A 52,350-nucleotide genomic window follows, 5' to 3' on the forward strand; every position below is an offset into this window, starting at 1 on the left:
AGGGGAGTTTGGACGTCGCATCCCTAATTAGCACAAGGTATGCAATCTTATGCGTTATGCTTAGTTTCGCTACTAGTTAATTTTAAGTCACTGATAGTAATAAAAATTACCATTAGTAATAAAAATCACAAACCTCTGTTCTCAGCCCGCCTTGAAACCCTTATAAAACAATACTTTACATGTTGGCATGCTAGTTGATTAGTAACTCTTAACTTTCATAGAAAAAGGAAAAAGTTATGGGTTACGAAATTGATTTTTTGGGTGTTGGTGAAGAGTCTAAGAGCGGTGATGCGATCGCACTTCGCTATGGGAATCTACACGGTTCACGTGACGAGCAAACCGTGGTTGTGATTGATGGTGGCTTTCAAAGCACAGGTTCAAAGGTTATTGACCACATCACCACTTGTTTCGGTACTTCCAAAGTGGATTTGGTCATTAATACTCACGCTGATCAAGACCACATCAACGGATTAGAACCCGTACTCAATGAACTCGAAGTAAAAGAACTTTGGATTCATCAGCCGTGGCTGCATAACCAAGGGCTTGCTAGCAAATTCATAGACGGGCGCGTAACGGACAAAAGCTTAGGGGAGCGCCTTAAGAAAAACCTTGAAAAAGCTTGGTCATTGGTTGAGCTGGCTGAGTCGAAAGGGGTTAACGTACGTGAGCCTTTCACAGGCGTAACGGATACAGGCGGCGGGATTAAGGTGCTAGGTCCTTCCGTCGAATACTACGAATCTCTCATTCCTAATTTCGATGGTATGCCAGAGAAAGCGAGTGCAACAAGTGCATTAGAAAGTTTTTTTGACAAAGCAGCTGCATCTATTCGTCGTTTCTTCGCTACTTGGGGCGAAGATCAGATTGATGATGAAGGGATCACATCAGCGAAGAACAACTCCAGTGTGATCACGCAATTGATAGTCGAGGGAAGACGCTCGGTTTTTACAGGTGATGCTGGCATCCAGGGTCTGGAACACGCGGCAGATAAAATCGAGCAGTGTACCAGTGGAGCAGACCTTCGATTTATACAGATCCCGCATCATGGGAGTAAACGTAATATCGGCACGACAGTGCTAAATCGTTTGGTTGGTGAGCCGATTAGCCAAGGAACTTCTCGAAATATCACGGCAATCGCCTCCACAGCTAAATACGGCGAGCCTAAGCACCCACGAAAAGCCGTGATGAATGCTTTCACACACCGAGGAGTCAAAGCTCTAGCAACGAGAGGTACCGGTATTTGCCACAATTTCAATGCGCCTAGCCGAAATGGGTGGAGTAGTATGGATCCTGAGCCATATCACTTCGACTATGAAGAAGAGGTCGCATAATGGCAGGAATCTCTATAAAAGCTAATAACATTGTCCCGCTTTCAGTACTGATGGTTCTTCAATTCGCCGTAATATCACTGGTTAATCAAAATGTTTTTGATATCAGCTATGTCGATATACTAAGAGACACGAGTGGTTCGATGTTAGCAATAGGTGCGGTTTCGGGGTGGCTTAGCCACCTCATACCTGCTGACCTGAAAAGCGTCTTAGTATTTTGGCGATGGCACGATGTATTACCTGGGCATCGTTTTATACCGTTGGCAGAGAAAGACCAGCGTATTGATACCGAGTCCCTGAGAGCCCACGTGGCCGAATTTGATTCTTTAAAGCAAAATAGTAGTGAGCAGAACAGTTATTGGTACAAGGTATTTTATCGTCCATCCAATAAGCAGGATGAAGTGATTTCAACTCACAGAGCTTATTTGCTGTATCGGGATGCAGCGGCAGTGTCTTTTGTCACTGCTTTTGCCTTGCTGGTCGCGAAGCAATACTTCGGTGAGTTCCTTACAGAAGTAAGCTATCAATCTTTGTGGGTATTTGCTTTGACAATCACAGGTTTTTCTATCGCCGCAAGAAATGCGGGGAACAGGCTGGTCACGACAGCAATTGCCGTGACTTTGACGAGCGAGCTGACGCTTCAATGCGGTAAAAGTATAAGATAACGCAGATCTTTTTGGCTCATCACCGCGCGCTTGAAGCATCTCAGATCAAGCGGAGCATTTGAACTTAGTTGATTAAAGAAAGTGGTGATTAGCTATTTTATGGTAAATGGGCACTTATGTTGAATCGTCGCGTCAGAATACTCAAGAGGGAGAAAAATGGAGGTGAGGAGTCAAGGCGCTTGTCTTATCAATGCCAATATTCACCTGTTAAATACTTTATTTAACATAACATACATAATGCGCACTAAAGGTTGATTTGTTAACATGCAATTGTGTCGATTACGCCATTGAGTAAATCTTCTCGACCTGACTGATTTCTTTTCCGTTCCAAATCATTTCTGCATGGAAGCATTGTATGACGTCGCTAACGACTTGTGGCGTAGACATCGCCCAACAGCTCCCTTTTTCATTTCGTACTGAGTTGTAGCGGATCCCTGTTAATGTATCATCTTGCCGAACCTGACGACCAAGCGTCTGTGCCGCGGAGTAATCAATAAGGTCGTAGATTGGATCGGTCATTGGCTTATCGCATACATCAATCACTTTATCGTCATCAAATGTGAAACGAAGCGCCCTAAACACCAAGCGATCATAATGAAGCCCATTAACATCAGTCCAATACTTGCGCTGGTGATACATGACTTCCTTTAAAGCGGTTTGTTCGGTGTCGCCGATATACAGCATTCCAAAGCTGCCATCAGCGAAACGTGAACCATCACGATTAATGTGAGTAAAGGCAGCGACAGCATAGCTACGCCCACGCTCACGCTCACAGTGGTACGGGATTTCTTCCGGCTTAATCAGGGATACATCGCCCACTTCATCGCGAATACGTGGATTCGTCAATGCTTGCAGTTGATACATCACCTCAAAGTCCTCAGGGTTGACGACATCATCAAACAAGTCAATCGTCGGGTACTTAGACGGAATGAGCCTATATCCTACCGCTTGATTTTCTCGAGCATTCAGCATGTTATCCCCACTGACCGGAACGTAAAGCGTCGACACGACAGAACACTTCGTAGAGGTCAGCAAACTTGCCGCTACTAATAATAGATAAAGGAGTCCGCCCTTCAAAGTAAGCGTTTTTGTTCTCCATAGACATGAACCCCTGAACGTTCTCTTGGTTATCGAAGATGATTCGAAGACTACCGTGGATGTTTGCGATGTAGCTTAAACGCTCAAGCTGATCATCATCCATAGATATCGTGTCTGGGTTAGCCTTATACTTTATACTTTTGGAACGTAGACCTTGGTATGCGAAGAATTCGTTGCATGTCTGCTCCGGTACATCCCCATCCTTCCATTATGTTTACAGCAGCCTTGAAGCCGACCTGAGCCATTCTCTTCTTGTCTGCCGCTTTTAGTGCTTGTGCTGCTGTCATATCATTCACCATTTCATGTTTGCACACTCTCACTGTGGACCTAATGTTTAATTTTGTCCGCAATGAGACCGATAACCTTACACAGCTCGCGACATTTTTTCGTCTTGGGTTGACCAAACCTCGCAACCATATCAACGATCTAAAGCATTCTTCTGATTTCGCCCTTTTGTATGCCTTGGCGCATTTAACAGCGACGCGTTATCACTCCTCATCTCGCTTGGATTGATTGGCATGTCGATGTCCGATAAAGTGCTGATAATACGTCGTCAATGCGAGTGAGCTTTATGATAAAAACAGCTTTGGTGGGTTTTGGCTTTTCTGCCAATACATTTCATGTTCCTTTTCTGAGCGCAATCTCTGAGTTTGCTATCTCAGCTGTCGTGTCCAGTAAACCCGATCAGGTTGCACAACGGTTACCTAAAGCGGCCTGCTTTGATGATCTCAGCACCTTATTAGCACAACAAACCCCGGATTTGGTGGTGATCACCACGCCCAACCATCTCCACTACCAACATGTTAAACAAGCATTAGAAGCCGGTTGTCATGTCTTAGTGGAAAAGCCTTTTGTCACCAATAGTCGTGATGGCCTTGAGCTGGCCGCGCTGGCTAAACAGAAAGGCTTAGTATTGTGCCCCTACCATAACCGCCGCTGGGATGGTGATTTTCTCACTCTGAAAGGCTTACATCTTGCAGGCGAGCTCGGTGACATCAAAGTCATGCACTCTAGCTTTAATCGCTACCGCCCAGAGGTTCGTCAACGGTGGCGTGAGCAACCAGGTGAAGGCGCTGGTATCTTGTATGATTTGGGCTCACATTTAATTGACCAAGCACTGCACTTATTAGGGGATCCGAATGCGGTTTCGGCCAGTTGCCGCGCACTCCGCCCAGGCAGTGAGACGACAGATTACTTTCAAGTCACCCTGCATTACCCAGACAAAGAGGTGGTTCTCTCCTCAAGCCCCTATCGATCTGGGACCACAGAGCGTTTTGTTGTTCATGGTGAAAAAGCGACCTTTAGTACGTTTGGTTTAGATATCCAAGAGGATCAACTACGCGCCGGTTTAATGGTCACCGTCTCCGGTTTCGGAGAACAAGCGTATCAGGGAATGCTTGAGATTGGTGACAGCGTCACACCTGATCCCTTGACCTTAGAAGATGGCCAATACCATCGACTATTCGACGGGTTAGCTCAGGCAATTACAAATGACCAACCCTCGCCTGTTTGCCCTATCTCCGCCAGCAAAGTTATCTATGCCATTGAGCTGGCACAAACAGCCTCTGATACGGGCAGTCGCCAACCCTGGCAGTTCCAAGCCTGATCCTCACCAATTGATGAATAAAGCTTAGCTACATTGACAGATGTGACTGAGCTTTTTTCGAACAACTACTAAAGTTATAGTGCATTATAATGCCAAAATGTAGCCCAGAACATGGCTGGGCTACAAAATTGGGCGCGTATTACGCGAGGATAAACTGATACACCATCATCAATAGGAGCAACCAAAACACTGAAACACGCCACTTGACAAGTGCCATTAAACCTAGCGCTATCGGCAATAAATCAAGGGGTTGCGTATAGGCAGACACCCATACAGGTTGGTAAAGCGCGGCAGCGAGTAACCCCACGACACTGGCATTAATGAGGCTGATCGCACCGGCTAAACGAGGCTGCGTTTTCACCGCCTCCCAGATAGGTAAAACACCAAACATCAGCAACGCGCCAGGCAAGAAAATCGCGATAGTGGCAATAATACTGCCCCAAAGCGGTGACAAGCCATCAATACTGGCACCAAGGTAGCTCGCCATCGTGAACATAGGGCCAGGCACAAGCTGTGCCGCCGCATACCCTTCAATCAACGCAGAATCTGTGACAACGTCACCAACTATGGGCTCAAGTAAAGGTAGCACGACATGGCCACCACCAAACACAAAGCTCCCTGCCTGATAGAAAAGATTAAACACTTGTACCCAAAGTGTCTGGTTAAACAACCAAGGCACCGTTAGCAATAATAAAAACAGGCCAATAATAATGGCACTACGACGCCACGCAATAGACACGGCAGTGTGGCTCTGTTGCGGTTTTGCAAACCCTATTGCGCCAATCATGCCGGCGACCAAAATGGGCAGAACTTGGTACAACACGCCTGAAGGCGTCAGTAACAACCACAATGCCGTTATAACTGCGACAGCGGCAGTCACCCACGAGCTGACAAACTTTTTACCCATCGACACCGTCGCATCAATGACGACCACCACCGCCAATAACTTCGCCGCACTGATGATCGTTGCCACCCAGTCTGCTGCCTGCGCGCTACTGTTTAGTACCGCCACTGCTGTCAATAAGGCAAAGGAAGGTAAGGTAAACGCCACAAATGCGCCGAACGCCCCCAGGTACCCTGCACGCTGATAGCCAATATACATGCCTAACTGGCTACTTCCCGGACCGGGTAAAAACTGACTGATTGCCAGACCCGAAGCAAATGTTTCTTCGCTTAACCATCGCTTATTTTTGACAAAAACCCGCTCAAAATAACCCACATGGGCGGCGGGCCCACCAAAGGACATACAGCCCAACAAAAAAAACTGTTTGATCAACTCAATCATTGCTCACCTCCTGCTATGAGTGTATGCGAATAGAACAATGAACAAAAACAAGACATTTCGATTAAATGAATCGATTAAATTAATAGATAAACAAGGCGTAGCGCCGCACAATGGTGACGTGTAAGTTTACAACACAAACAAGAGTGAGTACTTACAACTCTAAAAGTTAAGTGTCTACTCAGAGAAACAGTCATTATTTTTACATATAAAACAATATTTTGTATGTTGTAATGATTATCGTGATAATGAAGGTAAGGTGATCATCTTTCGCTTACAAAGGCAAAAAGTCGTGTTCTCATAGAAGTGTCGATGTCACAACATATTCGCATTTAATAAAATAGATTCGAGGCAGCATAGATGACCACCCTAGACGAACAAAATGCGTGACATTGTCACACACATTCCTGACAGCCGACGTTATGTGGTAGTCTCACCCTATTGATGAAATGGATGTGCGTAGAATGCTCGATTACCTTCAACAAATCGTTGTGCTAGCGGCTGTTGCGCAAGAGCAGCACTTTACTCGCGCAGCAGAAAAACTAGGAATTTCTAAGTCCCAGGTCAGTAAACAGGTTCGCTATTTAGAGGATCGGCTCGGTGTGCAGTTGGTGCAGCGCAACACGCGTTCCGTATCGCTTACCGAAGTAGGCAACAGATATGCAGAATACGGTAGCCAACTGATCGCCACGTTGGATGAAGCTGAGGCAATGGTGGCAGGCTATCGGAATGAAGTGACAGGAAAACTAAAAATTGGGGTCGCACAGTCGTTTGGCAATACATTAATGACGCGCCACTTCGCTAAATTCCGCCAAGCTTATCCCGCGCTTAATCTTAACATTAACCTTTTTGACCACCGCCCTAACCTCGTCGAGGAAGGCTATGATTGCTGGGTCGCGATCCATGAACATCCTCCTGAAGGCATGGTGGCGCGAAAGCTGGCTGATTGCCAATTTAAACTGGTCGCGGCACCCAGCTACCTAGAAGCGAGAGGCACACCACAACAACTGGGTGATTTGCGTCAGCACGATTGCATTACCTATCAAAGCCGTGAACGCCGCTATGATAAATGGCCGTTTGTAAAAGCGGGCATAGAGCAAGTGGTGCATGTTAGCGGACAGTACACAATAAATAACGCGCCCGCTGTGCTAGAGGCGGTAAAGGCGGGACTTGGCATTGCCTATTTAGCTACTTACCTTATCAACGAGGAAATAGAAAAAGGCGAGCTTATTGAGCTCATTCCTGAATGGAAGCCTTGTCTTGAGTTACCCATTTACATTGTTTACCCAAGACGCAAGCATCTCGCGCCCAAAGTGAGAGAGTTTGTCGACTTTATGCTGCAAGAAATTGGCGATCCCCCGACTTGGGATCGCCCTTAATTGTGACGCCGTCACTTATCGCTGCTCAGCAGTGAGACCGCTGGTTGGCGTATTGGAGGTTGGCACCGTCTTTGATTGGTTGAGTACCGGGTTTGCGTACATTTGGCGCAAGTAATCACGTGCCGCGTCGGGAGCCTGAGCAAGCTTTTGCTCATATAAGCGCTGCTCTGCTGGCGTGACACTGTCATGTTCTACCCCAGCGGCAATATAATTTGCGGGGTATAAACGGTATAACTGGTGGATTTGCGCATCAATTTTCGCGGCCATTGACTCGGGCGAGTCTTGTGACAACGTCACAGGCTCACCAAACGCCACGTGCACATGCCGTTTATCTCCGACAATCCCTTTCACAATGGTTTGAATGTCTTCAAACTCGCTTTTTTCGTAGGCGCCAAGGCGGTTGACCGCATCTAATTCAGTCGCTTTGTCCACATCACACGGATCATTTTGATAAGAGATAGCCACAGGCACCACATTCAGTGCCTCCATATAGGCATCAAACGCTTGCTTACGTTTTCGCCCTTCCATGAAGAACATTTTTAAGATCGCCGGATCCGTGACATCTTGACCGGTCTTTGCCCGCCCCTCACGCTGAGCAATCCAGATAGATTGCCCCTCATCCAGCGATAAGCGTAAATAGGAAGAAAGCTGTGATAGCGACTTCATCATTTCACGTGGTGCTTTGGCAGAGCGTTTGACGATAAAGCTTTTATTGAGCTTCATCAGCTCGGTCGCACACGGCTTACGCAATAAGTTATCACCAATGGCAATCCTCACGGTATCAAGCCCTTGCTGGTGCAAGCACCAGTTTACTAACGCGGGATCCATGGCAATATCTCGGTGATTCGAGACAAAGAGGTACGCTTTATTCGGATCCAACTTTTCTATGCCTGAAACCGTGACTTTGTCGCACGTTGTTTTAATCATCTTGCGCATGTAACTGGCAACATGCAGTTGAACATCCTGCACTGTTTTGATGTTGTTCCACTTTTTGGTTAGATACAATTTCAGCGCTGGCTTTAAAAGCCAACCAAGTGGGCCAGACGCATGTGGATAGCGATAAGACAAGATCGCATTAATGAACTCATCATCTTGGATGAGACGCTGAATCGCACTGGGAACTTCGTCGTCGTGATAAGGACGAATCTCTTGATAGGGATCGTTAACTGTCTGCACTTTCTTCCATTATATCGAGTAAAAACCGCGCCATTCTACGCAGTCAACAAAGGATTCAAAGTGAACCCACCGAAATTTTACACAGGTTGGAGGTCAGACCTTCAAGCGGGTTAAGAGTTCCACTTGCCGTCCTTGACTTGACCTCGCCAACAAAAGTGCTCACCATTGCCGCCTTATTACATCGAGACACGGTTATGAAGAACACGAGCGAATACACTCTTTATCACACACCCTCATTGATATTCACCCCTCGAAAACGTCGCTACACAGCGAACCTGCTTTATGTTGAGGACGGTTTGGTGCTTGTTCGCTTAGGAAAAACAGATATCCCTGTCTATGCCGGTCAGGGGTTCTGGCTACCTTTTGAGTGCCTTCACGCACTGACCATCACGCCCGATACCCGTTTACACCAATTGGCCGTATCACCACGCACACAACACTCTCTCCCTGAGCGCGTGGGGCATGTTGTTTTGCCTCCATTACTGACCGCTGGCTTGATGGAACTTGGCACGCCGACAGCATCTGTATTAACGGCACAGCAATCGCATCACATTCAAGCCGTGCTGCTTGACCAAATCATGCACCTGGCTCCGACGCAACAACTCGATGCGCCCACGCAAGCGCTGGTAGATTGTGTGACGTGCGCCCAAACAGGTCAGCCACCGGTGAGCGCGGCGCAACACTACCAATTACAAGCACTCACCCAGCTAACCATTGCACAACTGCAAGAGTATTTTACCGTTCGACAACTCAGAGCAGCGATAAAGTCCGGTAAAACACCGCAGCGCGCGGCTGAGTCGGCCGGACTCTCCACAGCCGACGCTGACACCCTGTATACCCGCTATGCCTGTGTGTTTGAACGCTAAACGCGCGTGTTCTTGAAAACGCACCGATAGGCCGTTAGCGACAAAAGACCGTCTCGCTCAGCTGTGCTGCGATACTGGGTGTGGTGAGATCATCAATCGGTAAGCCTTGCGCCAGTCGTTCACGAATATGTGTACTACGCACCACCACCGTCTCAGGCATCCCTAAGACTGACCAGCGAGAGAGTATTTGCGCACTATGCGCAAATTGGCCAAATTTGAGCAAATTATCAGGGCCAACGACGAACGTGAGTGCTGCATCAGGGTAATCGCGCTGTAACGCGGAAAGCAGCATGTATGTCGTGACAGCGTCACCTTTTTGCCCTAACGACGCCTCTCGCTGACACACGTGTAGATTCGGTAAGCGCAAATCATTAATCAATGCCTGTACCCACCCGCATCGTGTCTCGTAAGGTGCCATCATTTTGCCCCATGCGTGTTTATAACTTGGCACTAGCAGCACCTTGTCAAAATGACACAATTGCGCCAAAACAGACGCGTGACCTTGAGTGGGTGGATTAAATGCACTGCCAAATACGGCTATTTGCTCTGTCATTATACGCTCTTCGCCAAGTCATTCTCGCGTTTAGGGATTACGGGAGATGATGCCATGAATCTGACCAAAAGCCTAACCTGTCGCCATCAACGTGAGGAGATTCACTCGCGCTATACCCAAGCCAACAGAGATCATGCACAATAACCTCATAGCGTCTTCATTTACATCGTATGCCAGAGTGATTGAGAGGAACATAAGATGGAACACCAGATCCGCGAAGCCATGTGCGTTCAACCGAATATCGATCCCGAGACAGAGATCCGTCGTCGCATCGCTTTTATCAAAACCATGTTGCAACGTTCAGGGACACGTAGCCTCGTGTTAGGTATCAGTGGTGGTGTCGATTCGTCGACATGTGGACGACTGGCACAGTTAGCCGTTGAAGAGCTTAACCAAGAAGCAAGCAACGACCACTATCAATTCATTGCGGTTAGGTTGCCCTATGGCGAACAAAAAGACGAAGACGAAGCGCAACTCGCACTGTCTTTTATTAAGCCGAGTAAAACCGTCACAGTAAACGTTAAGCCGGGTGTCGATGGTAACCACCAATCGGTTTTAGACGCGGTATCTGCCGTTGGCCTACTGCCCGATAGTGATAGCCGTATTGATTTTGCTAAAGGCAATGTCAAAGCACGCGCAAGAATGGTGGCACAGTATGAAATAGCAGGATTAACCCAAGGGCTGGTCATCGGTACCGATCACTCAGCTGAGAACATCACGGGTTTTTATACCAAGTTCGGCGATGGTGCGTGTGATCTTGCGCCGCTCTTTGGTTTAAGCAAGCGCCAGGTTCGTCAACTCGCGGCCACATTGGGGGCGCCAGACATCTTGGTGCATAAAACGCCCACCGCTGATTTAGAGGACTTATCGCCGCAAAAAGCGGATGAAGATGCGCTACAGCTGACCTATGAGCAAATAGATGATTTTCTTGAGGGCAAGCCTGTCGATAACGCAGTTAAGGAGAAAATCATACAGGTTTACCAAGCCACGCAGCACAAACGTCAACCGATTCCGACAATTTATGACCTCGATATCTGATTGATAGTCTTGGGAATTGAAGAGAAAAGCGTGTCGAGCTTAGCCTGAGTCAAGAGATGGATGCGTGGAGTTGATGATCTGGATGCCGGTCTGCTTGTTGGCCGGCATCAATCAAGCCATCAAGCTCACGCCAGAGGTGATCACATAACCCTGGCCGATACACCGCGACCCGGAAGCCTCCATGCTCGCGTTGATATTGTAAAAAACGCGGCGGACTGTGCTCACTACTGGCAATCACATTGGCTAAACGGTCACAGGTTTTTACCACTAATGCTAGCCACGCAGCTTCATCGCTCGGATCGAGCGCGATCAAACGCTGGTTCAATGCGCGCTTTCTCTCTTCCCGGCTTGGCCGTCGGGGATCCGTCACGAGCATGACAGCTCTGGCAACCGTTGGGCCGAAAAGTGCTGAGATCTCGTCAACACGTGTGGCGGTATCTTCCAAAATGTCATGCAATTGCGCCACAATGCGTGCTTGCTCACCAAAGGGCGCGGCAATGCGCTCAACATGATCAAGGTGACAACGATAAGGCTGGGCACCATAACGTTGCAGTGCGTGCCGCACCCTCGCCCACTCGCGCGCCTTTTCAAGCCGATTGCTCATCCGACACTCCTTTTACTGATCTCCTTTAAATAAATCAGGGATTGGCGGAATTGTAAATAAAAAGGCGATTTGTTTGCAGCTTGTCTCACTCTTCAGACGAAGATGCCTGCGCCGCTTGCGCTCTGATTTCATTAGCAACGTGCATAATGGCCTCGCCACTGCTCATCCCTTCTGCCATCAGTGCATGAATGCGCTCTGCCGCTTCTTGCTGTTGTTCATGGTTTAACGTGACGCCATCAAACATAGGGAACTCTCTTGGTGGTAAATCGTGATCAAAAAAGGCAGGCCATTTTAGGGCCTGCCTCATCATTTGTCATCATCAATAAAGGGCTAGAATGTGAATGCCAGCTGAGCCGATCCGCCATAACTGTCGCTATCAATAATACTGGCAGCAATATCGAAGTTGGCCACACCAAAGGGAGACAACCCTACACCGAGCGTAAACGCATTGTCGACGTTATCTTCAAGATCCGCGCGATAACCGGTACGTAACTGCGCATGACCAAAGGCATCAAACTCTGCCCCAACACGGAAAAACTGGGTGTCATCGTCCACATCCAGGGTACCTTTAAAGCCCTTTTTCTTGTTCAAATCCAAATCCGCCGCGAGGGTGACAAAGTCAGATACAAAGGCTGAACCCAGCGTGACTTGCGGCTCAAGTTCATAGGTGAAACTGTGACCTGTTCTCGCGCTAGTCACAGTATCAACATCTTGGCTAACAAGGTTTTTACCTGAAAGCCCCACCCGGTAAGGGCCGGACTGCCAGACGGCGCCAAGGTCAAGGTTAAACGTGTTTTCTTCTTCTCGGTAGCGGCTATCATCCCAATCATCCGTATCGTAATCGTCGACCGCGACACCGTAATTATAGGTGGTAATTCTCTGTAGTTTCGGCGTCACGCCCACCGCCACTCGCTGACCCGCGAGCTCGAGGTTAGTGGCCAACGCGACCCCTAACTCACCAATACCCGCGGCAATAATGGTCGCAGTTGAATTGGGGTTGGAAGTGACACCAAAATCACTGGTGTCGATATCAGGTAACACCGCGCCTTCAATCAACCCTGAGGTATAAAGGGTGGCCGAGACAGAGCCAGTAGGAATGCCGACTGCGGCACCGACGCCTGCATTGAGATACGCTTTATCGCCTTGCACCGCTCTCAATGATTGTTCAATTTGATTGGCATCATTGGTATCAAACGCATCCGCTACATCATCAAGCCCATCAACCAGCTCATCAGGGTCACGCACCTCAGCGCCAAGATAAGGCACGAGGACACCAAACGCGCTGTCAGGGTCAAGCGCCGCCAAAGCAGGATTATGAAAGCCAGCAGAGAGGTAGTCGCCCGATGCGACACCCACTCCGCCCATCGCATTGCCGCGCGCATCGGTGGGATTGGTTGCAGCCATCGCACTGGCAGAGCACGTGGCTAACGCTAGAACAAGTGCTTTCGTTTTAAAAGTCATTGAGCGGCCTCTATATTGTTTGTCTCGCTACTAAAAGCAAGAATAGAGGCAAAACCCAATGGGTGGAGAGCGTTCACTAAAACCTGTGAGCTTTATCAAACTACGACACATCTAAACGTCGTTTTACTGATTATCAGCCTCAGGCGCAATCGCCTCAAGTGAGCCAGGGTCCAAGTCCGGCAGATCAATCGCACGCCCGATGCGCTGTACTTCTTCTATCGATAACGCGCCTTGCCAGCGACGCTCAATCAAGGCAACACTGAACCAATACTGTCCATTAGGTACATCCAGCATGGGTAACTGAGTCGGGAGTCGTTTGTGCTTCTCTGCCGACCAAATCGGTGCGCCATCAGTTTGGTTTTGCGGATAAAGATTAAGCGTCAAAAAAGGACGCTGGCAGGTTGAGTTAAAATCATCAAAAGGCGCAATGTGCCAACTGCGGGTGTCTTTCCAGCTCAGCGTTTGACGCGGCTGAGGTTGTGTCAGCAATAACCAACTAGACCATGTCTCTCCCGCCACTGACTCAGCGGTTAACTGGTAAAGCCCTTCAGAAACCGGCTCTGATAGCCCATCTTTCACAAGGCGCCAGCGATGTTGTTGCTCTGTCGATAAATCGTCACTGATGACGGTTTCGTCCGGCCATTTTTTCAGTGTAAACGCCTCAACGCCAGGCTGCGACTCTCCCGCCACTTGGACGCGGTAGTAAACGCGACTGGTAGTCTGCACCGTTTCTCGACGAATGGAGACATTATTCAGCCAATCCGGCAACGTCTGACGACTCAAACTACGGCCACAATCTTCAGTAATGGCCAGTGCCAATAACTGAGCCAGATGATCCTGACGCGACGCTGAAAGACTGGGCTGTTGCCACGCCTCAATCATCGATTCGACACTGGCCGCGGTTTTCCCCTCTAACAGGCGCTGATGGGCACTGGTTAATGCATCATTGCCATCAAACCATGCTGCATGCACACCACTTGCAGTCAAAATCGTCAGTAATGTTCCAGAAACGACCCACTTTTTCATCATGCTTTCATACGGTAGCCAACGCCACGCAAGGTTTCGATATTGACCGAAGGTAGCTTTTGCCGCAGCTGTAATATGTGCGTATCGACGGTGCGAGTTGTGGGATAATGGTTGTAGCCCCACACTTGATCCAATAGTTCATCACGCGTAAATACCCGTCCCGCATTCTTGGCCAAAAAGTGTAAAAGGTCGAACTCAGTTCGTGTCAAAGTCATCTCTTCTTCGCCACAAAATACCGCTCGGCTCGCGGTATCAATACGCACATCATTGATAATGAGGTCATCGCTCGAGACTTCCACCTCACCCACGGGATGGCGAAGGTGCACACGCACGCGCGCAAGCAACTCGGCCTCCGCAAAGGGTTTGGTGATATAGTCTGTGGCGCCGGAGTCCAGGCCGCCTACACGATCGCGCACCGAGACCATGGCCGTCAGTAAAATCACAGGAATGGTTTTAAGCTTATTCCAATCCGCTAGCCACTCAATGGAGTCGCCTTCTGGCAATTGGCGATCGAGGATCACGAGATCGGCATCTCTCCATAATTCGGCCACTTTTGTCGCATTTTCTGCATATAAGCAGCGGTAGCCTGCTTGTTCCAAGCTTGCCAGTAAACCATCAGCCAGGTTGGCATCATCTTCAACCAGAAGTAACGTCGCTTGCGTCACAATGAATCTCCAAAGTAAATGTGGTGGGTGGGCCAGATAAAATTAACTTCCCTCCCATTCGCTCAATCATGGATTCTACAATCGTCAGCCCCAGTCCAAGTCCACTTTGGCTGACAAAAGGTTTACGTATGTGTTTCCAGTCCTTGGCCGTGAGTTCCCCTTGATCGCGTATCGCGATCGTAAAACGATCCTCAGACACGTGAGCATGAACATCGACGGGTGCAACGCCATATTTGACCGCATTAGCAATCAAATTGTTCAACGATGTTGCTAACCAATAAACATTCGCTCGCACGGCACCATCTTGGCTTACGTGTAACGTAACTTGGTGCTCGTCGCAAATATAACCCAACCACTCTTCAACAGAAGGGATCGTCTCTTTACTGAGAGGTTTCTGGTTGGATTGTAAATAATCTTTACTTGCCTCTGCCAATTGTTTTAGGCGTCGCGAATCCTCGCAAAGCCGGCGGAACTCCTCATAAAAATCATCGGGTAAACTATCAAATTTGCGCCGAAAGCCCTCCACTGTCATGGAGAGGCTCGCAATCGGCGTGCGCAGTTCATGGGTGAGAATTTGCAACACCAGCATACGCTCTTGCATCAACCGGCGCTGCACCGTCCAACGGTTAAACGCCCAACCACCCAGTGCCACAAGGTTGATAACGATTAATGCTCCGACCAAGTAGGGCCAATAACTGGGCGCTTTTTCCTCATTCCAACAAATGTTGCCCACTCGCGCCAAACAGAAATCTTGCTCCCCACGAGGGGTGATCCTTAAATCAAACTCGGCCAGTAATGGCTGCCATTGCGAAGCTTGGTATAAATGGTAATAACTGCCAACGCGCACCCACATCTCATTCTGACTGATTAACGATTTAGCGCCGCTGTTTAAGGCATCAACAGCATTAGACTCCATCCGCTGCAATCGTCCCAACAAGCTGTCTGGTTCTGCTTGAGGCCGCTCTTGAATATGAAAAAAACGCATTAGTTCGCTGCGCCGCTCAGGAAATTGCTCTGCATATTTTGCCGCGTAACTTCCCCCACCGGGATGAATAAAGCCAGACCGAGAGAACCATGCCACCGGAAGCTGGGTGTTATTACACATCGCTCGCGTGAACACCAACGGCTCTGTCACCTTCGGATTGACGGGCCACGGGCCTTGGCATTTTTGTGCAGCTTGATAAAGGCGGCGAATATCTTTTAAAGGATAATTAGCGCTCTGCGGCAACAAGCTATCGGGGCTAAGCAGCACACGAGGGAACGCACGGTTAATACCAATCAGGTTATAGCGTGCAACGGGATCGGCAAGCAATAACTGCGCACGAAAGGCAGTCATCTGTTCCGAGAACGTGCTCGCGGCCAAGGTTGGCCAGCCAGTCAATGTGAGAATGAGTAGCAGCAGAATTCGCATGATCGCAAGCTTACCATCAATTTTTATCAAAATGTCAGTGCCGTGTAAGTTCCAAGGCCGCGCCCGGCACTCTCCGTCACGCCAAAAGACGTGGCGAAAAAAAAGAGCCAGTCGAAACTGGCTCTTTTCGGCAACGCCACCAATCAATAGRCGTCATTTATAATGCTTTAAAGATCGCTTCAACGCTTTGTTTCGCGTCCCCAAATAGCATACTGCTATTGTCTTTGAAGAACAGCGGGTTTTGCACCCCGGCATAACCTGTGTTCATTGAGCGCTTAAATACCACCACATTTTTGGCGTTCCAAACCTCAAGGACCGGCATGCCAGCGATGGGACTCGATGGATCGTCCGTCGCCGCAGGGTTTACCGTATCGTTGGCACCAATGACCAAAACCGTATCTGTGTCAGGGAAGTCATCATTGATTTCATCCATCTCCAGTACAATGTCATAAGGCACTTTGGCCTCAGCCAACAAGACGTTCATGTGGCCTGGTAAACGACCCGCAACAGGGTGAATCGCAAAGCGCACCTCAATCCCCATACTCCGGAGTTTTTCTGTCACCTCGTAAACAGGGTATTGGGCTTGCGCAACCGCCATGCCATAACCTGGGGCGATGACGACGCTGTTAGACTCTTTCAGCATTTCGGCAACTTCTTCGGCTGTGCTTTCTCGATACTCACCGACTTCGTCATCACCAGAAGACGCAGTGCCATCAGAGCCAAAGCCACCGGCGATCACACTAATGAAAGAGCGGTTCATCGCTTTACACATGATGTAAGACAGAATCGCCCCCGATGAGCCCACTAGCGCGCCTGTCACAATCAAGAGATCATTTGCCAACATAAAGCCAGCTGCAGCGGCGGCCCAACCTGAATAGGAGTTCAGCATCGATACCACCACGGGCATGTCTGCACCACCGATCGAGGCCACTAGGTGATAACCAAACGCTAACGCAATCACAGTCACTATCAGCAGTGCCGCTGTTGAACCTTCTGCGTTAACAAAGCTGATTAGCAACAGGAACGACACAACGACAGCAGCCAAGTTAAGCTTGTGGCGATGTGGCAACATCAAAGCCTTAGAAGAAATCACGCCACGTAGCTTACCAAAGGCGACAATCGATCCGGTGAAAGTGATCGCACCGATAAAGACACCGAGGAAAATCTCAACCAAGTGGATATTAAGCATCGCGCCCGTCAGCGGCGGGTGATCGATGTAGGTATTAAAACCCACCAATACCGCAGCCAAACCCACGAAACTGTGTAGCATCGCCACCAGCTCAGGCATTTCTGTCATTTCTACGCGCTTAGCGTAATAAATACCGATCGCGCCACCAATGACCATGGCCAGAATAATCCAGCCCACACCTTGCACTTCCGGCCCCCAAATAGTGGCAACCAGAGCGATCGCCATCCCGGTAATCCCGTAATAGTTGCCTGCGCGCGCTGACTCTTGCTTTGATAGCCCAGCCAAACTGAGAATAAAACAAAGCGCAGCGACAATATACGCAGCTTGTACCAATCCTTCAGACATTCTTTCTCCTTACCCTTTACGGAACATTTCAAGCATGCGCTTTGTAACAGTAAAGCCGCCAAATATATTGATGCTGGCGATCAACACGGCAATGAAAGCAAGGAAGGTTACAAAGCCAATGCCTTGTCCTACCTGCAATAACGCCCCAACGATGATGATGCCTGAGATCGCATTGGTCACGGACATCAGCGGGGTATGCAGCGCGTGAGTAACATTCCATACCACGTAGTAGCCCACCACACAGGCCAGTACGAAAACGGTAAAGTGTGAGAGGAATTCACTGGGGGCATAATTGGCAATCCACCCGAACGCCCCTGCGGCAGCGGCCATCAGGCCATACTTGGTCGCACGAGAGGTTTTTTTGGGTGCCGGCTTAGGAGCGGGTTCTGCTTTAGGCTCTGCTTTGGGTTGCGCAGAGACTTGAATCGGTGGCGCAGGCCAGGTGACCTCGCCTTCTTTGATCACGGTAACGCCGCGCACGACCACATCATCAAAATCAATCTGGATGTTGCCGTCTTTCTCTTTGCAAAGCAGTTTGGTGAGGTTGACTAAGTTAGTCGCATAAAGCTGTGACGATTGGGTGGGCAAACGGCCGACCATATCGGTGTAACCAATCACTTTTACACCATTGGGCGTGGTGATCACTTGGTCTTTTTCCGTGTACTCACAGTTGCCACCATTGGCTGCGGCGAGATCGACGATCACACTGCCCGGCTTCATGCTGTCAACCATCTCTTTGGTGATCAGCGTGGGCGCTGGCTTACCAGGGATCAGTGCGGTCGTGACGATAATGTCGACATCTTCTGCTTGCTGCGCATAAAGCTTTTCCGCCGCCTGATTAAACTCGTCAGACATTTCTTTGGCATAACCATCGCCACTGTCTGAGTTGTCTTGTTTAAAGTCGACTTCTAGAAACTCCGCGCCCATGCTCTCGACTTGTTCTTTCACTTCAGGACGAACATCAAAAGCACGGACAATCGCCCCCAAGCTACCGGCTGCGCCAATCGCCGCTAGCCCAGCAACGCCAGCCCCCGCGACAAACACTTTCGCAGGCGGTACTTTACCCGCCGCCGTGATTTGTCCGGTAAAGAAGCGGCCAAACTCATGCGCTGCTTCAACCACCGCACGATAACCGGCGATGTTCGCCATCGAACTTAGCGCATCCAATGACTGCGCACGCGAAATACGTGGGACCGCATCCATGGCCATCACATTCACGTTCTGCGCTGACAGACGTTCGAGTAATTCTTCGTTTTGAGCGGGCCAAATAAAGCTCACCAAGGTGGTGCCTGCTTGCAGCAATGCCACTTCATCTTGGCCTGTCTCTTCAATCACGCCTGGTGCATTAACTTTAAAGATGATGTCAGACTGCCAGGCAGCATCTGTATCAACAATGTTCGCCCCAGCTTGTTCGTACGCAGTGTCTTCAAAGCTTGCTTTTTCACCTGCACCCTTCTCTACTACGACGTCAAAACCGAGCTTGATAAGCTGCTCAACCGACTTAGGTGTCGCAGCTACCCTCGTTTCATTAACGAGCCTCTCTTTTGGAACACCAATCTGCATAGCTATTCCCTGAATGTTGGCTTATAAGAAATTTTTTTGGTTATCACAGGCGCTAAAACCGCGGCCTGAAATAGGTTCACTGACAAAAATAAGCATTCCAAGCGGTTTTATTCGCTTATCACGCTGTTGCGGTCTGTTGTCAGTATTTCGTGCTTAGCAACGCAACAGTGTTAACTTAACGAGTTTATTCCTTAATCACCACAGGGCGGGGATCGCCATTGAGGCATAAATGTGATCTGGGCTACACTTTATCCGAATTAATTGCTCATATTTATGCATTATTTTTGCTATCGCGCGATTCGTTGACGCCCCTCAATCAAATAGCCGATCACCGTTTTGATCAATCATCATTTTTGCTTTTGTGACCATCAAGCTGTTGGCATCTTCCTGACTTCCCAGCAAATCTGAGCGAATAAACGTATGAGTGAGTACCTTGTCATCAACCGGTTTGCAAATGCGGCCACTGACACGATATTGACCGTTTTCGGCGGTCGATTCAGGGTATATTAAATAGCCTTGGTATTCTGTGGGGGTGACTGACACCTGTGGTTGTTTGTCGCTTCCCTTGGAAAACAGTGCAGAGAACCATCCCATCTTTTGTACTCCTCAATTGATCGCATTCGTCGGCTTAGCAAGCCACTCATTTTACGTAAACATTCGAGAACGATTAAACCATAAAAAAAACGCCACATCTCGATGATGTGACGTTTCGCGTTCTATCCGTTTTAAGTCGTCTTATCGGTTTATACCAATATCACGCTGCAAATGTGCCGGTAAGCGACTGGCATCATAAGCGGGAGCGTGTGTGCTGCTAGTGAACAGCACATCCATGGCGTGAGCGATCAGTCCTTTGATTGTTACCGCGTAAGATCGACGAGAACGGGGCATATTAACCGTTACAGTCGTCATAAGATCCTCGCTTTGTTGTCTTAATCACTCGCCGCAAATTATAAGGGGCTGCCCCAAGATTTAAACTGATGAAAATTAAACCAGTGGATTAGTTTTTCTAATCTAAAGTGCTTGCCGGTTAGCACGTATTCATTATGTTAAGTTGCAGTAAAATAAGCTAATCACTTATCTGGCATACAAACCATCAATGAATTCAGTTTGTCTGTTTGAATTCACTGCTCACTCCCTTATCCTGTCTGACTTTTTGTACGACAAAGCGTATTAATCCTTGAAAAAGACTATTTTTCACTCGATTAGTTGTGTAAACCTGATAACATCGTGGTTACACATGTGACCAAGGTGTTGACCATGCTCGCGTTTCTCGCCAAACATTCAGCGTTGTGTCTTTTTATTGCCGCATTGATTGGCTTTGCCTTTCCGAGCGTCTCGTTAGCCTTATTTCCGTTTTTACCTTATGTGCTATTCGCCTTGATGCTGTTTACCCTACTTGGCATTCATCAAGGCCTATTAGTGAAAGCGTTAGCTCAGTGGCAGGTCTGGGTGTACGCATTAGTTCACTCAGTGCTACTTACCATACTCACTTGTTCTCTCGCGTGGCTACTCGGCGCGTCTGCACCTTTGTTACTTGCCATCAGTGGTATTTGCGCTACTGGATCTTTGTTTGCAACACCAGCCATCATTCGTTCTTTGGGAATGGATGCGCTCATCGCCATGGCATATACCATTGCTTCAACGTTGCTGATGCCCGTGGTCTTGTTTATTAATCTCACGGTGCTATCCGGTGACTCATTTTCACTGGACCTGCAAAGCTATGCCGTGCGATTGGTGATCTTCATTTTTGGACCCATGCTGTTTGCCGCGCTTTTTCACGCGCTGATCAAACCAGAAAAGCTCAAACGCATTCACAGCAAACTGGCACAGTTTACGATTGTGCTAGTGTTCAGTTTTCCATTAGGGCTAGTAGGGCCATTCGGGGCAATGTGGCAAAACGACTCTGGGTATGCGTTAGAACTTTTAGCCATTTCAGTTGCAATTTGCATACTTTTTTTCATCATTGCGTATGGGCTATATCGCAAACGGGGGCGGGAGGCGAGCATGATAGCCGCCGTTTCGGCGGTCAATCGGAATGTACTACTAACGTACACCGTTGCCGGTGCCGCGCTCGGGCCAGCATTTCTGCCATTAATCGGCGCGATACAGCTGCCAATCTATTTACAACCATTGTTAGTGCGTTGGGGAACCCGGCTCAAACAGGTTCCCCCGCAATCCGCGGATCAGTAAATGGGTTAAATGACTGGCACAAAGTAGACAATCGATGCCCAAGCCACCAACCAAAAACTGATCAAGCCGATATCAAACCAATCACGTTTTTCCATAACCCCTCACCTTTCGATAGTGTGTCGATCAATTCAGGTTCACTCTATGTATCGACAATCTTGTCAAAAACTTAAACGGCAATTGTCTGCCGTAAACACCAAGCTGACTATCAATAAGCAAGGGATAGGCCAAGTTATTCACCCCAGCAGGTTTTTCTCTCACTAGACGTTCGGAGGTAACACACTAAAGGCTCAGTAGGTAGCGCTAACACTGGCTGCTGACGCGCATAGTCAATAAAGCACTCCGCCATGGATAAACCAATCGAGCGACGGTGGCCGGTTTGAATCGCATCGTATCCTTCTTTTCCTTGGGCGGTATAAGATGACGACACACCTGTGTATTGTCGCTCATTATCGATGGCTATCCAGTGATTACCGCGCTTTATCTCGAGTTGTGTTACCCGCGCACCCATCGGCTGCCACGCTTCGTAGCGATAGCGTATATCGGCGCAATACGGAAAACTGCCTGACCCGAGGCCCGTCATGCCATTATCTGTGGCATTGTTGATTGCGCCTTCAATCGCACGACGGATCTGTGCCCCGGTTACCTGGTAGGCGATCACGTCGATAGCAAACGGTAACAACGCGCCTGCAATTAAAGCGGCCGAGAGCGGCCCGGCGTTTAAACTGACTCTCACGCCACCCGCATTATGAATAGCAAAATCGGCTTCAATACCTTGCTCACGAGCCGCCCATAAAAAGCTTTCTGTCACCAACGGCGCCACTTCGCTGCCGCCCTCGCTGTCAGGCACGCGCACATGACGGAGTCGTTGCGGCACATGTGTGACAACGTCACTTTCTAGTTGCGCCACATGGGGACGGTAGGTGCGCTGTAGATATTGTTTCAATGCAAGATCACTGGGTAATATCAGTACATTGTCTTGTCGGTTAAGATAGCTTCTTACTGCTTGATATGAGCCTTCAGTCAATTGCTGTTCCCGCGAGGCATCCATCGCGAGACTGCGCCCGAGCAACAAGTAATTTTGACCATCAAAGGCAACTGGCCGACCGTTTTCATCGATAGATAACGTAAAGCGACCGATGGCTTGCGCATGGCAACCCGCTTGCACAATCCAGGTATCATTGACTTTATAGCCGTAGGGATCTTCTTTCGCCAAACCAAGGTTTTGAAAGTCTCCCTGCAGCACATGGGTATGTCCTCCCACAATCACATCAATCCCATTAACCGCAGCCGCTAATTCCTTGTCTTTGTCATAACCCAAGTGGCTCAATAGAATAATGGTGTTCACGCCTTGTTGACGCAAAAAAGCCACGGTGTTTTCAGCGATGCGTGTTGCAGGCAAGAAAGGAGTATCATGATCAGGGTGTGCCAATGCCGCCATTTGCTCAACCGCTAAACTGAAGATGCCCACTTTGTGTCCGGCATAGGTTTTAATGAGTGTACTCGCGCGCTCCTCCGGGGCGATGTATGGCAGTAAAGCGGGTTTCTCACTGACGCGCTTGTCCTTGTCTTTTGACTCATCCGCCACATGCCAATTCCCCGCAAGCAATGGGAATTGAATATCATCAAGAAAGTCAGCCACGGGGCCATTCCCTTGGTCAAGCTCGTGATTACCAATCGCCATCGCATCAATACCGAGTCGATTCAGCAAATCTGCATTTGCCTTACCTTTGAACAAGGAGTAATACAGAGTCCCTTGAAAGCAATCACCTGCGTGCAGAAAAAGGAATGCATGGTCATCTTGCTTAGCCTGCTCACGAAAATGTGCCACGGCTGAAGCAATGCGTGCGAACCCGCCGCTATTGGCATAAACCGGTGTCGCATTATCATCCAAGTTTAGCGAGACAGGCGTGGACTCAAAGTGAGAGTGCGTGTCGTTAATATGGGCAATCGTTAACGAGAAAGGTTGTCGTGCTGTCATAATTATCCGTGTTACAACACAAAAAAGGATGATACAAGCTTAACATTGACACATGCAAGAAAGGTTAAGTTTCTGATAAATTAACGACAACGAAACGACAAGGAAGCAAGATGACCATGCAAGTTAACGATATCAAGGTGGCCTTTATTGGCCTAGGCGTGATGGGCTTTCCAATGGCTGGGCACCTTCAGCGCCACGGCTACCCAACTTGCGTCTATAACCGCACCACCGGCAAAGCCGAAGCTTGGTGCGACACCTATTCAGGCACATATGGAATAACGCCAGCCGAAGCCGTGGCTGATGCTGACATCGTCTTTATGTGCGTGGGAAACGATGATGACGTACGCAGTGTGGTGTATGGCGATATTGGTGTGTTAGCCAATATGAAAAAAGGCAGTACGCTGGTCGATCACACCACCACCTCTGCCGAGCTAGCCCTTGAGTTGGCACAAGTATGCGAGCGTCAAGGCCTGAGCTTTCTCGATGCCCCCGTCTCAGGCGGCCAAGCCGGTGCGGAAAAAGGCGCACTCACCATTATGGTCGGTGGCACCCCTAATGTGTTCAGTAACGTTGAACCCGTCATGAACGTCTATGCCAGCGCAATCCAGCATATTGGCCCGCATGGCAGCGGCCAGCGCTGCAAGATGGCTAACCAAATATGTATTGCCGGCGTCTTACAAGGCTTATCCGAGGCACTCACCTTCGCGCAATCCGCTGATCTCGATATCGAAAAGATGATCAATGCCATTAAGCACGGGGCCGCAGGCTCTTGGCAAATGGAAAATCGTGCTTTGACCATGGCAGAAGACAGTTTTGATTTTGGCTTTGCGATTGATTGGATGCGTAAAGATCTGGGCTTTTGTTTAGAAGAAGCCGCCAAGTTAGGCGTGGGACTTCCCTTAACCGAGCAGGTGGATCAACAGTATAACAAGTTACAAGCGCGCGGCTATGGCCGTTGCGACACCTCGGTCCTGATCAAGCAGTTTGATACAGATACCAAACCATCTTCATCGACCTGATCCAAACACGCGCCTTTCCTCGGCACCTGAGGCCGAGGAAAGGCGAAACAAGGTGTATACTAAAGTTAACCAATAAGGAGGGTTGCAATGACAGCTATCTATGTAATCTGCGCCATCGCCATGATGATTGGCCTGTTCACCTTATACGCCCCCTCTATTGAAAAATGGTGTGATAAGCAATTAAGCCCGAGAAAGAAAGATACGTAGTTAGTCACACCTGCCCCAGCTTTTCTCATCCCTCTGATTAAGTGGTATGATGCGCGCCATTCTTGCGCCACTGACTGATATCGTGTTGGCGCACTGGCATCAGCAAGGTTGTACAAACATGGTTAACAACAAAATCCAGTGGTTTCCTGGGCATATGCATAAAGCTCGTAAGGAGATCGAAGAGGTCATCCCTAAGATCGACGTGATCATCGAGGTGCTCGATGCGCGCATTCCGTTTAGTAGCGAAAATCCGCTCATCAGTACGCTGCGTGGTGAAAAGCCGGTGATCAAGGTACTGAATAAGCGCGATCTGGCCGATCCGACGATGACCGAAATGTGGATGGCTCACCTAGAAAAAGAGCAAGGCGTGTCGGCGATGGCAATCACTACCTCGCACCCGCATGAAGTCAATCAAATCATGGATCGCTGCCGCTCACTCGCCCCACACCGTGAAACCATGGGAAAAAACATTCGCTCGATGATCATGGGGATCCCCAACGTCGGCAAGTCCACCATTATTAATAGCCTTGCTGGCCGAGTGATAGCCAAAACCGGCAACCAACCCGCGGTGACGCGCCAACAACAGCGGATCAACCTGCAAAACGGCGTGGTGCTATCCGATACACCCGGGATTTTATGGCCAAAGGTTGAGAACCCACACAGCGGTTTTCGTCTCGCGGCAACCGGCGCCGTTAAAGACACGGCAATGGATTATGACGAAGTCGCCTTTTATACCGTGGAATACTTGGCGAGCGCCTATCCCGAGCGGCTTAAAGAGCGCTATCAGCTTGATGTATTACCCGAAACAGACATTGAGTTAATGGAAGCGATTGGTGCCAAACGCGGTTGTTTGCGCGCGGGTGGACGGGTCGACTTGCATAAAGCCTCAGAAGTGCTGTTGCACGACTTACGCGCTGGTGCGCTGGGTGGCCTCACTTTAGAAAAACCGGATATGATTGAAACCGAGCTGGTACAGGTTGAAGAAGACAACGCCCGCCGAGAGCAAGAAAAAGCCGCTAAAAAAGAGGCCCGCCGTAAACGTTACCTCAAAAATAAGCGATGATTTAGATATAGACGAACAAAGGGGCTTAAAGCCCCTTTTTATTAAGTTTCGACCATTAGCGCCGCAGCAGTTAGCCGTTGCGTGTCACATCCACCAGCGCATCGGCCAGTCTATCAATATGACGTTCAGCCAAGCCGGCAATGTTAATCCGACTATCACCCACTGCGTACACGCCATGTCGGTCGCGTAGCTGATTCACCTGATCAACCGTTAACCCGAGGACAGAGAACATACCACGGTGGTGCTGAATAAAATCAAAATAACCATCGCCCGTACGGTCGCGCAGTGCTGCTGTCAACCCTTCACGTAACGTATTGATCCGAGTGTTCATCGCCTCAATTTCATCTCGCCACTGTTTGGTGAGGGCGTCGTCGGTGAGGATGGTTTCAACAATCGCGGCACCGTGATCAGGCGGCATGGTATAAGTGCTTCGCGCAAGCTGAAGGATACGCCCTTTCGCATTTTGCGCTTCTTGAGCAGATTTACCCACCACAATCGCTGCGCCAGTGCGCTCACGGTACAACCCAAAGCTCTTAGAGCACGAGGTGGCAATCAACATTTCCTCAACGTTGTCGGCGAGAATACGCAAACCACGCGCATCTTCCTCCACACCATCACCGAAGCCCTGGTAGGCAATATCCACAAACGGTGTAAAGCCATTACGGTTAGCAAGCTCGGTAATCGCTTCCCATTCTTTCAAGCTGATATCAGCGCCCGTGGGGTTATGGCAACAGCCATGCAGTAATACCACATCGTCCGCACCAGCTTGCGACAACGCGTTAAGCATGGCATCGGTATCCACCATTTTGGTGTCGCGATTAAAATACGGGTAGAACTTGACCGTCAGGCCTGCCGCTTCCATGACAGGTTTGTGATTCACATAGCTAGGATCGGTCAACCACACAGTGGTCACCGGCTTGGCCAGATTCATCAAATCAGCCAACATGCGCAGTGCGCCACTCGCACCTGGGGTTTGCACCGCCGCACATCGGTGGTAAGCATCGGTCCCTTTGAGCAAGAGGTCAACCATGGCTTGGTTGAAATTTTCATTACCCGCCAGCCCGACATAGGCCTTAGTTTGTTGGCTTTGTGCCAGTGATTGTTGCGCCGCTTTAACGGCGTGCATGATCGGCGTTTGACCCTGACTGTCACGGTATACGCCAATGCCCAAGTCCATTTTGTGCTCACGCGGATCATCACGATACGCCAATGACAAGGAGAGAATCGGATCCTGCTGAGCAGGCGAGAGCAGATCTAACATAGTATTACGTCCTTTTAAGCCTGAATGCTCAAGATACGCTATACCCTACCCCATGCGGGAAAATTGGCAACCTCTTAACCATGATTCTCTTGCCCTTTTCGGGCACGCTCGGACAGAAAGTGTACGCATTGATTGGCACTTCCCCGCCACACTAAATGAGGATCCGCTTCATCTTGGATAAACTTGCCGTCAATTAATACATCAACCAAATCGACAACATCTCGCTGTTTTGATGACAATTCTGCCAATGTATAACCTGTCCACAGCCAAATGTCTTTGCTCGGTGCGCGGCTCACCACCTCTTGTAACAATTTTTTTACACTGTCGATATTAGCAGGATGAAGCGGATCACCACCGCTCAATGATAATCCTCGGCGCGGGATCCGTGAATCGAGTAAGTCTTGAACAATCTGCTCTTGCATCAGATCAGTGAAAGGATGGCCGCTGTTCAGCGGCCAGGTGGCTTTGTTGTAACAACCACGGCATTGGTGTTCGCACCCCGATACAAACAAGGTACAACGTGTGCCTGGCCCGTTGACCACATCAACGGGAAGGTATTGGTGATAGTTCACGCTTCCCCCTACATGTGTTTCACACGGCGAATCACTTCTTGCTGTTTACCCGGATTAAAAGGTCGCGTATCAGGGCTTCCTAAATAGCCGCACACACGTCGTGTCACTGACACACGTGCTGGATCATGATTGCCGCAAGCCGGACAAGTGAAGCCTTTACTGGTGCAATTAAATTCACCGGTAAAACCACACTCGTAGCATTCATCAATCGGCGTGTTGGTACCATAGTACGGCACGCGATCGTAGCTGTAGTCCCAAACGTTCTCTAACGCTTCTAGGTTGTGTTGAATGTTGGGGTATTCCCCGTAGCAAATAAAGCCGCCATTGGCTAAGCGCGGGTAATCCATCTCAAAATCGATTTTATCGTAAGGCGTCACCTGCTTTTCCACATCCAAATGGAAGCTGTTGGTGTAATACCCTTTATCTGTCACCCCTTCAATCACACCAAACGCCTGGGTATCGAGCTGACAAAAACGACTGCACAAGTTTTCACTTGGGGTGCTGTACAAACTAAATCCATAACCTGTTTCGGCTTTCCAACGCTCGGTCGCATCATGTAAATAAGCCACAATCGCTTTGGCTTTCTTTTGTTTCACCACGCTGTCGTAGATGTGCGGCACGCTACCGTACAGCGCATTGATGGTCTCGTGCAGGCCAATGTAACCTAGAGAAATAGACGCACGCCCATGTTTAAAAATATCACTGACATCATCGTCTGGGTTCAAACGGATACCACATGCGCCTTCCATATATAAAATCGGTGCCACCCGCGCTTTCACCCCTTTAAAACGAGCAATCCGGGTATCGAGTGCCTGGCGCGCAAGGCTTAACGTTGCATCAAGGCGCGCATAGAACTCGTCTTCGTCCCCCTCCGCCTCAATGGCTAAACGAGGTAAATTAACGCTGACGACACCCAAGTTGTTACGTCCTTCATGCACCAGTGTACCGTCCTCTTCGTAAGCGCTTAAAAAGCTTCGGCACCCCATTGGGGTTTTGAAGGAGCCCGTGACTGATACCACTTGGTCATAATTGAGAATATCTGGGTACATACGCTTAGAGGCGCACTCGAGTGCCAACTGTTTGATATCGTAATTGGGATCACTCGGGCGGCGGTTTAAGCCCTCTCGGATACAAAACACCAATTTCGGGAAGACGGCCGTTTTTCGATTTTCACCCAAACCAGCAATCCGATTCGCTAAAACAGCACGTTGCACCGCACGTGCCGCCCAACTCTTACCCAAACCTAGGCCAAAGGTGACAAAAGGAGTCTGCCCATTCGCCGTGTGCAACGTGTTGACCTCATACTCCAACGACTGAAAGGCATCAAAACACTCTTTATCAGCACGGGCGCGGGCATAAGCGTCGGGATCACTGATAGACCACTCACGCGCCACCAACAAGTGCTTTTGATAACTGGCTTCAACATAAGGGGCCAGCACTTCATCAATGCGGTTAATCGTGGTACCACCGTAAATATGACTCGCGACTTGTGCGATGATTTGCGCGGTCACCGCGGTAGCGGTTGAGATGGATTTGGGCGGCGCAATTTCCGCATTGCCCATCTTAAAGCCTTTTTGCAGCATGCCAGCCAAGTCAATTAGCATACAGTTGAACATCGGAAAGAAAGGTGAATAGTCCAAATCGTGATAGTGAATTTCACCCGACTCATGCGCTCTTACCACGGCACTGGGCAACATGTGTTGCTTGGCATAGTGTTTGGCGACGATCCCCGCGAGCAAGTCACGCTGAGTGGGGATGACTTTACTGTCTTTGTTGGCATTCTCGTGCAGCAATTCAGTGTTAGTTTGCCCGACCAGCCCTTGTACTTCATGATTCAAACGGCCACGGCGCTCGCGAGCGATGTCTCTATCATGGCGATATTCAATATAGGCACGTGCCACCGCTTTATGCGGTCCGGTCATGAGGACATCTTCAACGGCATATTGAATATGATCAATATCCACCTCGGCCTCGCCAGCAAACTGCGTCGCGATGGTGTCTGCTAAGCGGAGGATGTCTGCGTCGGTCAGTTGACACAGCTCTGCCTCTCGCATCGATTGCGCCGACTCTCGCGCACATGTCACCGCCTGGACAATCCGATCTGCATCAAATGGGACGCGTGTTCCATCGCGCTTAATTACCGCTGGCATATGCCCTCCACACCATATATAGGATACAAAATACACTAAAACACAAGATGTGGTATTAGATAGCAACTAGGGGGCACATTGTGTTGACACAGATCATCGAAGTCTCGAATAACCTCCAACCGACGAATCAAATGCCTATCTGTACCGCAATCTCACTGATCTTCGTTATGATAGTTATCAGTTAAAATCAAAGGTTCTCCGCAAAGTGCTACAATGCTCCACTGCATGCTCAACATTTCCAGTAGGATCACAGTGGAACGCGTAATAATGAGGTATCCACCATCGTACTTCGAGTTTTAGGCCTGCTCGTGCTTGTTGGGGTATTTTCGGCCCCTAGCTATGGACTGACAGTGGCAACATGGAATTTTGAGTGGCTGACCTTAAAGGGTGATCAACGAGCCGGCGTCCGTCATCAAGACGATTATCAACAGCTTTCGTCGATCTTTGTTCAACTCGCCCCCGATGTGTTGGCTTTTCAGGAGGTTGATAGTCCTGAGGCACTGGCACGAGTCATTCCCACAGAGGCGTATAATGTCTATTTTTCCGATCGTTATGCCGCCCTTAAAGACAGCACACAAAGTCAGCAACTGACGGGGTTCGCCGTCCGTAAAGACTGGAAAGTAGACGACCCTCGCGATCTGCGTCAAATCGCGCTACCTGGTTTTTTTGGCGTGCCCTCTCTGCGATATGGCACCTATATTGTGGTCACACCACCGGGCCAAGAACCGGTTCATATGCTGTCGGTGCATCTTAAGTCCGGCTGTTTTAAGCAAGCTCAAGCCTCACGAAGCTGCGAAAAACTACGCAAGCAATTCAGTGTGTTAGCCGATTGGGTGCGTGAACATGGTGATAAAAACATCCTCATTGCGGGTGACTTTAATCGCTATATCAGTGAAAAACAGGATCCGTTTTGGCAACAATTCCGCCAATCCCTTCTCGACGATGCCTCGAGACCAACAAACATCATTAACGTGACAGAGAGTGTCCGCGCACGTTGTAAAGCACGACGCTATAACTGGCGGACTCAGACCTGGAACCAAGTGATGTACAGTCGCTTAATCGATCATATTTTAGTCTCCGAATCGTTGGCGTCTCGGTGGCAATATAGTTTTCAGCATCATTTTGCCTATCATAACGTCATGAACTTCAGGCTCAGCGATCATTGTCCCGTCGTGGCGACGTTCAAACCCCAATAAGCGCTAAAAGTCATTGACCTACCAAAAAGATTGCGAGAGTCTAGCAAGCTGTCATGGTGATGACATAAAGGGTCGTTAGCCTTCCTTCATGTGGGCTGTTAGAGTCACCCAAGGAGAAAGAAATGGATAGTTTACAACATCAAGTCATCCCAACCGATGACGACCTATTAGCCGACTACCTCGGCGATATTGGCGTGCTCCAAGGCCAAGACGCACGCAGTGACAACGACGTATTTAGCGACGATATCGAAGACGCCACACGATAGGCGTTGATATCACGTTTCTAACATGACGCTGACAACCCCTTTTCCGCTGCGTAGTAGGTTGTCAGGAAATCCACCGATGTATCCGATGTCTTATGAAAAAAGGTCTCTCTACTGCGCTATTTGTTCTCTCTTTTTTATCATTTCACGCCTCTGCAGCGCCTGAGCTAATTGCCAAGTCCACGCTTGAGTTTGGTGATTTTGAAGAAACGGCCAACGTGGAGATACAAGGCGATATTCAAGAAGATGTCTTACGCCTGGCCGAACGAGGGGTGGCAAAAGAAGAGGCGGATTATTTCGTGATCAATCAGGTTAGCGAAGATACCAAGAAAGACCTCTTAGTGGTCTCCGTTACGCTTTATCGTGAGCACACCACAGACACACAAAAAAGCATAGAAGCTCGCCTCGGCTAATCCGTTTTCGAGACAGGCAGGTTGTCGCTTGCCTGTTTTCCTCTCTGCCTTACTCCGCTCTCTCCCATTTGCTACACTTGCCGCTCTTAATAAAACCATAATGAGCAAAGTCGTGATTGGAACCCTAGATAAGATGCGCACAGAAGCCGGTGCCGACGTACAATACTTTCTGCGGGTGGGTAATGAAGAGCTACACCTCAATCCATTGCTTGGGCAGAAACTAACCCTGACGCATACTGGCAATATCTTTTGCGATGCCTGTGGGCGAAAAACCAAAAAAAGCTATTCGCAAGGCCATTGTTACCCCTGCATGAAAAAGCTCGCGCGTTGCGATATGTGTATTATGAAGCCTGAAACCTGCCACTATGCGCAAGGAACCTGTCGTGAGCCCGAGTGGGGAGAACAGTTCTGCATGACGGATCATATTGTTTATCTCGCCAACACCTCGGGATTAAAAGTGGGGATTACCCGCGCTAACCAGATGCCAACACGCTGGCACGATCAAGGTGCCACGCAAGCTCTCCCGTTGTTTCGGGTTAAAACACGCCAGATTTCCGGGCTAGTTGAAGTCGCGATGGCGAAACATGTCGCGGATAAAACCAATTGGCGCGCGCTCCTAAAAGGCGACAATGACCCACTTGATCTTCACGCAGAGGCTGAACGTTTAACCCAAGCGATCGAGCCAGAATTAGCGGATATCCGTCTGCAATTTGGCAATGATGCGGTCTTGCCTGCAGCACTTGACGCCCTCACTTTTAGTTACCCTGTCACTGAGCACCCAACCAAAATAAGTTCACATAACTTTGATAAAAATGCCGAGGTGAGTGGGGTTTTGAAAGGCATTAAAGGGCAGTATTTGATTTTCGATACTGGCGTGATTAACGTGCGTAAATTCACCAGCTACGAAGTCAGCACCTCGCACAGCTAACGGCGCATCAAGTTAGCATCTAACCAACCGTGCGAGTGGTCGTTGCCACTAGCACGGTATTGGTAAGGTGGCTACTGAGGTTGGATGCCCGTCATATCTGAAATCAACGCAATATGTTGTGCACTTAACGGCAGTGACCAACGCACATCACCGGCATCAGCCACCAGCACATTGGCGTCGGCGATAATCTGTAACGAGTCAGATTGCACCTGCATGCTCAATTTCATTGCGGGCAATTGGATCACCACCTCATGCGCGGTCACGATTAGCTTACCTTGCTCTATATCGACCACCATCTTGCTCAGTCCTCCAAGGATTTATCGGCGCGCTTATCAGTGAGTACCGCCATAGTGAGTCGGCTCACGCACACATCCCGGCCTCGTTCATCTTGGATGGTGATATTCCACACCTGCGTGGTTGCGCCGAGATGCACTGGGGTCGCCACGCCCGTCACCGTGCCTTCTCGCATCGCACGCAGATGATTGGCATTGATGTCCAACCCGACACAGTACTTTCCTTCTGGCACACACATGTTTGCTGCCAAGGAGCCTAGTGTTTCAGCAAGCACGACAGATGCGCCACCATGGAGCATGCCCAGCGGCTGATGCGTATGCGGTGCCACCGGCATGGTTCCTGTTAAACTCTGCGCATCAAATGCCGTATATTCAATCCCTAAATGCGCGACCAACGTATTAGTCGAAGAGGCATTTAACCCCGCTAACGACATGTCTTTTTTCCAAATACTCACAATACTTTCACCCATTGCTGCTTATCCCGATGGAAAGGAAATCGCTGCGCGAAACGCGGACTATCAAGCCGCGCCTAACGCTGCCTGCGCGCACCAGTAGACGTTAAGCCAAGAAGCCAGTACATTAGCACTCTGATATCTTTGCTTATATTCACTGCGACTGTGGCGCAAAACGATACAGGAAATGACCATGCTACGCACTGCTAAAACCGTCATGCTATCTCTATGCCTGATGGTTATGCTTTCATCTTGCTCTCACTCGCCAACAGGACGAAACCAGTTATTGCTTTTTTCTGGTGATGACATGGCGAATCTGGGACAGCGTTCGTTTGAGGAGATGAAAAAGTCGCAACCTATCAGTGACGACAAAGCCATCAACGCCTACGTGCAATGCGTCACCGCCGCCATCTTAAAAGTGGTGCCACCGCAATCCAACTTCTCGGAATGGGAAGTGGTGGTATTCGACAGTGATCAAGTCAACGCCTTTGCACTTCCCGGCGGAAAGATCGGCGTTTACACCGGACTGCTCGACGTTGCAAAAACGCCCGATCAATTGGCTGCAGTGATCGGCCACGAAATTGGGCACGTCCTTGCCGATCACAGTAACGAGCGCTTATCGCGCTCGCAACTCACTGCCTTGGGGTTGACCATTACCGGCATCACTCTTTCTGATAACCCCTATGGCGATCTTGCCCTCGCAGGGCTTGGGCTTGGCGTCCAAGTGGGGATATTGCTTCCTTACAACCGCGCTCAAGAATCAGAATCGGATAAGATTGGTCTGCAGTTAATGCATCAAGCAGGGTTTGACCCGAGCGCCAGCGTTACCCTGTGGCAAAATATGGCAAAAGCGTCCAAAGGCGCGCCGCCGGAGTTGCTTTCAACCCATCCATCACCCGACACGCGTATTAATGCGTTACAAACAGGTGTCAATCAACTGCCTAACGTGCCCCATCGCTTGACATCGTCGTGCCCTCGACCACCATCAAAGAAACAGAGTAAAAACATTTAACTAACATAGTGAGCATCATCACAAAGCCTGCATACAAACACGGACAAAGCGTCGTCGCGTGAGAACAGCTCGTCGCCGTCACACAAAAAATTAACCTATATGTTACGCTTAAGTTTTCATTGGGGACGAGTGACGACACGCGTGATGAAGCCGTTTTTCATCTTATTTTTTTTTATACTGCAGGTGCCGTTTGCGTTCGCAACGACGCAAGAGACAAACGATCTTTTCGATCAGCTGTTTGAGAAACATGCACTGGTCATGCTTCTCCTTGACCCAGATACTGGTGAAATCAAAGCCGCCAACCCAGCAGCTAGCGACTTTTACGGCTATTCACAGCAGACGCTGACCCAAATGAATATCGCCAGCATTAATGCCCTGCCCCCTGATGCCGTCGCTGAAGAACGTAAGCTGGCGGAATTAGAAAACCGAAACTATTTCGTTTTCAGCCATATATTATCGGACGGCACGACCAAAACCGTAAGGGTATCCTCGATACCCATTATCTACCGCGATGAACCAACCCTTTTTTCAATTATCACCGATATCAGTGATTATCGGGCCACTCAGGCATCACTGTGGCACTATCAAAACCGACTCGAGCAAATGGTGGCACAACAGACCGAGCAAATCGCCACGCAAAAAAATCACCAACTGATTATTACATCCTTGATTATCATTGTGCTCGGTGCAGGGCTCGCGACAATGTGGTTTATTCTCGCTAAGTCACGACGCACCGAATATGAGCTGCAACTGGAGCGTAAACGCTTAGATGAAATAATCCGCGGTACCCATGTCGGCACTTGGGAGTGGCATATCCCTAGCGGAGAGCTGGTTATTAATGAGCGCTGGGCAGAAATTTTGGGATATCAAAAACACGAGCTGATACCTGCCTCATTTGAAACCTGGAAAAAGCTTTGTCATAGCGAAGATTTCGCGCGCGCGTCTAAAGAAATTGATGCCGCCTTTAGCGACTCTAACCCTTTTTATGAATGTGAGTTTCGCATGCTGCATAAAGATGGGTTTTGGGTTTGGATCTTGGCCAAGGGTAAAGTCATGGAGTGGGATCGCGACCATAACCCAATTCGCATGGCGGGCACGCACCAAGATATCAACGAAACCAAGCGTCTTTACCTGCAGTTTGAGCATATGGCGCATACCGACACCCTGACAGGCGCGCTTAACCGCGTCGCCTTTAAGCAGCGTGCGGATATTGTGCTGGCGCAAGCACGTCAGCAAGGCGCACATTTTGCCCTACTGTTTATCGATCTCGATGGCTTTAAGAAAATAAACGATACCTATGGCCATGACGCCGGAGACAGTGTGTTAGTGGAAACGACTAAACGGATGGGCCAAAGCATCCGTAACTCAGATACCCTCGCTCGCCTGGGCGGCGACGAATTCGCGGTGATTTTAGAATATACCAGCCACCCAGAAGACGCAGCACGCGTCGCCGAGAAAATTATCTCGAGTCTCAATCAGCCATTTGCAATAGATGACCAGCAACACGCACACCTTTCCGCCAGCATCGGTATCGCTTGCTATCCAGATCATGGAGAATCGGTCGAACAGCTGCTCAATTGCTCAGATGCCGCCATGTATTATGCGAAGAAATCGCTAAAAGGCGGCACTTATGCCGTCTGTGACCCTGATAATCATGCAACCACGAATAACAACCGCGGGAAACAATCACTCTAGACACTCACAGTTGGCTATTTTGAGATGCTTATTTTTGCACGGCTTGTTGTGATGGCGCTGTGGCACGCGGGGTTTGGCTTGCTAGCGCCTCATTAGTCACATCCTGGATGGAGATAAACATGTGATTGACCTCACCCCGCGTATTCGCCATTGGGTGCATGGTGACGTTTTGATACATAAAGGGAAGCTGACCGGTGATCGGGCGAACATGACGACAACGGAACAAATACGGGCGTTGCTGCCAGACAATAAAACTGCGACAACGGAGATCGAACACGGGTTGCGACTTGGCACGAAACCAAGGCTCATTGATCTCCGGAAACACCTCGAATAACGAGCGGTTTTGCACATCTTTAGCGTGTTTACCGCTATGGTGAACCATAAAGCCATTCCACATTTGGATATGGAAGTCTCTGTCTAACACAATCAATCCCATGTCGATGTGCTGTACCATGTCGAGCATCCAATGGAATTGGTCAAAATCTTCTGTGCTCATCGCATTACTCCTCATCCATTAGGTAGGCCAACTTCGCATCGAGCAGCGGCAAAGACTCATCCAGTAGCAATAGTAACAAATCGCATTTTATATCTGTCCCATCAATTTGATAACTGACTTCAATGGTCACTGTGCGTTTCCATGACCCTTTCATCGCCGCTATCAACTGATCCACTTCAGCGTGCTGACCCAAAAGCGCCGGATAGCTTTGCGAAAACTCTAACGCGCCTTGATCGCCTAAGCCCTTTAAAAAGGCACTAATCAGAATATTGCTAATATCGACCAGCAATTCGAGCTCGTTGTCGACCGACCCATCCTCGGGATAGTCCAACAATGTCACCATCTCGGTAATACTGGAATCACTAATCAGCATCAGCGCTTCGCCAGCGATCCCCTCCCCACTGAAACCCTGACACACACCGTTCATGGTATTTGATTGGGCCAAGTGCCGGATAGTCATCGTCAACTCGGTCACTTCAAACACATTGACCTGTGGCAGTGGCATGTGGACAAACACCCCGCAATGTCGGGCAAGTTTATCTGCTGCCTGCCCCATCGCAATGTTCACCACTTCCATGTAAATATCTCGGCGACTGAGTTTTTCTTTGGGCGCGTGTGAACGCTCGGTCTCTGACGCAGAAGCAGTCGGTAAATACGCCTTGATCAATGCATCGACGCGCTCACGACTGATGGGCTTTTTAACAAAGTCTTTGGCCCCCCGCTCCAGCACTTGCTGCTGGGCAAGCGGCTGAATGTCGCCTGAGACCACGACAACAGGCACCGTCATTCCGGCTTCTTGCATCGCTTCAAGTGTCTGATACCCATCAAGTTCCGGCATAGTCAAATCAAGGAACATGATGTCGATCGGCTGACTACTCAACACATCCAGGGCAACATTGCCATTTTCGGCAAAGTGCACGTCGGCATCCAAATCGTTGGGTAAGGTTCGCGCTAATTGCTTACGCGCGAGCGCAGAATCGTCAGTGATCAGAATTTGTGTGGTCAAAAGCCTCTCCTTTCCTACATCTTTACTGAGAGTATGGCTGGGTAAACACTGTAAGCATAAACCAATATCGCGAGGAATGAGGGCAAACCAGTCAAAATGCGATGATTCTTTTTATATCAGGGGGCTACTCTTGTCGTTGGCATAATTGAGCAAGGCGATCAGAGCGACTGATCAGGCTGGGCGCATGCAAGTAGAAATAATGCAAACATGTTAAACAAAGCTGAACGCATTCGTACACTTTTTCGCTGATGAGCTCAGGCGAAGCGTCAAATTCACCGGTCAGTAACGCTTGCCAATCCTCGGCAAGCCTATCGATCAGAGTGACGTCTGTCTCTCGCTCAAGAATATGGCTCAAGGCCTTTTTTATCGGGATAATATCTTCACTCGCGGCAAAAATATTTCTCAGCGCAATAATCACATCCACCAATGCGTCTTGTGTGTCTGGCTTTTTCGCTGCGGTATAAAGGCGAGACATTGCCAAGCGAATCCCCCTCGAGTCGGTGTCATCCACGAGCATACTCCAACGCTCAATATCGACTAAGTCTGTCTCACTGATAGCAACAGGATCGTCCGTTTCTGCCACTGAACCAAAGTCTTGTCGTCGGTTATCAAGCGAGAATGGATCGATACGCCAAACCCACTCTGGCGCCACAAAGGCTTTGTGTTCACCGAGGTAACAAAGCGCCATACACAAAACAATATTCAGCTCAGTGGTTTGTTGTTCAGTCGTGGCGTCCAATACCTCTTCTGGCCAATCATCGTCCTCTAAAAAATCACCAAAGTTAATCGCAAACGCATACCCCGACTCGAGCATGAACCCGTTATCGCGACGTTTAGCCATTAAACTCGCCGCTTGTAGGACATATTCCGCAATCCCTGGGGTATAGCGACGCACACTGCCCCATTTGGTATCCAGCTCGGCCAAGTTCGTGAGCGCCGCATTGCGAAAGCCCACAAACATCGGAATATGAGCGACTTCACCATCAGCTAAGCTACGTGCCATCTCCAACATTTCTTGCACCGTTTCTACGAACATATCAGGGCTGACAACCCCACGAATACGCATCAGGTCGTAGCTATTAACCAGAATCGACACGGGTAAACTGGCCAAGCTGACCACGCCGCGGTGGCCACTGGCATCTTTGTAGTCGCCACAGGTTTGCTGCGGCTCTTTCCCCGACGTTGTGAATAGGCGAGACAGAGCAGGGTCTGCCGCCATGCGTTTTTGAACCTGCTTACTGACCGGGAATTGCTCAATGGCTGCGGTGAGATAGCCGGCGCCTCGATAAAAAAGATGCGGCCGCTGTCCTGCTTTAATAAGAAATAAAGGATAGAGTTCACCCGCCAGTTGGCAAAAAGCACTGGTTAATGGGTCTGAACTGTTAATTCGCGTCGCCAGCTCACCGCCCTGCTGTGCACGCCAAACATTAAAGACGTGGCGGCCGTTTTGCATCACGTGCGGTAAACGATAAAAGAAGGATTGTTCACTTTCCCCTTGCTCAACCGCAGACACACGTAGCTGGCGACACAGCTCAATATATTGATTGAGTGTGTCGCGCTGAATCCGGCTCAAGCCGAGTTTTTGCATCAAAATTAAACGGCCTTCCGCTTCTGTGACATTCAGGATGTAACTCACCACACGGTGGCCCATCGCTTTCACAAAATGCGGAATGGCCGGATAGGACATCATCGTTTCCTAACCTTGTGTCAATCGTTCACGGATATCAATGCGTGCTCCAGCACCTATGAAGGGTATCGGCCTCCGTACGGGAAACTGTACCGAGCGGACAATAATGCGATAAAAGCCGTCGTACCTGTGGCTGATTTGTCGTACCTGTAGCTAATTTAAAAAAGTATAGTGCTTCCATTAACTTGGCAAGTCACGACAAACCCTGAAACATTTTTGCGCGCAAAGGCGACAGTGAGGACTTGACCAAGCGGTAACACGCACCTATTCTAGCGTACAAGTGTACGCTTAAATAAAGATAACGAGTTATGGATACCAAGGCTTCAACCTCTCCCCCTCAGAAACCACGCTTAATCTGGTTAAACATTAGCGTGTTTACCCTCACTTTTTTGATTGCCGCAATTGGTACGCCATTGTGGGCATGGCATCATGGTTTTGATTGGATGCAGATCACCGCGCTGATTGTCGCATTCAGCTTTTGTGGCCTGTCGATCACCGCCGGTTATCACAGGTTGTGGGCCCACAAAACCTATCAAGCCCATCCGGCTTTGCGCTTTATCTTCGCCATTGGTGGGGCATTTGCGCTGCAAAACAGCGCGCTTCATTGGTCGTCAGATCACCGCATTCACCATCGCCATGTCGATGACAACGATGTTGATCCTTACTCGGCCAAGCGCGGCTTTTGGTTCTCACACCTTGGTTGGATGCTGCGCGAATACCATCCCAACCGCTATGGCGATTACAGCAACTGCCGCGATCTGCAAAAAGATAAGATCGTGATGTGGCAACACAAGCACTACCTTGCGCTGACACTGGCAACCAACTTTGGCTTCCCTATCGCGTTTGGTTTGCTCCATGGCGATCTTTGGGGCGCTATCTTACTGGTCGGCTTTACTCGATTAGTGCTAAGCCACCACACCACCTTTTTCATTAACTCGTTGGCGCATGTGTGGGGCAGCCAGCCTTATACCGATAAAAACACCGCGCGGGATAATGGCGTGCTCGCCTTGATGACCTTTGGCGAGGGCTACCACAACTTTCACCATATCTTTGAGAACGACTACCGCAATGGCATTCGCTGGTGGCAATTTGATCCGACTAAATGGCTGATCAAAACCGCATCTTGGTTGGGCCTTGCGGAAAAACTGCGCGTAACCCCCGAAGAGAAGATTGAAAAGGCGCGTGCGACCATGCAATTGCAGCGCGTCACACAACAGCTTAGTGACAAGCCACACGCATCGCATCGTCTGCAAATCCTGCAACAAGAGTATGATGCCTTGGTGACTAAAATGGCGGACTACTACACGCTGAAAAAACAGCTGTTAGCGCTCGAGCGTGACAAGCTGCGCGAAAGAGTCGAAAACGCCGAGCTCGCGCAACAGTACAAAGATCTGAAAGTGCGTTTTCAGCAACAAAAACGTAGCTGGCAGGTGCTCACCGCTAAATATGCCAGCTAAACGCGACCCGTTTCAGCAAACAACAAACCGGCCACTTGGGCCGGTTTTTTTATCGGGTAAGAAGGCGCCGTTGGCAAATCCTGTTGATGCCAGTTAGTTGGACGGGGTAAGAAAAGAAAGCAGGATCGACTCCAGCTCATCCCAAGGCAAGGCGTCGGTATCGATCACTTCGATGCGCGACTCGGCCTGTTCAATCGACATAGGCGTCACGGTAACCACCTGATGAGCGACGTTAAACGCGTAAAATCCCTCGTCTGTATTGACCACCGCTTTAATCCGTTGAGCGTTGATGTTGCTCAATAGCCCGTACAAGGCATCAAACGGAAAACAACAGTGCGCGGCAAACAACCAGCCGCAGCTGACATAGCCCTGCCCTTGGTTTTCTTTGCGGGTATAGGTATCGTCCGGGCCCAGTGCTAACGTGGTCATGGGCTCGGCATCGTTGTGATGGTGATGATAGTGCGCTTGACGAGCGTGACGCGGTAACGCAAGCCACGCGGTCTCGAGCGCCCCTTGTTCAACGCCGGTTACCAAGCTTTTCTCGCCATCAAACGCGGCGACATAATCATAAAAGGTGGCGATTTGCGCCTCGCTACACTGGTCAAGCTTGTTTGCCACCACCACATCTGCGAGCGCGATTTGATCATGAAAATTTTGATTTTCACGATAGCGCACATCGTCAATACAACGCGGATCGACCAAGGTAATGGTCGCGCCCAGCGACAAAGAAGTATCGAAAGGCGGTTGAGTCAGCTTACCGATAATGTCTTTGGGATGACCGAGTCCCGTCGGCTCAATCAAAATTCGATCCGGCTTCTCAGCGAGCAAGGTATTTAACCCCACCGTCATAGGTAAGCCTGCTACACAACACATGCATCCTCCCGGCACTTCCTTTACCAGCGCACCTTGTTCAGAGAGGATCGCGCCATCGACACCCACTTCACCAAACTCGTTCACCAAGATAGCCCAACGCTCATGCTCGGGTTTATTCGCGAGTAAATGACGAATCGCCGTGGTTTTCCCCACGCCAAGAAACCCAGTAATAATGTTGGCTGCGATCTGACTCATGATTCTATCCGCTCGTTACTTGTATCGGCGTAGTGTAACGGATTGCGCCACACTCGTCGCCTTTTGGTAAAGCACATTGAACCAGCCATATGCAGTTAAGTGAACGGCACAAAAAATGATGAAATATCATGCACTCACTGCAAGTGGTGATCATTACCAATAAAAGCTTGGTAGAATGAAGAGTTCGCTAACACACTTCTTAGGAGGAAGTATGCTGAATCCATCAACGGCAAAGTCGGTGATTGACCATGCCCTGTTTTTAGGCGCGGATTTCGCCGAACTCTTTGTCGAACGCCATCACTCAGGCAACGTGGAGCTGTTGTCTGGTGAGGTGGATAAAGTGAGCTCAGGGATTGATTTTGGTATTGGTATCCGGTTGTTTTTCGGCCACAAAGTGCTTTATGGCTACACCAACAGCCGCGATGAAGAACAATTGAAAAAAGTCACCAGCTTGCTGTGCGCGCGTGATAAGCGCGATCAAATCGCCACCGCTGGTCCACTTAATTTGTCCCATTTAAATGACAAACATCCGGTGTCTGAGCCGTTATCGGCAGATCAACATGTGGCCGATAAGGTAGCGTTCTTACGCCAAGTGGATGCGCGTATTCGTGCCGAGAGCGATAAAATCGCCCAAATTATTGGTCGTGTCGGCCAACGTGAGCAACAGGTCGAGATTTTTAACTCTCACGGCCTGTATGTCACAGATACCCGCCACTACACGCGTATTGCCGCTACAGCGGTCGCAACTAACGGTGAAGAACAGTCAACGGGCTTTGATGCTCCCGGTGCACTCACAGGCTGGGAGTTCCATCAGGATATCGATCCGGTTGCGCTGGGCGAGCGTGTGGCACGACAAGCGCTGATTAAACTCGGTGCCCAAGCCTGTCCATCAGGCGAAATGCCGGTAGTGATTGGCAACGGTTTTGGTGGGGTAATTTTCCACGAAGCCTGTGGCCACTTGTTAGAAACCACCTCGGTTGCTAAGCAAGCTTCCGTCTTCCATGACCAAATGGGCGAAATGATTGCAAGCCCTGTGGTGAGCGCGGTGGACGATGGCACCTTGGCGAATGCATGGGGCTCAATCAATATCGATGATGAAGGCATGGAAACCCAGCATACCCAGTTGATCAAAGACGGTAAGCTCACCTCCTTTATGGTCGATCACATGGGCAGCCTGAAAACCGGTTATGCGCGCACCGGCTCTGGCCGACGTGAGTCTTATAAATTCGCACCGACCTCGCGGATGCGAAACACCTTTATTGAGCCCGGTAACGATAGCTTAGACGCCATGATTGGCTCCATGGAGCGTGGCATCTACGCCAAGAAGATGGGGGGCGGCTCAGTACAACCCGGCACCGGCGAGTTTAACTTTGCGGTCCAAGAAGCTTACTTGGTCCAAGACGGTAAGATCACTGTGCCACTCAAGTCTGCCACCTTAATCAGTACGGGGCCTAAGGTGCTTAAAGAAATCAGCATGGTCGGCAAAGATCTTGCCCTTGCCGCCGGTATGTGTGGTTCGGTAAGCGGCTCAGTCCCCACCACCGTGGGCCAACCTGCATTGAAAGTCGATAATATCCTAGTAGGAGGCGGTAACGCATGAGTGAGCAAATCATTAAAGCAACCCTAAGCGATGCCGTCGATCAGGTCCTCAGCTTGGTGAAACAGCAAGGTGCGCAAGCAGACGTGATTGCCAACGCCAGCGAAAGCTTGTCACTCAAAGCCGACCAAGGCGATCTCTCCGAGCACAAAGTCACCGCTGGTCAAGTGATCGGCGTGCGGGTGATCAAAGGGGATCAAGTCGCCACCAGCTATTCAGAATCGCTAGATAGCGACAGTCTTGCCAGCATGGTGAACGCCGCACTCACCAACGCAAGCTTTACCAAAGCCGACCCGGATCAACAAATTCGCGCTGAAGGGCAGCAAATTGAGCAGCAAGATCCCAGCTTGCTGCAAGCAGATAACACGCCGATTGAAGACAAGATCGCGTTGGCGCTGGCCCTTGAGCAAGAGGTGGTCAGTCAACCCCGCGCAACGGGGGCGCCCTACAATGGTTACAGTGAGCAAACCCAATACCAGTTGCTTGCCAATACCTTAGGCACACGCTGCTATCACAGCGAACGTAGCTTTAGTTGCTATACCGCAGCACTGCTCAATCACGAGGGTAAGCAAGCGATGCATCTCGGCGCCTCAGTATCACGCCGCTTTGCTGATCTTGATCGCGCCCATGCCACTCAACTGGCCTACCAAACCGCTGACGCCTTGCTCGAGGGTGGCCCAGTGAAAACCGGTTCGTATCCGGTGATTTTTGAGCATGATTGTCTCAGCGAATTGCTGGGCGCCTTTGGCAGCTGCTTCTCCGGCGATGCCGCTAAGCGCGGGACTAACCCGTGGCGTGAAAAAGTCGGCAAGTCCGTTGCAGATACGGCGCTCACCATCACCGATGTGGCAAGACTGGATGGCGGGATGCGTATTAAAGCCTTTGATAGCGAAGGCTTTGCCACCGCCGACACGCCTTTGATTGAAAACGGCGTCTTAGTCGGCTTTTTACACAACAGCGCCACAGCACAGCATTTTGGTGTTCCCCATACGGCGAACGCGGGCCGCAGTCCCAAGGGCGGTTTGGATGTCACTTCTCGTCATGATGTGATTGCCGCAGGTAAACACAGTGATGCAGACGTGCATGCCGGTGAATATCTTGAGTTAGCGTCACTGCAAGGTGTGCATTCAGGCGCTAATGCCATCAGTGGCGACTTCTCTTTCGGTGCAAGTGGGTTTGTCTGCCGAAATGGGAAACGGGTTCGTCCGGTTCGCGGGATCACAGTCGCCGGCAATTTCTATACCATGCTCAATGAGATAGATGCCATCGGCAATACCGTGTTACCCAACTATGATGGCGCCTTCTTTGCGCCACGCATCCGCTTCGCCCGCTTATCCATCGCGGGTGAATAACGGCGCATCTTCTAAAGGCATCGGTTTAGGCTGATGCCTTTTTATTCTCGGTTTGTGCTTCCACACTGTGTACCGCAGGATTCATCTTTGCCGCCAAATCGGTGAATGCCTGCATGGCGACGTCACTGGTCAGAATACGCCCATGCCCTAACCCTTCGGTAGCTAGCACAGTCACATGCGGGTAGCTAGTTGCTCGCTCAGTGACGGCGAAGGAGGCAAACCGGTCGTTTTTGTCGTGAGCAATCACCACCGGATGACGGCGACGCGACAATTTTTCGAGCGGCTCAATGGTCTCGATCGGATACCCGTGCTGATCGCCTACTTCTTGGACAATTTCATCAAATAACTTCAGTGAATACCCCGATTTACGGACCGTGGCGTATAAATTCTCGCGATAATTCAACACGGGGGCGACCAAAAAGAGCGGTAAATCATCCACCTGGGGGTGTTCGCTTTCCAACACCGCGGCAGCGCCCATACTGTGCGCAATCACCCCAGAGACATTATCGACTTGATCTAATACATCATTGATCGCCTGTACAAAACCGGGAATATGGCTCTCATTCCCCTCACTCTGTCCATGTGCGGGATGATCGAATGCCACCGCACGAAAGCCCAATGAGGCAATGTGCGCCATCAGAGGGAAAAACTGGCTGGCGGATCCAGACCAGCCATGCGTCAGCAGCCAAGTTGGCCCCGCCCCCAAACTATACATTTGCAAGACCCCTGCTTGGCTTTGCACTTGAGAGCGCACTAAACCTTCAGGCTCTGCGTTCACCATTGGACTGCGCGTTGGTGTGAGAAACAGCTTACGCGCCACTTTTCTAGCATGTCGAGGTGCCAAGCGGTGATGACAACGGCTCACCGCCCCCACGAGCGTGCGTTTGGCGCTAAAGCGACCCGGCGTTGAAAAATACACTTTTTTACTCATGGTCATTGGATCCTTAAAATCGAACGAATGTTCGTTTTTACACTGAAAAGTGTCGTTGTTTTCAATACCGACACCCTCTTCATCTTATTGGGAAAATTAGCGGCGACTTTGCGCGAGCAACTGCTCGACACCATGCCAAAAGCGTGTTCCTTCCGGCGATTCAAGTGACAAACGCAGAAATAACTGGCTACTCAAATAGTGCCCATATAACTGATAAACAGCTTGCCACGTATCGAGATCGGCACGAAACTCTCCGGCTTGTTTGCCCTTTTCAAATTGCGCGGCCAGGTAATCGAGCCACTGGCGAGTAACACGCTGCAACGCCTGATGGATGGGATCATTGCTCGCGCGCTGCTCATGCCACGCATCTAAAAACAAGCACTGACCCTGAAAGTGCTGATGCCAACCCATCCAATTACGCAGTAAGTGTTGCAATTTAGCTTCAATACTCGCGTGGTCCGCTTCACGGCTCGGAGTGATTACCCGCTCGACAAAGCAATCGCCCGCAAAATGGACCACGGCGATCTGCAAGTTTTCTCGCGAATTAAAATGCGCAAAGAGACCACTTTTTGACATTTGCACGTCGCGCGCCAAACTACCTATCGTTAAACTCTCCAACCCATATACACTGGCAGCTTCAAACGCGGCTTCGAGAATACGCAATCTCGTTTGCTCGCGCTTAGACAGCGAGTATGTTGAGTCTGCGGAAACGGCCATGACACTCTCCCTCAAAGCAGCCGAGTTGATACGCCACTATCTATTGCTAACAGTGGCGCAGTCGGATCACCTTACCCCAACGATGCCTTCATTTATAGTACGAACGTTCGTTTTTATCCAATTGAGATTCGCTCCGACCGTGTCATCGCCTCCAACATTGGTAGACCTTTCATGCTATTGCACACTGACTCAGCAAATATTGCTGAAATTTTGCGCCATATTCTTTTTGGTTTTAATAAGTGCTTTTTTTATCTAGCAAGAATGTGACATAGGTCTTCATTGCATGCACCTTCCGGCATATGATGCCAAGCAATCGCTAATCCTTGAATACATTTAACGGGGTTAGAGCTTCACGTCATTATAATTCTCTAGATTGGAACGCCGACTATGACAGTTATCCTTTTTAATCTGATCGCTTTTGCGCTGTTGCTGGCGGTGCTTGTCAAATTGCACAAGCAACAAAAATCCTTATCCACACGTGTGTTTACAGGCCTCGGCTTGGGGGTTGCCTTCGGTGCGGCGCTGCAAGCGTTATACGGTGCTGACGGCGCGATCACGCGCGAAACCATCAACTATATCAATATCGTCGGCTCAGGCTACGTCAGCCTGCTCAAGATGATCATCATGCCGTTAATTACGGTGTCGATTATTGGCGCGATTTTGAAAGTGAAAGACTCAGGCTCACTGGGCAAAATTTCCAGCTTGAATATCGGTATTTTGCTGGCCACCACCGCCGCGTCTGCGCTCATTGGTGTACTCGTCAGCAACCTGTTTGGGTTGTCTGCGCAAGATATCGTACAAGGTGCGCGAGAGATGGCGCGTGGTGCCGCCTTGGAGCAGCGCTTGGGCTCGGTCGAAGACTTATCACTAGCTGATATGATTATCTCTTTCTTCCCACAAAACCCATTTGCAGATTTAGCCGGTAGCCGTCCAACCTCGACTATCGCTGTGGTGATTTTCTCTGCGCTCGTGGGTATCGCTGGTGTCACATTGTCGCGCACTCAACCTGAGCTTGGCGAGCGTTTTGAGCGCTTTATGGATGTGGCTCAAGAATTAGTGCGTACGTTGGTTCGAATGATCATCGGCCTCACTCCCTACGGTATTTTAGCTTTGATGAGCAAAGTGGTTGCCGGCTCAAACGTAAGTGAAATTCTTGAACTTGCCAACTTTGTTGCCGCCTCTTATGTAGGCTTAGGTGCCATCCTAGTCATGCACTTGGTATTGATTGGCCTTGTCGGTATGAGCCCAATTCAATATCTGAAAAAAGTGCTCCCTGTGCTGACGTTTGCCTTTACGTCTCGCTCAAGCGCGGCCACGATTCCGCTCAATATCGATTCGCAAATGAAGAACTTGGGTAACGATCCGGCCAGCGCCAATTTCTCAGCGTCATTCGGTGCCACCATGGGTCAAAATGGCTGTGCCGGCTTGTATCCAGCTATGCTGGCGGTCATGATTGCGCCTACCATTGGCATTAATCCACTCGATCCGGGCTTTATCGCCACCTTGGTTGCGATTGTCACTGTCAGTTCATTCGGTATTGCCGGTGTGGGCGGCGGCGCGACCTTTGCGGCACTGATTGTACTCTCGGCACTAGATATGCCAGTCGCGCTAGCGGGTCTGTTGATTTCTATCGAACCATTAATCGATATGGGTCGTACCGCTGTGAACGTGAGCGGCTCAATGACGGCCGGTACCCTCACCTCTCGATTGACCGGTGGCCAAGATAAGACCATCTTCGATCACCATGAAGTGGTGAAGCAAGACACGGCAAATGCCTAATTATTGAAAACAATAAACGTTACCCATGCCACGCCCATGCGTGGCATTTTTGTGTTCGTACTGAGCCTACATAAAGCAACGTCATGCGATGACCTAATCCCTTACAACTTGTAAGAAATTATTTCAGCGATTACACTCTGCAGCACTGTAACTGCAGGGATCCCCTGCCAACCGTGAGATAATCAATGAGTATTGAACAAACGCTTCAGGCGCGCAGTGGCGGCCAATGTGAACTCTGCACCAGCCCAGACAACTTATCTGTGTATGAAGTCCCGTACTCGCCCGACACCACAGCGAACAGTTGCGTATTGGTTTGCAGCACGTGTCACGACCAACTTCAACACCCAGACAATATGGATGTGAACCACTGGCGCTGCCTGAACGATAGTATGTGGAGCCAAGAGCCTGCGGTACAGGTAGTTGCCTATCGCCAGCTCTCTCGCCTTTCTAGCGAAAGTTGGGCGCAAGATAATCTTGATATGATATATATGGAAGACGATGTCCGTAAGTGGGCAGAAACCGGTCAAGATATCGAAGAAGTCAAAGTATTGGACGCTAACGGCGTGACACTGCAAAAAGGCGACGACGTGACCGTGATTAAAGATTTGCCCGTTAAAGGCTCAAGCCAAGTGATCAAACAAGGCACGGTGATACGCGGCATTAACTTGACCGATGATCCTACTCATGTGCAAGGAAAAGTAAACGGCCAAACCCTGTTTGTGATTGCAGAATTCTGCCGCCGTAAATGAGCCTCAAAGCAATTGATAGGTCATCTTAGCCCACAAGCGGCGTCCTGGCGGCGCCGCGTTAATCACGCTTCCGCACAGTTTACACTGTAAAACGTTACGCCTTCCTCACCATCAAACCAAATAGATTGAACATTGGCAGCCCTTCGCCTATTTTCAAACCATGGCATTCGCCACCTGCCTCTTTTGACTGACAGCCGCAGCATTAGGCGTAGAAACCGCCTCTCAATTACGCAAATGACGCATGTTGCCCATGTGACATGTCGATGAAATTCAAGGTTTCTATTTCTTCAAACCCATGAGTGCGGGGAAAGCGTTGGATAGGTTCGTGGGAAAGGAGTAATAACCCGCTGGCTGAAATTCATTATATCAGTGCCAACTCTTTACGAACTGAAGCGAGTTATTGAATCATCTTAATCATCCGCAAAGATGTTGATTTTTGGACCGGTGGCGGGCGATGTTTTTTGTTGTTCGGCTATTTCCGCGAGTGTCTTTTTGTAGGTGTCATCGCTCATATCTCGCCAGTAACGGGGATCGCGGCCAGTCTGTTGATCATGGGCGGCAGTTACAGGGTCTTTGGCTCGGGCTTCTTCTAACACCAACAGATCTGGCATCGGTTGACTCACATCCATGTAACGCTGGATCATATTCCACAGGCGCTGGTACTCCACCACTCGCTCGTTGGTGCCAATTAAGTTACTAATAGGTACACCCACAGAGTAAGGCTGATAGCGATGAACTAACATCAAATTGTAGTTCAGGTGGCCTTGCGGACTCGGTGCTGACATCAACACACAATCAAATTCAATAAAAGGATGCGTAAAGCGCACTTTATTGCCACGCTTATACAAGGTCACCATCCCTGTTTGACGGTTTAAGCTGTAAACACGTTTGCTTTTTAAGAAAGGGGCTAGGAAATAGTAGCCTTTACATACCAACTTATAGTGACCCCATATAAGCAAGCAAGGAAGCGTGAAATAGATAGTCACAGTATAAAAAATAACGGACCAATCCTCTAAACCCTCTCTCCAGCCACCAGAACCAAAAACCAAAAACAAAAGAATTAGCATGTAAGCTACTGGCAAAAAAAACATTAAAACTACTTTTGCCAATCCCACCACCAAGAAATACAGTTGTGACCAGCCTGATAACGACTCACTGTCTAGACTTTCTTCAGTCCAGAATGATGGCTTTCCATTCCCTTCTGTCTTTTTTATGTTCGATGGTAATGTTTCTCGAGCAAGTGATAAAGCAATAGTGTCATTTGCCTTGGTAAAGGGGAAGACTTGCCCTCTGGTTAGTAGCTCCTGCAAAAAACCGTGCGGTGGTTTAGCGGGTTGTAGCGACAGCTGCTCGGTGTTGTAGGCCATATCAGCTATCTGCAAAGATATTGATTTTTGGACCGGTAGCGGGCGATGTTTTTTGTTTTTCGGCTATTTCCGCTAGCGTCTTCTTGTAGGTATCATCGCTCATATCTCGCCAGTAACGCGGATCACGGCCAGTCTGTTGATCATGAGCAGCGGTTACAGGATCTTTGGCTCGGGCTTCTTCTAACACCAACAGATCTGGCATCGGTTGACTCACATCCATATAACGCTGGATCATATTCCAAAAGCGCTGGTACTCCACCACTCGCTCGTTGGTGCCAATTAAGTTACTAATAGGTACGCCCACAGAGTAAGGCTGATAGCGATGAACTAACATCAAATTGTAGTTCAGGTGGCCTTGCGGACTGGGGGCCGACATCAATACACAATCAAATTCAATAAAAGGATGCGTAAAGCGTACTTTATTGCCACGCTTATACAAGGTCACCATCCCTGTTTGACGGTTTAAGCTATAAACAGGTTTGCTTTTCAAAAAAGGTGCTAGGAAATAATAGCCTTTACATACCAGTTTATAGTGCCCCCATATAAGCAAGCAAGGCAGCGTAAAATAAAGGGTTAGGCCATAAAAAACAGCTGATAAGTCATCCCATCTTTCACTCCAACTTCCATGACTGAATAATAATGGAAAAAGAAAAATCAAGTAAAACAATGGCAAAAACAAAATCAATAGTATTTTTGTCATAGTTAGTAAAAATGTATAAAACTGAGACCAGCCGGATAACGCCTCACTATTTAACCTTTCTTCATTCCAGTATAACGATTTATTATCATCTTCAATATCCTTGAGGTAAGAGGGCGTAACCTCTCCAGCCAAAGATAGAGCAATGGTGTCATTTGCCTTGGTAAAGGGAAACACTTGCCCTTTGGTTAGTAGCTGCTGCAAAAAACCGTGCGGTGGTTTTGTGGGTTGTAGCGATAGTTGTTCGGTGTTGTAGGTCATACTATTCGGCCGTTTTCTCTTCTTCTTGCTGATAAATAGGGTGTTTATACTGCTCTTTCAACCTTTTTATCTTAACGAACTCGATACTAGGGAAGAGTGAACACAATGTAGAAAGTAGTTCTTGCTTTTGATAGAGAGTATTGGTGAATATATCACCATAGTAAGCATACGCACCTTTCTCGGGGATGGCGAATGACAATACACCATCATTCTCTAAGTCAAACACAACCGTACGCTCAGAAATCAATATGCAATACTTATCAATCTTAGGGCTAAAATTCGTCATCCCAAACGACATCAACGCAAACCCACCAGCCCCAACAAACGCAAGAGGACCAAGTATAAACACGGCAATAATACAAACCACAACACCAACCCATGCCAAACCACGCACTACCTGATAGGCAACATCGGGGATCATGTCTTTTTCTGTGTAATGAATACCCAGAGACGTTAAGTGATAACAGTAGTGTTTATCAGGTGAGAGAAGGTACCTTGACACCAACACCATCATTGCCATGAAAAAAAACAACACCCAAAACTCAGGCGTATCAACAGTCAGCTCGTCAATGACAGACCAAAGAAAAAGTAGAAATAGCACTGCGAATGAAATAGACCAAATCCAATCTAACAAATTATTATATTTGAAACCGGCTCCTTTATATNTAGTGTTTATCAGGTGAGAGAAGGTACCTTGACACCAACACCATCATTGCCATGAAAAAAAACAACACCCAAAACTCAGGCGTATCAACAGTCAGCTCGTCAATGACAGACCAAAGAAAAAGTAGAAATAGCACTGCGAATGAAATAGACCAAATCCAATCTAACAAATTATTATATTTGAAACCGGCTCCTTTATATTCCCAAGAATGCACTATTTTTTCATTATAGATTTTTTCTTTTAGAGGCTCTATACGTTCTTTATAGCTCATACATCTACTCTCACTTCATAGTGCGTATCATTAACTTTTCCCGAATTGAAGTGAGTTATTGAACGCCATACTACTCAGCTGTTTTCTCTTCTTCCTGGTGATAAACAGGGTGTTTAGACTGGTCATTCAATCTTTTTATCTTAACGAACTCGATACTTGGAAAAAGTGAGTGTAATTTGGAGAGTAACTCTTGCTTTTGGTCGACTGTCATGGTGTATATATCACCACCGTATGCATGCGCACCTTTCTCGGGGACAGCGAACGATAAGACACCATCGTTCTCTAAATCAAACACAACCGTACGCTC

The 52,350-nt window shown here is 49.2% G+C and carries 49 protein-coding genes and 2 pseudogenes (1 of these 51 running past the window's edge); 21 read left to right on the forward strand and 30 right to left on the reverse strand.

Annotated features, from left to right (window positions below; genetic code table 11):
- The 3 genes from BZG20_RS11890 to BZG20_RS11900 all read left to right on the forward strand — a co-directional run.
- A protein-coding gene (locus BZG20_RS11890) for a hypothetical protein (RefSeq protein ID WP_077579146.1) crosses the window boundary here: on the forward strand, positions 1-27 show its 3' end. Its footprint begins 864 nt before the window's first position; 27 of the gene's 891 nt are visible here — the last part of the coding sequence; its start codon lies beyond the left edge, outside the window; its stop codon occupies positions 25-27.
- A gap of 209 nt (positions 28-236) precedes the next feature.
- A complete protein-coding gene (locus BZG20_RS11895; protein ID WP_077579147.1) occupies positions 237-1,328 on the forward strand; it encodes an MBL fold metallo-hydrolase in 1,092 nt (363 codons plus the stop codon).
- The gene (locus tag BZG20_RS11900; protein ID WP_077579148.1) at positions 1,328-1,990 is read left to right on the forward strand and encodes a hypothetical protein; all 663 of its coding nucleotides are present in this window, start codon (positions 1,328-1,330) and stop codon (positions 1,988-1,990) included. The genes BZG20_RS11895 and BZG20_RS11900 overlap by 1 nt, the downstream gene beginning before the upstream one ends.
- Positions 1,991-2,269: 279 nt before the next feature.
- Here the strand turns inward: BZG20_RS11900 and BZG20_RS11905 are convergent, their stop codons facing one another.
- Positions 2,270-2,962, reverse strand: a complete 693-nt coding sequence (locus BZG20_RS11905) for an RES family NAD+ phosphorylase (protein ID WP_077579149.1) — start codon at positions 2,960-2,962, stop codon at positions 2,270-2,272.
- A 1-nt stretch (position 2,963) separates the two neighbouring features.
- Entirely contained in the window at positions 2,964-3,191 is a 228-nt protein-coding gene (locus BZG20_RS16190) for an antitoxin Xre/MbcA/ParS toxin-binding domain-containing protein (protein WP_241829534.1), read from the reverse strand.
- A 468-nt stretch (positions 3,192-3,659) separates the two neighbouring features.
- Between BZG20_RS16190 and BZG20_RS11920 the strand changes: the two genes are divergently transcribed.
- A complete protein-coding gene (locus BZG20_RS11920) occupies positions 3,660-4,694 on the forward strand; it encodes a Gfo/Idh/MocA family oxidoreductase (RefSeq protein ID WP_046075860.1) in 1,035 nt (344 codons plus the stop codon).
- Between the two features lie 139 nt (positions 4,695-4,833).
- Here the strand turns inward: BZG20_RS11920 and chrA are convergent, their stop codons facing one another.
- Positions 4,834-5,979 carry a chromate efflux transporter gene (chrA, locus tag BZG20_RS11925; RefSeq protein WP_077579151.1) on the reverse strand — a complete coding sequence of 382 codons (1,146 nt, stop codon included), beginning with the start codon at positions 5,977-5,979 and terminating at the stop codon, positions 4,834-4,836.
- A 461-nt stretch (positions 5,980-6,440) separates the two neighbouring features.
- Between chrA and BZG20_RS11930 the strand changes: the two genes are divergently transcribed.
- Positions 6,441-7,355, forward strand: a complete 915-nt coding sequence (locus BZG20_RS11930; RefSeq protein WP_046075863.1) for a LysR family transcriptional regulator — start codon at positions 6,441-6,443, stop codon at positions 7,353-7,355.
- Between the two features lie 15 nt (positions 7,356-7,370).
- Here the strand turns inward: BZG20_RS11930 and BZG20_RS11935 are convergent, their stop codons facing one another.
- Positions 7,371-8,531 carry a 1-acyl-sn-glycerol-3-phosphate acyltransferase gene (locus BZG20_RS11935; protein ID WP_077579152.1) on the reverse strand — a complete coding sequence of 387 codons (1,161 nt, stop codon included), beginning with the start codon at positions 8,529-8,531 and terminating at the stop codon, positions 7,371-7,373.
- A gap of 194 nt (positions 8,532-8,725) precedes the next feature.
- Between BZG20_RS11935 and BZG20_RS11940 the strand changes: the two genes are divergently transcribed.
- Positions 8,726-9,397 carry a hypothetical protein gene (locus BZG20_RS11940; protein ID WP_077579153.1) on the forward strand — a complete coding sequence of 224 codons (672 nt, stop codon included), beginning with the start codon at positions 8,726-8,728 and terminating at the stop codon, positions 9,395-9,397.
- A gap of 34 nt (positions 9,398-9,431) precedes the next feature.
- Here the strand turns inward: BZG20_RS11940 and BZG20_RS11945 are convergent, their stop codons facing one another.
- On the reverse strand, positions 9,432-9,950 hold the full coding sequence (locus BZG20_RS11945) for a nicotinate-nicotinamide nucleotide adenylyltransferase (protein ID WP_046075865.1): 519 nt from the start codon (positions 9,948-9,950) through the stop codon (positions 9,432-9,434).
- 198 nt (positions 9,951-10,148) lie between these two features.
- On the opposite strand from BZG20_RS11945, the gene nadE reads away from it, so the two are divergent.
- Complete coding sequence (gene nadE, locus BZG20_RS11950) at positions 10,149-10,988, forward strand: ammonia-dependent NAD(+) synthetase (RefSeq protein WP_077579154.1); 840 nt, start codon at positions 10,149-10,151, stop codon at positions 10,986-10,988.
- Positions 10,989-11,037: 49 nt separating this feature from the next.
- On the opposite strand, the gene BZG20_RS11955 is transcribed toward nadE, so the two are convergent.
- The 9 genes from BZG20_RS11955 to BZG20_RS11995 all read right to left on the reverse strand — a co-directional run bounded on the left by BZG20_RS11955 (position 11,038) and on the right by BZG20_RS11995 (position 19,846).
- Positions 11,038-11,592: an HD domain-containing protein gene (locus BZG20_RS11955; protein WP_046075867.1), complete on the reverse strand. Its 555-nt coding sequence runs from the start codon at positions 11,590-11,592 to the stop codon at positions 11,038-11,040.
- Positions 11,593-11,677: 85 nt separating this feature from the next.
- Positions 11,678-11,836 carry a YoaH family protein gene (locus tag BZG20_RS11960; protein WP_077579155.1) on the reverse strand — a complete coding sequence of 53 codons (159 nt, stop codon included), beginning with the start codon at positions 11,834-11,836 and terminating at the stop codon, positions 11,678-11,680.
- Positions 11,837-11,922: 86 nt separating this feature from the next.
- Complete coding sequence (traF, locus tag BZG20_RS11965) at positions 11,923-13,053, reverse strand: conjugal transfer protein TraF (protein ID WP_077579156.1); 1,131 nt, start codon at positions 13,051-13,053, stop codon at positions 11,923-11,925.
- Positions 13,054-13,176: 123 nt separating this feature from the next.
- Positions 13,177-14,082: a DUF2861 family protein gene (locus tag BZG20_RS11970; RefSeq protein ID WP_231637471.1), complete on the reverse strand. Its 906-nt coding sequence runs from the start codon at positions 14,080-14,082 to the stop codon at positions 13,177-13,179.
- Complete coding sequence (locus tag BZG20_RS11975; protein WP_046075870.1) at positions 14,079-14,744, reverse strand: response regulator transcription factor; 666 nt, start codon at positions 14,742-14,744, stop codon at positions 14,079-14,081. Before BZG20_RS11975 ends, BZG20_RS11970 begins: the two co-directional genes overlap by 4 nt.
- The gene (locus BZG20_RS11980; protein ID WP_046076074.1) at positions 14,716-16,155 is read right to left on the reverse strand and encodes a DUF3404 domain-containing protein; all 1,440 of its coding nucleotides are present in this window, start codon (positions 16,153-16,155) and stop codon (positions 14,716-14,718) included. Before BZG20_RS11980 ends, BZG20_RS11975 begins: the two co-directional genes overlap by 29 nt.
- Positions 16,156-16,312: 157 nt before the next feature.
- Positions 16,313-17,689, reverse strand: a complete 1,377-nt coding sequence (pntB, locus tag BZG20_RS11985) for a Re/Si-specific NAD(P)(+) transhydrogenase subunit beta (RefSeq protein WP_046075871.1) — start codon at positions 17,687-17,689, stop codon at positions 16,313-16,315.
- Between the two features lie 9 nt (positions 17,690-17,698).
- A complete protein-coding gene (locus BZG20_RS11990) occupies positions 17,699-19,252 on the reverse strand; it encodes a Re/Si-specific NAD(P)(+) transhydrogenase subunit alpha (RefSeq protein ID WP_046075872.1) in 1,554 nt (517 codons plus the stop codon).
- A gap of 312 nt (positions 19,253-19,564) precedes the next feature.
- Positions 19,565-19,846, reverse strand: a complete 282-nt coding sequence (locus tag BZG20_RS11995; RefSeq protein WP_077579157.1) for an HlyU family transcriptional regulator — start codon at positions 19,844-19,846, stop codon at positions 19,565-19,567.
- Between the two features lie 663 nt (positions 19,847-20,509).
- On the opposite strand from BZG20_RS11995, the gene BZG20_RS12000 reads away from it, so the two are divergent.
- A complete protein-coding gene (locus BZG20_RS12000) occupies positions 20,510-21,442 on the forward strand; it encodes a hypothetical protein (protein WP_198531486.1) in 933 nt (310 codons plus the stop codon).
- Between the two features lie 229 nt (positions 21,443-21,671).
- Here BZG20_RS12000 and BZG20_RS12005 read toward each other — a convergent pair whose 3' ends face one another.
- A complete protein-coding gene (locus tag BZG20_RS12005; protein WP_077579158.1) occupies positions 21,672-23,420 on the reverse strand; it encodes a bifunctional UDP-sugar hydrolase/5'-nucleotidase in 1,749 nt (582 codons plus the stop codon).
- 107 nt (positions 23,421-23,527) lie between these two features.
- Between BZG20_RS12005 and BZG20_RS12010 the strand changes: the two are divergent.
- Positions 23,528-24,439: pseudogene (locus BZG20_RS12010) on the forward strand (NAD(P)-dependent oxidoreductase); the annotation flags it as partial.
- A 325-nt stretch (positions 24,440-24,764) separates the two neighbouring features.
- Positions 24,765-25,709: a ribosome biogenesis GTPase YlqF gene (gene ylqF / locus BZG20_RS12015; RefSeq protein WP_077579189.1), complete on the forward strand. Its 945-nt coding sequence runs from the start codon at positions 24,765-24,767 to the stop codon at positions 25,707-25,709.
- Positions 25,710-25,779: 70 nt separating this feature from the next.
- Here ylqF and BZG20_RS12020 read toward each other — a convergent pair whose 3' ends face one another.
- The 3 genes from BZG20_RS12020 to nrdD form a co-directional block, all read right to left on the reverse strand.
- Positions 25,780-26,970 carry an amino acid aminotransferase gene (locus BZG20_RS12020; protein ID WP_077579160.1) on the reverse strand — a complete coding sequence of 397 codons (1,191 nt, stop codon included), beginning with the start codon at positions 26,968-26,970 and terminating at the stop codon, positions 25,780-25,782.
- A gap of 74 nt (positions 26,971-27,044) precedes the next feature.
- Positions 27,045-27,542 carry an anaerobic ribonucleoside-triphosphate reductase-activating protein gene (gene nrdG, locus BZG20_RS12025; protein ID WP_077579161.1) on the reverse strand — a complete coding sequence of 166 codons (498 nt, stop codon included), beginning with the start codon at positions 27,540-27,542 and terminating at the stop codon, positions 27,045-27,047.
- Positions 27,543-27,550: 8 nt separating this feature from the next.
- The gene (gene nrdD, locus BZG20_RS12030) at positions 27,551-29,692 is read right to left on the reverse strand and encodes an anaerobic ribonucleoside-triphosphate reductase (protein ID WP_077579162.1); all 2,142 of its coding nucleotides are present in this window, start codon (positions 29,690-29,692) and stop codon (positions 27,551-27,553) included.
- A gap of 350 nt (positions 29,693-30,042) precedes the next feature.
- On the opposite strand from nrdD, the gene BZG20_RS12035 reads away from it, so the two are divergent.
- The 4 genes from BZG20_RS12035 to BZG20_RS12045 all read left to right on the forward strand — a co-directional run bounded on the left by BZG20_RS12035 (position 30,043) and on the right by BZG20_RS12045 (position 32,492).
- Positions 30,043-30,888: an endonuclease/exonuclease/phosphatase family protein gene (locus BZG20_RS12035; RefSeq protein ID WP_158010038.1), complete on the forward strand. Its 846-nt coding sequence runs from the start codon at positions 30,043-30,045 to the stop codon at positions 30,886-30,888.
- 122 nt (positions 30,889-31,010) lie between these two features.
- Positions 31,011-31,154, forward strand: coding sequence for a hypothetical protein (locus tag BZG20_RS16010; RefSeq protein ID WP_158010039.1), 144 nt, complete (start codon positions 31,011-31,013; stop codon positions 31,152-31,154).
- 92 nt (positions 31,155-31,246) lie between these two features.
- Complete coding sequence (locus tag BZG20_RS12040; RefSeq protein ID WP_046075884.1) at positions 31,247-31,564, forward strand: hypothetical protein; 318 nt, start codon at positions 31,247-31,249, stop codon at positions 31,562-31,564.
- Positions 31,565-31,664: 100 nt separating this feature from the next.
- Positions 31,665-32,492, forward strand: a complete 828-nt coding sequence (locus tag BZG20_RS12045; protein ID WP_077579164.1) for a DUF2797 domain-containing protein — start codon at positions 31,665-31,667, stop codon at positions 32,490-32,492.
- Positions 32,493-32,563: 71 nt separating this feature from the next.
- Here BZG20_RS12045 and BZG20_RS12050 read toward each other — a convergent pair whose 3' ends face one another.
- Both BZG20_RS12050 and BZG20_RS12055 read right to left on the reverse strand, forming a co-directional pair.
- The gene (locus BZG20_RS12050) at positions 32,564-32,788 is read right to left on the reverse strand and encodes a DUF3389 family protein (RefSeq protein ID WP_077579165.1); all 225 of its coding nucleotides are present in this window, start codon (positions 32,786-32,788) and stop codon (positions 32,564-32,566) included.
- A gap of 5 nt (positions 32,789-32,793) precedes the next feature.
- The gene (locus BZG20_RS12055) at positions 32,794-33,240 is read right to left on the reverse strand and encodes a hotdog fold thioesterase (RefSeq protein WP_046076078.1); all 447 of its coding nucleotides are present in this window, start codon (positions 33,238-33,240) and stop codon (positions 32,794-32,796) included.
- Positions 33,241-33,424: 184 nt separating this feature from the next.
- Between BZG20_RS12055 and BZG20_RS12060 the strand changes: the two genes are divergently transcribed.
- Together BZG20_RS12060 and BZG20_RS12065 are read left to right on the forward strand one after the other, a co-directional pair.
- Positions 33,425-34,249 (forward strand): M48 family metallopeptidase, encoded by an 825-nt coding sequence (locus BZG20_RS12060; protein WP_077579166.1) that lies wholly within the window; start codon positions 33,425-33,427, stop codon positions 34,247-34,249.
- 99 nt (positions 34,250-34,348) lie between these two features.
- Entirely contained in the window at positions 34,349-35,944 is a 1,596-nt protein-coding gene (locus BZG20_RS12065) for a sensor domain-containing diguanylate cyclase (RefSeq protein ID WP_077579167.1), read from the forward strand.
- Between the two features lie 28 nt (positions 35,945-35,972).
- On the opposite strand, the gene BZG20_RS12070 is transcribed toward BZG20_RS12065, so the two are convergent.
- The 3 genes from BZG20_RS12070 to BZG20_RS12080 form a co-directional block, all read right to left on the reverse strand.
- Positions 35,973-36,440 carry a PAS domain-containing protein gene (locus BZG20_RS12070; protein ID WP_046075887.1) on the reverse strand — a complete coding sequence of 156 codons (468 nt, stop codon included), beginning with the start codon at positions 36,438-36,440 and terminating at the stop codon, positions 35,973-35,975.
- Positions 36,441-36,444: 4 nt separating this feature from the next.
- A complete protein-coding gene (locus BZG20_RS12075; protein ID WP_046075888.1) occupies positions 36,445-37,446 on the reverse strand; it encodes a response regulator in 1,002 nt (333 codons plus the stop codon).
- Between the two features lie 124 nt (positions 37,447-37,570).
- Entirely contained in the window at positions 37,571-39,136 is a 1,566-nt protein-coding gene (locus tag BZG20_RS12080) for a hypothetical protein (protein ID WP_046075889.1), read from the reverse strand.
- A 305-nt stretch (positions 39,137-39,441) separates the two neighbouring features.
- On the opposite strand from BZG20_RS12080, the gene BZG20_RS12085 reads away from it, so the two are divergent.
- Complete coding sequence (locus BZG20_RS12085; protein WP_077579168.1) at positions 39,442-40,590, forward strand: fatty acid desaturase; 1,149 nt, start codon at positions 39,442-39,444, stop codon at positions 40,588-40,590.
- Positions 40,591-40,683: 93 nt separating this feature from the next.
- On the opposite strand, the gene BZG20_RS12090 is transcribed toward BZG20_RS12085, so the two are convergent.
- A complete protein-coding gene (locus tag BZG20_RS12090; RefSeq protein WP_077579169.1) occupies positions 40,684-41,658 on the reverse strand; it encodes a GTP-binding protein in 975 nt (324 codons plus the stop codon).
- Positions 41,659-41,869: 211 nt separating this feature from the next.
- Here BZG20_RS12090 and BZG20_RS12095 point away from each other — a divergent pair, with 211 nt between their 5' ends.
- A complete protein-coding gene (locus tag BZG20_RS12095) occupies positions 41,870-43,258 on the forward strand; it encodes a TldD/PmbA family protein (protein WP_077579170.1) in 1,389 nt (462 codons plus the stop codon).
- On the forward strand, positions 43,255-44,607 hold the full coding sequence (locus BZG20_RS12100; RefSeq protein WP_077579171.1) for a TldD/PmbA family protein: 1,353 nt from the start codon (positions 43,255-43,257) through the stop codon (positions 44,605-44,607). Before BZG20_RS12095 ends, BZG20_RS12100 begins: the two co-directional genes overlap by 4 nt.
- A 25-nt stretch (positions 44,608-44,632) precedes the next feature.
- Here the strand turns inward: BZG20_RS12100 and BZG20_RS12105 are convergent, their stop codons facing one another.
- Positions 44,633-45,538 carry an alpha/beta fold hydrolase gene (locus tag BZG20_RS12105; protein ID WP_077579190.1) on the reverse strand — a complete coding sequence of 302 codons (906 nt, stop codon included), beginning with the start codon at positions 45,536-45,538 and terminating at the stop codon, positions 44,633-44,635.
- Positions 45,539-45,634: 96 nt separating this feature from the next.
- Positions 45,635-46,225 carry a TetR/AcrR family transcriptional regulator gene (locus BZG20_RS12110; RefSeq protein ID WP_046076083.1) on the reverse strand — a complete coding sequence of 197 codons (591 nt, stop codon included), beginning with the start codon at positions 46,223-46,225 and terminating at the stop codon, positions 45,635-45,637.
- A 417-nt stretch (positions 46,226-46,642) separates the two neighbouring features.
- On the opposite strand from BZG20_RS12110, the gene BZG20_RS12115 reads away from it, so the two are divergent.
- Positions 46,643-48,034, forward strand: a complete 1,392-nt coding sequence (locus tag BZG20_RS12115; RefSeq protein ID WP_077579172.1) for an L-cystine transporter — start codon at positions 46,643-46,645, stop codon at positions 48,032-48,034.
- 185 nt (positions 48,035-48,219) lie between these two features.
- Positions 48,220-48,783 (forward strand): PhnA domain-containing protein, encoded by a 564-nt coding sequence (locus tag BZG20_RS12120; protein WP_077579173.1) that lies wholly within the window; start codon positions 48,220-48,222, stop codon positions 48,781-48,783.
- A gap of 410 nt (positions 48,784-49,193) precedes the next feature.
- On the opposite strand, the gene BZG20_RS12125 is transcribed toward BZG20_RS12120, so the two are convergent.
- From BZG20_RS12125 to BZG20_RS16120, 4 genes and pseudogenes are all read right to left on the reverse strand, one after another.
- Positions 49,194-50,150 (reverse strand): hypothetical protein, encoded by a 957-nt coding sequence (locus tag BZG20_RS12125; RefSeq protein WP_077579174.1) that lies wholly within the window; start codon positions 50,148-50,150, stop codon positions 49,194-49,196.
- 1 nt (position 50,151) lies between these two features.
- On the reverse strand, positions 50,152-51,108 hold the full coding sequence (locus BZG20_RS12130) for a hypothetical protein (RefSeq protein WP_077579175.1): 957 nt from the start codon (positions 51,106-51,108) through the stop codon (positions 50,152-50,154).
- Between the two features lies 1 nt (position 51,109).
- A complete protein-coding gene (locus BZG20_RS12135; protein WP_131825353.1) occupies positions 51,110-51,610 on the reverse strand; it encodes a hypothetical protein in 501 nt (166 codons plus the stop codon).
- Between the two features lie 503 nt (positions 51,611-52,113).
- Positions 52,114-52,350, reverse strand: a pseudogene (locus BZG20_RS16120) (hypothetical protein); the annotation flags it as partial.

The organism is Salinivibrio sp. IB868, from assembly GCF_001995655.1.
GTDB lineage: Bacteria > Pseudomonadota > Gammaproteobacteria > Enterobacterales > Vibrionaceae > Salinivibrio > Salinivibrio siamensis.

What these genes read in the sequence shown, in the direction of transcription:
- BZG20_RS12045 (WP_077579164.1), top strand. Translation starts at nt 31,665, where the DNA reads ATGAGCAAAGTCGTGATTGGAACCCTAGATAAGATGCGCACAGAAGCC.
- BZG20_RS12065 (WP_077579167.1), top strand. Translation starts at nt 34,349, where the DNA reads ATGTTACGCTTAAGTTTTCATTGGGGACGAGTGACGACACGCGTGATG.
- BZG20_RS11930 (WP_046075863.1), top strand. Translation starts at nt 6,441, where the DNA reads ATGCTCGATTACCTTCAACAAATCGTTGTGCTAGCGGCTGTTGCGCAA.
- BZG20_RS12080 (WP_046075889.1), bottom strand. Translation starts at nt 39,136, where the DNA reads ATGATGTCCTATCCGGCCATTCCGCATTTTGTGAAAGCGATGGGCCAC.
- BZG20_RS12100 (WP_077579171.1), top strand. Translation starts at nt 43,255, where the DNA reads ATGAGTGAGCAAATCATTAAAGCAACCCTAAGCGATGCCGTCGATCAG.
- pntB (WP_046075871.1), bottom strand. Translation starts at nt 17,689, where the DNA reads ATGTCTGAAGGATTGGTACAAGCTGCGTATATTGTCGCTGCGCTTTGT.
- ylqF (WP_077579189.1), top strand. Translation starts at nt 24,765, where the DNA reads ATGGTTAACAACAAAATCCAGTGGTTTCCTGGGCATATGCATAAAGCT.
- nadE (WP_077579154.1), top strand. Translation starts at nt 10,149, where the DNA reads ATGGAACACCAGATCCGCGAAGCCATGTGCGTTCAACCGAATATCGAT.
- BZG20_RS12085 (WP_077579168.1), top strand. Translation starts at nt 39,442, where the DNA reads ATGGATACCAAGGCTTCAACCTCTCCCCCTCAGAAACCACGCTTAATC.
- BZG20_RS12095 (WP_077579170.1), top strand. Translation starts at nt 41,870, where the DNA reads ATGCTGAATCCATCAACGGCAAAGTCGGTGATTGACCATGCCCTGTTT.
- BZG20_RS16190 (WP_241829534.1), bottom strand. Translation starts at nt 3,191, where the DNA reads ATGGATGATGATCAGCTTGAGCGTTTAAGCTACATCGCAAACATCCAC.
- BZG20_RS12050 (WP_077579165.1), bottom strand. Translation starts at nt 32,788, where the DNA reads ATGGTGGTCGATATAGAGCAAGGTAAGCTAATCGTGACCGCGCATGAG.
- BZG20_RS12130 (WP_077579175.1), bottom strand. Translation starts at nt 51,108, where the DNA reads ATGACCTACAACACCGAACAACTATCGCTACAACCCACAAAACCACCG.
- BZG20_RS11895 (WP_077579147.1), top strand. Translation starts at nt 237, where the DNA reads ATGGGTTACGAAATTGATTTTTTGGGTGTTGGTGAAGAGTCTAAGAGC.
- BZG20_RS12125 (WP_077579174.1), bottom strand. Translation starts at nt 50,150, where the DNA reads ATGGCCTACAACACCGAGCAGCTGTCGCTACAACCCGCTAAACCACCG.
- BZG20_RS11960 (WP_077579155.1), bottom strand. Translation starts at nt 11,836, where the DNA reads ATGTTTGATGGCGTCACGTTAAACCATGAACAACAGCAAGAAGCGGCA.
- BZG20_RS11980 (WP_046076074.1), bottom strand. Translation starts at nt 16,155, where the DNA reads ATGCGAATTCTGCTGCTACTCATTCTCACATTGACTGGCTGGCCAACC.
- BZG20_RS12040 (WP_046075884.1), top strand. Translation starts at nt 31,247, where the DNA reads ATGAAAAAAGGTCTCTCTACTGCGCTATTTGTTCTCTCTTTTTTATCA.
- BZG20_RS11995 (WP_077579157.1), bottom strand. Translation starts at nt 19,846, where the DNA reads ATGGGATGGTTCTCTGCACTGTTTTCCAAGGGAAGCGACAAACAACCA.
- BZG20_RS12060 (WP_077579166.1), top strand. Translation starts at nt 33,425, where the DNA reads ATGACCATGCTACGCACTGCTAAAACCGTCATGCTATCTCTATGCCTG.
- BZG20_RS11990 (WP_046075872.1), bottom strand. Translation starts at nt 19,252, where the DNA reads ATGCAGATTGGTGTTCCAAAAGAGAGGCTCGTTAATGAAACGAGGGTA.
- chrA (WP_077579151.1), bottom strand. Translation starts at nt 5,979, where the DNA reads ATGATTGAGTTGATCAAACAGTTTTTTTTGTTGGGCTGTATGTCCTTT.
- BZG20_RS11920 (WP_046075860.1), top strand. Translation starts at nt 3,660, where the DNA reads ATGATAAAAACAGCTTTGGTGGGTTTTGGCTTTTCTGCCAATACATTT.
- BZG20_RS12120 (WP_077579173.1), top strand. Translation starts at nt 48,220, where the DNA reads ATGAGTATTGAACAAACGCTTCAGGCGCGCAGTGGCGGCCAATGTGAA.
- BZG20_RS11955 (WP_046075867.1), bottom strand. Translation starts at nt 11,592, where the DNA reads ATGAGCAATCGGCTTGAAAAGGCGCGCGAGTGGGCGAGGGTGCGGCAC.
- nrdD (WP_077579162.1), bottom strand. Translation starts at nt 29,692, where the DNA reads ATGCCAGCGGTAATTAAGCGCGATGGAACACGCGTCCCATTTGATGCA.
- BZG20_RS11970 (WP_231637471.1), bottom strand. Translation starts at nt 14,082, where the DNA reads ATGATGAAAAAGTGGGTCGTTTCTGGAACATTACTGACGATTTTGACT.
- BZG20_RS12070 (WP_046075887.1), bottom strand. Translation starts at nt 36,440, where the DNA reads ATGAGCACAGAAGATTTTGACCAATTCCATTGGATGCTCGACATGGTA.
- BZG20_RS12115 (WP_077579172.1), top strand. Translation starts at nt 46,643, where the DNA reads ATGACAGTTATCCTTTTTAATCTGATCGCTTTTGCGCTGTTGCTGGCG.
- BZG20_RS12090 (WP_077579169.1), bottom strand. Translation starts at nt 41,658, where the DNA reads ATGAGTCAGATCGCAGCCAACATTATTACTGGGTTTCTTGGCGTGGGG.
- traF (WP_077579156.1), bottom strand. Translation starts at nt 13,053, where the DNA reads ATGACTTTTAAAACGAAAGCACTTGTTCTAGCGTTAGCCACGTGCTCT.
- BZG20_RS11905 (WP_077579149.1), bottom strand. Translation starts at nt 2,962, where the DNA reads ATGCTGAATGCTCGAGAAAATCAAGCGGTAGGATATAGGCTCATTCCG.
- BZG20_RS12105 (WP_077579190.1), bottom strand. Translation starts at nt 45,538, where the DNA reads ATGAGTAAAAAAGTGTATTTTTCAACGCCGGGTCGCTTTAGCGCCAAA.
- BZG20_RS16010 (WP_158010039.1), top strand. Translation starts at nt 31,011, where the DNA reads ATGGATAGTTTACAACATCAAGTCATCCCAACCGATGACGACCTATTA.
- BZG20_RS11940 (WP_077579153.1), top strand. Translation starts at nt 8,726, where the DNA reads ATGAAGAACACGAGCGAATACACTCTTTATCACACACCCTCATTGATA.
- BZG20_RS11900 (WP_077579148.1), top strand. Translation starts at nt 1,328, where the DNA reads ATGGCAGGAATCTCTATAAAAGCTAATAACATTGTCCCGCTTTCAGTA.
- BZG20_RS12000 (WP_198531486.1), top strand. Translation starts at nt 20,510, where the DNA reads ATGCTCGCGTTTCTCGCCAAACATTCAGCGTTGTGTCTTTTTATTGCC.
- BZG20_RS11945 (WP_046075865.1), bottom strand. Translation starts at nt 9,950, where the DNA reads ATGACAGAGCAAATAGCCGTATTTGGCAGTGCATTTAATCCACCCACT.
- BZG20_RS12020 (WP_077579160.1), bottom strand. Translation starts at nt 26,970, where the DNA reads ATGTTAGATCTGCTCTCGCCTGCTCAGCAGGATCCGATTCTCTCCTTG.
- BZG20_RS12005 (WP_077579158.1), bottom strand. Translation starts at nt 23,420, where the DNA reads ATGACAGCACGACAACCTTTCTCGTTAACGATTGCCCATATTAACGAC.